The organism is Streptomyces sp. cg36 (genome assembly GCF_041080675.1).
In the GTDB taxonomy this organism is placed as follows: Bacteria; Actinomycetota; Actinomycetes; order Streptomycetales; family Streptomycetaceae; genus Streptomyces.
This window is the reverse complement of sequence record NZ_CP163520.1, coordinates 454165-510256: the sequence shown is the minus strand read 5'-3', so window position 1 is coordinate 510256 and position 56092 is coordinate 454165. Positions and strand designations below refer to the sequence as shown.

Annotated in this window: 52 protein-coding genes and 1 riboswitch (2 of these 53 running past the window's edge); of the genes, 29 read left to right on the top strand and 23 right to left on the bottom strand. The window is 73.1% G+C overall.

Features of this window, described 5'->3' with window-relative positions; translation table 11 throughout:
* Positions 1-865, top strand: partial view of an RNA polymerase sigma-70 factor gene (locus AB5J87_RS02250; RefSeq protein WP_369373308.1) — the 3' portion only. Its footprint begins 50 nt before the window's first position; only the last 865 of its 915 coding nucleotides appear in the window; the start codon falls outside the window, past its left edge; its stop codon occupies positions 863-865.
* 4 nt (positions 866-869) lie between these two features.
* On the opposite strand, the gene AB5J87_RS02245 is transcribed toward AB5J87_RS02250, so the two are convergent.
* Positions 870-1610 (bottom strand): SDR family oxidoreductase, encoded by a 741-nt coding sequence (locus AB5J87_RS02245; RefSeq protein WP_369373306.1) that lies wholly within the window; start codon positions 1608-1610, stop codon positions 870-872.
* Between the two features lie 259 nt (positions 1611-1869).
* Here AB5J87_RS02245 and AB5J87_RS02240 point away from each other — a divergent pair, with 259 nt between their 5' ends.
* The 4 genes from AB5J87_RS02240 to AB5J87_RS02225 all read left to right on the top strand — a co-directional run bounded on the left by AB5J87_RS02240 (position 1870) and on the right by AB5J87_RS02225 (position 4753).
* The gene (locus AB5J87_RS02240) at positions 1870-2565 is read left to right on the top strand and encodes a response regulator (protein ID WP_369373304.1); all 696 of its coding nucleotides are present in this window, start codon (positions 1870-1872) and stop codon (positions 2563-2565) included.
* Positions 2562-3701 carry a sensor histidine kinase gene (locus AB5J87_RS02235; protein WP_369373302.1) on the top strand — a complete coding sequence of 380 codons (1140 nt, stop codon included), beginning with the start codon at positions 2562-2564 and terminating at the stop codon, positions 3699-3701. The genes AB5J87_RS02240 and AB5J87_RS02235 overlap by 4 nt, the downstream gene beginning before the upstream one ends.
* Positions 3702-3787: 86 nt before the next feature.
* Positions 3788-3914: riboswitch (cobalamin riboswitch) on the top strand.
* Between the two features lie 60 nt (positions 3915-3974).
* Positions 3975-4367, top strand: a complete 393-nt coding sequence (locus AB5J87_RS02230) for a (2Fe-2S) ferredoxin domain-containing protein (RefSeq protein WP_369373300.1) — start codon at positions 3975-3977, stop codon at positions 4365-4367.
* Between the two features lie 224 nt (positions 4368-4591).
* Positions 4592-4753, top strand: coding sequence for a hydrophobic protein (locus AB5J87_RS02225; protein WP_369373298.1), 162 nt, complete (start codon positions 4592-4594; stop codon positions 4751-4753).
* A gap of 201 nt (positions 4754-4954) precedes the next feature.
* Here AB5J87_RS02225 and AB5J87_RS02220 read toward each other — a convergent pair whose 3' ends face one another.
* Positions 4955-6049, bottom strand: a complete 1095-nt coding sequence (locus tag AB5J87_RS02220; protein WP_369373296.1) for a glutamate--cysteine ligase — start codon at positions 6047-6049, stop codon at positions 4955-4957.
* Between the two features lie 155 nt (positions 6050-6204).
* Here AB5J87_RS02220 and AB5J87_RS02215 point away from each other — a divergent pair, with 155 nt between their 5' ends.
* A complete protein-coding gene (locus AB5J87_RS02215) occupies positions 6205-6747 on the top strand; it encodes a DUF6328 family protein (protein WP_369373294.1) in 543 nt (180 codons plus the stop codon).
* Here the strand turns inward: AB5J87_RS02215 and AB5J87_RS02210 are convergent.
* Positions 6744-7181: an ATP-binding protein gene (locus AB5J87_RS02210; RefSeq protein ID WP_369373292.1), complete on the bottom strand. Its 438-nt coding sequence runs from the start codon at positions 7179-7181 to the stop codon at positions 6744-6746. The genes AB5J87_RS02215 and AB5J87_RS02210 overlap by 4 nt on opposite strands.
* Before the next feature lie 209 nt (positions 7182-7390).
* Between AB5J87_RS02210 and AB5J87_RS02205 the strand changes: the two genes are divergently transcribed.
* Entirely contained in the window at positions 7391-8227 is an 837-nt protein-coding gene (locus AB5J87_RS02205) for a SigB/SigF/SigG family RNA polymerase sigma factor (protein ID WP_369383330.1), read from the top strand.
* Between the two features lie 72 nt (positions 8228-8299).
* On the opposite strand, the gene AB5J87_RS02200 is transcribed toward AB5J87_RS02205, so the two are convergent.
* The 3 genes from AB5J87_RS02200 to gap all read right to left on the bottom strand — a co-directional run bounded on the left by AB5J87_RS02200 (position 8300) and on the right by gap (position 10381).
* Positions 8300-8755, bottom strand: coding sequence for an ATP-binding protein (locus AB5J87_RS02200; protein WP_369373290.1), 456 nt, complete (start codon positions 8753-8755; stop codon positions 8300-8302).
* A gap of 11 nt (positions 8756-8766) precedes the next feature.
* Positions 8767-9165, bottom strand: a complete 399-nt coding sequence (locus tag AB5J87_RS02195; RefSeq protein WP_369373288.1) for an STAS domain-containing protein — start codon at positions 9163-9165, stop codon at positions 8767-8769.
* 217 nt (positions 9166-9382) lie between these two features.
* Positions 9383-10381: a type I glyceraldehyde-3-phosphate dehydrogenase gene (gene gap, locus AB5J87_RS02190; protein ID WP_369373286.1), complete on the bottom strand. Its 999-nt coding sequence runs from the start codon at positions 10379-10381 to the stop codon at positions 9383-9385.
* A gap of 198 nt (positions 10382-10579) precedes the next feature.
* Here gap and AB5J87_RS02185 point away from each other — a divergent pair, with 198 nt between their 5' ends.
* The 6 genes from AB5J87_RS02185 (at position 10580) to AB5J87_RS02160 (ending at position 15347) form a co-directional block, all read left to right on the top strand.
* On the top strand, positions 10580-11539 hold the full coding sequence (locus AB5J87_RS02185; protein ID WP_369373284.1) for a GlxA family transcriptional regulator: 960 nt from the start codon (positions 10580-10582) through the stop codon (positions 11537-11539).
* A 140-nt stretch (positions 11540-11679) separates the two neighbouring features.
* Positions 11680-12618, top strand: coding sequence for a class A beta-lactamase (gene bla / locus AB5J87_RS02180; RefSeq protein ID WP_369373282.1), 939 nt, complete (start codon positions 11680-11682; stop codon positions 12616-12618).
* Between the two features lie 112 nt (positions 12619-12730).
* Positions 12731-13432 carry a DUF2470 domain-containing protein gene (locus AB5J87_RS02175; protein ID WP_369373280.1) on the top strand — a complete coding sequence of 234 codons (702 nt, stop codon included), beginning with the start codon at positions 12731-12733 and terminating at the stop codon, positions 13430-13432.
* Positions 13433-13550: 118 nt separating this feature from the next.
* The gene (locus tag AB5J87_RS02170) at positions 13551-13901 is read left to right on the top strand and encodes an ArsR/SmtB family transcription factor (protein ID WP_369373278.1); all 351 of its coding nucleotides are present in this window, start codon (positions 13551-13553) and stop codon (positions 13899-13901) included.
* A 58-nt stretch (positions 13902-13959) separates the two neighbouring features.
* Positions 13960-14640, top strand: a complete 681-nt coding sequence (locus tag AB5J87_RS02165; protein ID WP_369373276.1) for an NAD(P)H-dependent oxidoreductase — start codon at positions 13960-13962, stop codon at positions 14638-14640.
* A gap of 158 nt (positions 14641-14798) precedes the next feature.
* Positions 14799-15347, top strand: coding sequence for a hypothetical protein (locus AB5J87_RS02160; protein ID WP_369373274.1), 549 nt, complete (start codon positions 14799-14801; stop codon positions 15345-15347).
* Positions 15348-15371: 24 nt separating this feature from the next.
* Here the strand turns inward: AB5J87_RS02160 and AB5J87_RS02155 are convergent, their stop codons facing one another.
* Positions 15372-16214: a helix-turn-helix transcriptional regulator gene (locus AB5J87_RS02155; RefSeq protein ID WP_369373272.1), complete on the bottom strand. Its 843-nt coding sequence runs from the start codon at positions 16212-16214 to the stop codon at positions 15372-15374.
* A 144-nt stretch (positions 16215-16358) separates the two neighbouring features.
* Between AB5J87_RS02155 and AB5J87_RS02150 the strand changes: the two genes are divergently transcribed.
* Positions 16359-17105: an SDR family oxidoreductase gene (locus AB5J87_RS02150; protein ID WP_369373270.1), complete on the top strand. Its 747-nt coding sequence runs from the start codon at positions 16359-16361 to the stop codon at positions 17103-17105.
* Positions 17106-17194: 89 nt separating this feature from the next.
* Here the strand turns inward: AB5J87_RS02150 and AB5J87_RS02145 are convergent, their stop codons facing one another.
* Together AB5J87_RS02145 and AB5J87_RS02140 are read right to left on the bottom strand one after the other, a co-directional pair.
* Positions 17195-18580 carry a S8 family serine peptidase gene (locus tag AB5J87_RS02145; protein ID WP_369373268.1) on the bottom strand — a complete coding sequence of 462 codons (1386 nt, stop codon included), beginning with the start codon at positions 18578-18580 and terminating at the stop codon, positions 17195-17197.
* A gap of 107 nt (positions 18581-18687) precedes the next feature.
* The gene (locus tag AB5J87_RS02140; protein ID WP_369373266.1) at positions 18688-19140 is read right to left on the bottom strand and encodes a MerR family transcriptional regulator; all 453 of its coding nucleotides are present in this window, start codon (positions 19138-19140) and stop codon (positions 18688-18690) included.
* Positions 19141-19214: 74 nt separating this feature from the next.
* Here AB5J87_RS02140 and AB5J87_RS02135 point away from each other — a divergent pair, with 74 nt between their 5' ends.
* Entirely contained in the window at positions 19215-20339 is a 1125-nt protein-coding gene (locus AB5J87_RS02135) for an alkene reductase (protein WP_369373264.1), read from the top strand.
* A 73-nt stretch (positions 20340-20412) separates the two neighbouring features.
* On the opposite strand, the gene AB5J87_RS02130 is transcribed toward AB5J87_RS02135, so the two are convergent.
* The 3 genes from AB5J87_RS02130 to AB5J87_RS02120 form a co-directional block, all read right to left on the bottom strand.
* Positions 20413-21288, bottom strand: a complete 876-nt coding sequence (locus tag AB5J87_RS02130) for a polysaccharide deacetylase family protein (protein WP_369373262.1) — start codon at positions 21286-21288, stop codon at positions 20413-20415.
* 128 nt (positions 21289-21416) lie between these two features.
* Positions 21417-21977 (bottom strand): GNAT family N-acetyltransferase, encoded by a 561-nt coding sequence (locus AB5J87_RS02125; RefSeq protein ID WP_369373260.1) that lies wholly within the window; start codon positions 21975-21977, stop codon positions 21417-21419.
* A 99-nt stretch (positions 21978-22076) separates the two neighbouring features.
* Positions 22077-22472 carry an SsgA family sporulation/cell division regulator gene (locus AB5J87_RS02120; RefSeq protein WP_369373258.1) on the bottom strand — a complete coding sequence of 132 codons (396 nt, stop codon included), beginning with the start codon at positions 22470-22472 and terminating at the stop codon, positions 22077-22079.
* Positions 22473-22855: 383 nt separating this feature from the next.
* On the opposite strand from AB5J87_RS02120, the gene AB5J87_RS02115 reads away from it, so the two are divergent.
* A complete protein-coding gene (locus AB5J87_RS02115; protein WP_369373256.1) occupies positions 22856-23659 on the top strand; it encodes an alpha/beta hydrolase in 804 nt (267 codons plus the stop codon).
* 50 nt (positions 23660-23709) lie between these two features.
* On the opposite strand, the gene AB5J87_RS02110 is transcribed toward AB5J87_RS02115, so the two are convergent.
* Positions 23710-26478, bottom strand: coding sequence for an AAA family ATPase (locus tag AB5J87_RS02110; RefSeq protein WP_369373253.1), 2769 nt, complete (start codon positions 26476-26478; stop codon positions 23710-23712).
* A 294-nt stretch (positions 26479-26772) separates the two neighbouring features.
* The gene (locus tag AB5J87_RS02105) at positions 26773-27129 is read right to left on the bottom strand and encodes a hypothetical protein (RefSeq protein ID WP_369373250.1); all 357 of its coding nucleotides are present in this window, start codon (positions 27127-27129) and stop codon (positions 26773-26775) included.
* Positions 27130-27434: 305 nt separating this feature from the next.
* Here AB5J87_RS02105 and AB5J87_RS02100 point away from each other — a divergent pair, with 305 nt between their 5' ends.
* Complete coding sequence (locus tag AB5J87_RS02100; RefSeq protein WP_369373248.1) at positions 27435-27884, top strand: peptidase inhibitor family I36 protein; 450 nt, start codon at positions 27435-27437, stop codon at positions 27882-27884.
* 113 nt (positions 27885-27997) lie between these two features.
* Here AB5J87_RS02100 and AB5J87_RS02095 read toward each other — a convergent pair whose 3' ends face one another.
* Positions 27998-28522 carry a hypothetical protein gene (locus AB5J87_RS02095; RefSeq protein ID WP_369373245.1) on the bottom strand — a complete coding sequence of 175 codons (525 nt, stop codon included), beginning with the start codon at positions 28520-28522 and terminating at the stop codon, positions 27998-28000.
* 148 nt (positions 28523-28670) lie between these two features.
* Positions 28671-30305, bottom strand: coding sequence for an ABC-F family ATP-binding cassette domain-containing protein (locus tag AB5J87_RS02090; RefSeq protein ID WP_369373243.1), 1635 nt, complete (start codon positions 30303-30305; stop codon positions 28671-28673).
* Positions 30306-30722: 417 nt separating this feature from the next.
* Here AB5J87_RS02090 and AB5J87_RS02085 point away from each other — a divergent pair, with 417 nt between their 5' ends.
* Positions 30723-34919 (top strand): hypothetical protein, encoded by a 4197-nt coding sequence (locus AB5J87_RS02085; protein WP_369373241.1) that lies wholly within the window; start codon positions 30723-30725, stop codon positions 34917-34919.
* On the opposite strand, the gene AB5J87_RS02080 is transcribed toward AB5J87_RS02085, so the two are convergent.
* From AB5J87_RS02080 to AB5J87_RS02060, 5 genes are all read right to left on the bottom strand, one after another.
* Complete coding sequence (locus AB5J87_RS02080; protein ID WP_369373239.1) at positions 34920-35891, bottom strand: NAD-dependent protein deacetylase; 972 nt, start codon at positions 35889-35891, stop codon at positions 34920-34922. It abuts the gene before it with no gap.
* 199 nt (positions 35892-36090) lie between these two features.
* A complete protein-coding gene (locus AB5J87_RS02075; RefSeq protein WP_369373237.1) occupies positions 36091-36360 on the bottom strand; it encodes a metal-sensitive transcriptional regulator in 270 nt (89 codons plus the stop codon).
* 73 nt (positions 36361-36433) lie between these two features.
* Positions 36434-36613, bottom strand: coding sequence for a hypothetical protein (locus tag AB5J87_RS02070; RefSeq protein WP_369373235.1), 180 nt, complete (start codon positions 36611-36613; stop codon positions 36434-36436).
* 75 nt (positions 36614-36688) lie between these two features.
* Entirely contained in the window at positions 36689-37099 is a 411-nt protein-coding gene (locus tag AB5J87_RS02065) for a DUF302 domain-containing protein (RefSeq protein WP_369373233.1), read from the bottom strand.
* A gap of 165 nt (positions 37100-37264) precedes the next feature.
* On the bottom strand, positions 37265-38566 hold the full coding sequence (locus AB5J87_RS02060) for an MFS transporter (RefSeq protein WP_369373231.1): 1302 nt from the start codon (positions 38564-38566) through the stop codon (positions 37265-37267).
* A 72-nt stretch (positions 38567-38638) separates the two neighbouring features.
* On the opposite strand from AB5J87_RS02060, the gene AB5J87_RS02055 reads away from it, so the two are divergent.
* The 3 genes from AB5J87_RS02055 to lanL all read left to right on the top strand — a co-directional run bounded on the left by AB5J87_RS02055 (position 38639) and on the right by lanL (position 42746).
* On the top strand, positions 38639-39625 hold the full coding sequence (locus AB5J87_RS02055) for a GlxA family transcriptional regulator (RefSeq protein ID WP_369373229.1): 987 nt from the start codon (positions 38639-38641) through the stop codon (positions 39623-39625).
* Positions 39626-39812: 187 nt separating this feature from the next.
* The gene (locus tag AB5J87_RS02050) at positions 39813-39974 is read left to right on the top strand and encodes an SflA family class IV lanthipeptide (RefSeq protein ID WP_180357040.1); all 162 of its coding nucleotides are present in this window, start codon (positions 39813-39815) and stop codon (positions 39972-39974) included.
* Between the two features lie 12 nt (positions 39975-39986).
* On the top strand, positions 39987-42746 hold the full coding sequence (gene lanL / locus AB5J87_RS02045; protein WP_369373226.1) for a class IV lanthionine synthetase LanL: 2760 nt from the start codon (positions 39987-39989) through the stop codon (positions 42744-42746).
* 161 nt (positions 42747-42907) lie between these two features.
* Here the strand turns inward: lanL and AB5J87_RS02040 are convergent, their stop codons facing one another.
* Positions 42908-43294, bottom strand: coding sequence for a tRNA-binding protein (locus AB5J87_RS02040; protein WP_369373224.1), 387 nt, complete (start codon positions 43292-43294; stop codon positions 42908-42910).
* A 311-nt stretch (positions 43295-43605) separates the two neighbouring features.
* Here AB5J87_RS02040 and AB5J87_RS02035 point away from each other — a divergent pair, with 311 nt between their 5' ends.
* The 8 genes from AB5J87_RS02035 (at position 43606) to AB5J87_RS02000 (ending at position 55911) form a co-directional block, all read left to right on the top strand.
* On the top strand, positions 43606-44277 hold the full coding sequence (locus AB5J87_RS02035; RefSeq protein WP_369373222.1) for a HEAT repeat domain-containing protein: 672 nt from the start codon (positions 43606-43608) through the stop codon (positions 44275-44277).
* Between the two features lie 3 nt (positions 44278-44280).
* The gene (locus AB5J87_RS02030) at positions 44281-45405 is read left to right on the top strand and encodes a MerR family transcriptional regulator (protein ID WP_369373220.1); all 1125 of its coding nucleotides are present in this window, start codon (positions 44281-44283) and stop codon (positions 45403-45405) included.
* A gap of 182 nt (positions 45406-45587) precedes the next feature.
* A complete protein-coding gene (abc-f, locus tag AB5J87_RS02025; RefSeq protein WP_369373218.1) occupies positions 45588-47213 on the top strand; it encodes a ribosomal protection-like ABC-F family protein in 1626 nt (541 codons plus the stop codon).
* 236 nt (positions 47214-47449) lie between these two features.
* Complete coding sequence (locus AB5J87_RS02020) at positions 47450-51145, top strand: nitrate reductase subunit alpha (RefSeq protein WP_369373216.1); 3696 nt, start codon at positions 47450-47452, stop codon at positions 51143-51145.
* A complete protein-coding gene (gene narH, locus AB5J87_RS02015; protein ID WP_369373214.1) occupies positions 51146-52810 on the top strand; it encodes a nitrate reductase subunit beta in 1665 nt (554 codons plus the stop codon).
* Positions 52807-53433, top strand: a complete 627-nt coding sequence (gene narJ / locus AB5J87_RS02010) for a nitrate reductase molybdenum cofactor assembly chaperone (RefSeq protein WP_369373212.1) — start codon at positions 52807-52809, stop codon at positions 53431-53433. The genes narH and narJ overlap by 4 nt, the downstream gene beginning before the upstream one ends.
* Positions 53430-54119 (top strand): respiratory nitrate reductase subunit gamma, encoded by a 690-nt coding sequence (gene narI / locus AB5J87_RS02005; protein WP_369373210.1) that lies wholly within the window; start codon positions 53430-53432, stop codon positions 54117-54119. The genes narJ and narI overlap by 4 nt, the downstream gene beginning before the upstream one ends.
* A 133-nt stretch (positions 54120-54252) precedes the next feature.
* Complete coding sequence (locus tag AB5J87_RS02000) at positions 54253-55911, top strand: FAD-dependent oxidoreductase (RefSeq protein ID WP_369373208.1); 1659 nt, start codon at positions 54253-54255, stop codon at positions 55909-55911.
* Positions 55912-56055: 144 nt separating this feature from the next.
* On the opposite strand, the gene AB5J87_RS01995 is transcribed toward AB5J87_RS02000, so the two are convergent.
* Positions 56056-56092 carry the end of a glycosyl hydrolase gene (locus AB5J87_RS01995; RefSeq protein WP_369373206.1) on the bottom strand. The gene runs 2615 nt beyond the window's last position, so only the last 37 of its 2652 coding nucleotides appear in the window; its start codon lies beyond the right edge, outside the window; its stop codon occupies positions 56056-56058.

Genomic DNA, 56092 nt, shown 5'->3' with positions numbered 1-56092 from the left:
GGCGTTCCAGCGGCTGCGGCCCCGGCTGTTCGGCATCGCCTACCGCGTCCTGGGCAGCGTCGCCGAGGCCGAGGACGTGGTGCAGGACGTGTGGCTGCGCTGGCAGGACGCCGACCGGGGCGCGGTGCTCGACCCCGGCGCGTTCCTGGCCACGGTCACCACCCGGCTGGCGATCAACGTGGCCCGGTCGGCGCGGGTCCGGCGCGAGGCGTACGTGGGGCCGTGGCTGCCCGAACCCGTCGACACCAGCCTGGACCCCCACCTCGGCGCCGAGCGCGGCGAGGCGCTGGAGCTGGCCGTCCTCCTCGTCCTGGAGAAGCTCAACCCCGTGGAGCGGGCGGCCTATGTGCTGCGGGAGGCGTTCGACTACGCGTACGCCGAGATCGCCGACATGCTGGAGCTCAGCCAGGCCAATGTGCGGCAGATCGTCAGCCGCGCCCGCAAGCGCCTCGCCGCCGAGCGGCGCGGCCCCGTCGACACCGCCCAGCACCGGCGGCTGCTCGAAGCGTTCGTCGCGGCGGCGCGGGACGGTGACCTCGCGGCGCTCGAAAGCGTGCTCTCGGCCGACGCCGTCGCCTACGCGGACGGCAACGGCATGCGCGGGGTGGCCCGGCTGGTGGTCGTCGGGCCCGAACGGGTGGCCAGGGTCAGCGCCTTCGCCAAGAAGTTCTTCCCCGGCGCCGAGTACCGGGTGGCGCAGGCCAACGGCCGCCCCAGCCTGACGCTCATTCAGAACGGCGTCACCGTCGCCCTGGTGGGCGTCACGCTGGGAGCGGACGGCATCGACCGGCTCTACTGGGTGCTGGCCCCCGACAAGCTCCGGGCGTACGAGCGGTCGGCCCATCGGCCCACCGCCCGTCCTTAGCCGGTCAGTTCCGCTTCAGCCACTCCTCGTAGCCGGTCGCCGAGGTGTGCGCGGAGTCGCCGCCCACCAGCACGCCCTCCGGCATGCCGGCGAACGGTCCGACCGTCTCGTCCACGACGACCGTCCGGCCGTCCGGCTTCGCCGCCAGGGTGATCTCACCGAGCCGGGGGAGCCCGAGGACGTCCGGACCCGCGATCTCGCGCACCGCGCCGGACGGCGCGCCCTGCGCGGCCTCGGCGACCGCCGCGGCGACGTCCGCGGAGGCGATCGGACGCAGCCGCGCGGACGGCAGCCGCACCCGGCCGTCCTGGGTGGACATGTCCATCACGGGAGCGATGAACTCGAAGAACTGGGTGGCGCGCACGATGCTGTAGGGGATGCCGCTCGCGCGCAGGGCCTCCTCCTGGGCGACCTTGGCGCGGTAGTAGCCGTAGTCGGGCACCCGGTCGACGCCGACGATCGACAGGACCACGTGGTGGCGCACGCCCGCCGCGCCCTCGGCCTCGAACAGGTTCCGCGCCGAGCGGGTGAAGAAGTCGAGCGCGGGCCCGTCCTCGAAGGAGGGGGAGTTCGACACGTCCACGACCACGTCCGCGCCGGTGAGGGCGTCGGCCAGGCCCGCACCGGTGAAGGCGTCGACACCCGTGGAGGGGGACGCGGCCACGACCTCGTGCCCGCGCTCGCGCAGCAGCGCCACCACCTGCGAGCCGATGAGCCCCGTACCGCCGACAACCACGATCTTCATCACGGTCTCCGTTCCGTTCGTCGATCCGGCTTCCGCCCGGCCCGGCGACAGCCGCCGGGCCGGTGCGTGAAGCACGTACACCAACGAGACAAGGCAGCCCGCACGTCTGTGACAGCGCGGGCGGGAGGGCCGGTCAGGGATGGCGTCGAGCCGAGGAGGGGTGCGGCCCGGCACCGGCCCGCGGGGTCGCGCGCACCGGCCGGAGTAACGCGCCCCGGCCCGGCGGGCGGTTCCGGCCCGTCCGCCCTAGGGTCGGCGTGTGGAGCCCGACCAGCGAGACGACGCGATCCGTGTCGTCATCGTCGACGACGAGTACCTCGTCCGGTCGGGGCTGCGTCTGCTGCTCGGCTCGGCACCCGACATCGAGGTGGTGGCGGAGTGCGGCGGCGGGGAGGCCGTCGACACGGTGGTCGCGCACCTCCCCGACGTGGTCATGCTGGACATCCGGATGCCGGACGTGGACGGTCTGACCGTGCTGCGCGGGCTCACGGAGGCGCTCGGTCCGCGGATGCCCGCCGTCAGCATGCTGACCACCTTCGACACCGACGAGTACCTGGCCACCGCACTGCGGGAGGGCGCGGTCGGATTCCTCCTCAAGGACACCGAGCCGGAACAGCTCACCCAGGCCGTCCGCGATCTCGCCGCCGGGGGCAGCACCCTGGACCCGTCCGTCGCGCGGGCCGTGGTGAGCGGCTACGTGGTGGGCAGCGACGGCGCGCGGGAAGCCGCCGACGCCGTCGCCCGGCTCACCCCCCGGGAGCAGGAAGTACTGGCCCTGCTCGGCCTCGGGCTGTCCAACCCCGCCATCGCCGAGCGCATGCACCTGGCGCACGGCACGGTGAAGGACCACGTCAGCGTCATCCTCGGCAAGCTCGGCGGAGTCAACCGCGTCCAGGCGGCCGTGGTCGCCGAACGCGCGGGCCTGACCAGGACCCCGCCGAGCGGTCCGGCATGAGGCCGCACCTGGCGCGGTGGACGTCCTCGCCCCGGGCCCGGCGGGCGTGGGTGCTGCTGGGCCCCGTCGCGCTGGCGGTCGCGGACACCTTCATCGGCGACGAGGGGTACACCGCCACGGACCGCGTCGCCCCGCTGGCCGCGGCGTTCGTACTCCTCGCCCGGCTGCGCCACCCGGTCGCCGTGCTCGTGCTGACGCTGCCCGGAACGTACTTGGACAATGCCTGGCTGGCCGGACTGATCGCCCTCTACACCCTCTCCTACCTGCGTCCGAAGCCCGGCCTGCTGGTGGTGTGCACCCTGCTCAACGCCCTCGCCTACTTCCTGCCCCACCCGCTGACCGCCGACGAGGTCAGCCGCCGCCTCGCCCAGGAAGGGTGGCTGGAGGTCCTGGTGGGCGCGCCCGTGGCGGCGCTGGCGCTCGGTCGGCTGCACGCGGTGCGCCACGAGCTGGCGGCCCGGCTCGGCGAACTCACCGCCAGCCGGGCCGAGAGCGACCGGCTGCTGGCCGAGCACGTCCTGGACACCGAACGGGCCCGGCTGGCCCGGGAGATGCACGACGTCGTCGCCCACCAGGTGAGCCTGATCAGCCTCCAGGCGGGAGCCCTGCGGACGAGCACGGCCGATCCCTCGGCACGGGACATCGCGGCCACGATCCGCACCCTGTCGGTGCGCACCCTGGAGGAGCTGCGCCACATGGTGGGCGTCCTGCGCGCGGCGGGCGGCGGCCGGGGCGAGCTGACCCCGCAGCCACGCCTGGCCGACCTGGACCGGCTCGTCGCCGACAGCGCGCTCGACATCACGGCCGAGATCGACCAACGGGCCTGCGCCCAGTGCCCGGAGGCGGTCGAACGGGCCGCCTACCGCATCGTCCAGGAGGCCCTGACCAACGTCCGCAAGCACGCGCCGGGCGCGCGGGTGGACGTCCGCGTGCGGTGCCGGGACGCCGAACTGGCCCTGGAGGTCCGCAACGGCCCGGCCGACCGCGGCGCCGATCCGCTGGACCTGCCGAGCGGCGGCCACGGTCTGGTCGGGCTGAGCGAACGCGTCCACCTCCTCGGCGGGTTCTTCACGGCCGGTGCGACGCGCGAGGGCGGATTCCTGGTCACGGCCACGCTCCCGCTGCGCCCGGCGTGACTCCGCACCTCCCTGCGGCACCACCCGCACGACTTGACCCGCCACGCCCCGGACGTGCGACGATGCGCCACGACAAGGCGACGCGGAACGAGGAAGCCGGTGGAAATCCGGCGCGGTCCCGCCACTGTGACCGGCGAGCGAACCCCGAACGGACCACTGCCCCAGCCGGGCGGGAAGGACGGGGGGAGCGAAGACCCGGGAGCCAGGAGACTCACCCGTCGCCTCCTTGACCCAGACCGGGGCGGATCTCCCCGGAGGAGGAGCGTGAGCGGCATGCCCGAGGGGCGACAGCGCCAACCCGGACGCGGCGGCGGGACCGCCGCCGATGCGGCCCCGTGCCGGATCGTGGTGTGCCGGGACTGCTGCTGCGGGACCGCCAAGGTGCCCGGGGTCGACCACGCGCGGCAGAAGGCGCGGCTGGCCGAGGGCGCGCCCGTACGCGTCTCGGCCTGTCTGGACGTCTGCGAGCAGGCCAATGTGATCGTCGTCCAGCCGTCGAGCGCCGCCCGCGTCGCCGGGGCCCGGCCGGTCTGGCTCGGCCTGGTCAACGACCCGGACGCGGCCGAGGACATCATCGACTGGGTACGGGCGGGCGGACCCGGTGTCGCCCCCTGCCCCGACATCCTCGACCTCTACACCTTCACCCCGCCCCGCAGGGCCCGCTGAGCCCGCCCGGCGGTCGCCCATGACCGTGAGCTGAAACCCAACAGCTCCGGCGCGAAACTCATGAACCCCGGCGGGGCGAACGAGTCGGCGACCGGCCGCCGCGCGGCTGCCGGTGATCACCACGGCCCGCGGAACCGCGCGCTGGGCGGGCGCCCCGGCAATTCCGGGGACGAATGCATGGGGGCCGGAAAAGGGGGAACCTGGAAAGCTGGAGGTTGATTTCCATGGTTCCATTGCTTCTCGTGCTTCTGCTGGCGCTGATCCTTTTCGGTGTCGGCTTCGCCGTCAAGATCCTGTGGTGGGTCGCGATCGTCGTTCTGGTGCTGTGGCTCATCGGCTTCGTGGCCCGGCCCAAGGGCGGAAGTGGTCGCTGGTACCGCTGGTAGGGCGATCCGGTGGTTCGCACCACGGATACGCGGGGCCGCCCGGGCGAGAGCCCGGGCGGCCCTTTCCGCGCCATTGCGCGACCCAGTCGCGAATTTCCTCGTCCCGCTTTGGACATTTCCCGGAGGGAATCTCGGGAAAGGTCCGGGCCGAATGCCGATCGACCGCTCTGCCGGACGCTCCCAACATGGCCGGTTCCGGCTTCAGTTCGGCAGGCTCTGGGTCGTGATGAGGTCGATCACCGCGGGAATTCCCCCCGCGGCCAGGGCCTCGCGCTGACGGCCCGCGCCCGTGCCCTGGCGCAGCAGCCGGTGGAGCAGGGCATCGACCTCCCGGGCGTCGCCCAGGGCGTCCAGGGCGGGGCCGAGGTGCTGGGTCAGCAGGTACAGCACGTCACCGCAGCTGCTCAGCTGCCCGGCCGGGGCGACCAGCATCCCGTTCAGACCGTCCCGGGCGGCCAGCCACGTGGCGGCCTGGAGCAGCTCCCCCGGACAGCTGGGCAGGGGTTCGGCGTCCTTCTGCTCACGGATGGCGGTGGCCACCAGCGCCCGGACGAGCCCGGCCAGCAGCACCGCGTCGTCCACCCGCAGCTGTACGTCCAGACAGCGCACCTCGACGGTGGGGTACCGGTCCGACAGCCGGGCGTGCCAGTACAGCTGGCCGTGGTCGAGGGCGGCGCCCGCGGTGACCAGCGCCTCCGAGCGGGTCTCGTAGTCGCGCAGACCGTCGAACCGGGGCGGGGGGCCGCTGACCGGCCAGCGGCCGAAGACGAGGGTGCGCCAGCTGGCGAACCCCGTGTCGTGGCCGTTGGCCAGCGGGGAGTTGGCCGACATGGCCAGCAGCGTGGGCAGCCAGACCCGGATCCGGTTGAGCACGGCCACGCCCACCTCGCGGTCCGGCACCCCGACGTGCACGTGCATGCCGTTGATCAGCTGTTCGTCGACCAGCCGCCCCGCGGCCGTACGCATGGCCAGATAGCGGGGGTACGGGGTGATGGGGACGGGCTTGCCGTCCACCACCGGCGCGGCGGCGACGGCCGCCAGCCGGCATCCCATGCGCTGGGCGGCGGCCCCCACGACGTGCCGCAGACGCACCAGATGGCCGCCCAGTTCCTCCAGGGTCAGGCAGACCGGAGTGGCGACCTCCACCTGAGCCATGAGCAGTTCGGGCTGCACTTCCCGGTCTGTGGCCGCCAGCCCCAGACCCGCAGCTTCGCGCACGTCCTCCGAGCGAGGGACCGGGTGACCCGTGACGGGGTCCACCAGCAAATATTCTTCTTCGACCCCAAACGTGAGCATGACCAGCGTGTACCCCGCCACCACCGCGCGAACCGGCGGGGCGCGGGCGGCTCCCCCCGATTGCGCCGCGCGCGGGCGGGTACCGGTGCGGGGCGGCCCGCACACCCCGGAGCGGTCCGCCACGCGGGCGCGCCGCGGAGTGTCAGGAGAGCACGATGAACGAGGACGACGACGGGGCGGGCCGGGCCGACGAAGGACGCGACGAGACCGCCGAAGGACGGGCCGACCGCAAGTGGGGCGATCTCATCCAGGAGGTGAGGGTCGCCCAGACGGGCGTACAGATCCTGTTCGGCTTCCTCCTCACCGTCGCCTTCACCCCCGTCTTCCGCGAACTGGGCCGCGTCGACCACGCCATCTACGTCTGCACGGTCGTCCTCGGCTCGGTGACGACGGGCGCGCTGGTGGCCCCGGTCTCCTTCCACCGGATCCTCTCCGGACGCCACATCAAACCGACCGCCGTCGTCTGGGCCTCCCGGCTCACCGTGGTCGGGCTCGTCCTGCTGCTGGCGACGATGACCTCCGCCCTGCTGCTGGTGCTCCGGGTGGCCTCGCAGGGCGGACACTGGCCCTGGCTGGTCGCCGCCGTGGTGGCCTGGTACGTGCTGTGCTGGTTCGCGCTGCCCCTGTGGGTGCGCCACCGCCATACGACGCCGGGGGCGCGCCGCCCTCTCGACGGGCCGGACAAGAACACGTCCTAGGCCGACGGGGACGCCGCCACCTCGATCTCGAACCACACGGTCTTGCCCCGCCCGCGCGGCACCCAGCCCCAGCTCGCCGAGAGCCGTTGCAGCAGGTACAGCCCGTGCCCCGACGACCTGGCGGCCCGGTGGCGGCCGTGCGGGCGTGGGCGCCGCGGACTGTGGTCGCTCACCTGGACCCACACCGTGGCGCCCCGGTGGTCGAGGCGGAGCTCGTAGGGGGCGTCACCGTGCGTGTACGCGTTGGTGACGACCTCGGAGACCAGCAGCAGCGCGTCCTCGGCGGCGGCCCGCCCGCCCGGTCCGTACGGGGAGTACCACTCGTCGAGGGCCTGCCGGGTGAGGTCCCGGCAGCGGGCCACCACACCGGGCTGCCCGTCGAGGCTGAACCGGCGGCTCCGCGACGCTTGTCCCGTTGCTTCGACACTCGCCATGGCAGACGACTTCCCGGCGTCTCCGCCACCGAACCGCGAATCCGGATAAAAGCTGGCAATACGGGCATAAGGTCATGAGGACGCTCGGACGACGGACCCCCCTGCCATCCGGCAGGGCAGGCCCCCGCCCCGTCGAAGGAGCTCTCTTGACCAGCACTCGCGCAGCACCCCTCCGCACGGCACCGCCGCCCACCCCCTCGGCGCCGCTGATGCGCCGCCGCGCCTTCGACGGGATACCGGAGGTGGCCCGGCCGCAGAGCCTGGCCACCGAGGAGGCCCGGTCCCTCTCCCAGGCCATGTTCCGGCGGCTGGCCGAGCTGGAGGAGGGCACCCAGGAACACGCGTACGTGCGCAACACCCTGGTCGAGCTGAACCTCAGCCTGGTGAAGTTCGCGGCCCGCCGGTTCCGCGGCCGTGCCGAGCCGATGGAGGACATCGTCCAGGTCGGCACCGTCGGGCTCATCAAGGCCATCAACCGCTTCGACGTGGAGCGCGGAGTGGAGTTCACCTCCTTCGCGCTGCCGACGATCACCGGCGAGATGAAGCGGTTCTGCCGCGACACCAGCTGGGCCGTCCAGGTGCCCCGCAGGCTCCAGGAGGCGCGGCTGCGGCTGGCCGGGGCCAGGGAGCGGCTGGGCCAGGAGCTGGGCCGCCCGCCGACGGTGCCGGAGCTGGCCGCCGAGCTGGAGCTGTCCGAGGCCGAAGTCGTCGAGGGTGACCGGGCCGCCAACGCGTACGCGGCGCGCTCGCTCGACGTACCCGACGACGAGCGCACCGAGGACACCGCCGTCATGCGGAGCCTGGGGGAGGAGGACCCCGCCTTCGAGGTGGTCGAGTCCCTGGAGTCGCTCAAGCCGCTCATCGCGGCCCTGACCGACCGCGAGCGGACGCTGCTCTCGCTGCGCTTCGGCGAGGAGCTGACCCAGTCGGAGATCGGGGCCCGCGTGGGGCTCTCGCAGATGCACGTCTCGCGGCTGCTGACCCAGCTCCTCGACCGGTTGCGGGCCGGGCTCCTGGAGGACGGCCCGCCGCCCGGCGGAGCCTGACGGTCCTCGGAGGGCCTCCCTGAATCCGCGCCCGCGCGCTCCGGGCGAACGACGGGGGCTCAAGGACGGGCTCTATCGCCGTGCGCCGCCGGGCGGGCCGGACGGCAGGGAGACCTCCAGCCACACCACCTTGCCCGTCCCCTCGGGCACCGATCCCCAGCGCTCCGCCAGCCGGTCGAGCACCATCAGACCGTGTCCGCCGGGCAGCGAGGGCGCCCGGGGCCGGCGCGCGGGGACGACGGGGCTGGGGTCCCTGACCTCGGCGCGCAGCACTCCGGCGCGGTGGCGCAGCACCAGCTCCTCGGGGCCGCCCGTGTGCAGACAGGCGTTGGTGACGACCTCGGACACCAGGAGGAGGACGTCCTCGACCCGCTCCAGATCGGGCTCGTACGCGGTGGCGGTCCAGCCCCACGCGTCGAGCGCCCGCGCGGTGAAGTCGCGGCAGCGGGTGACGACCCCCTGCACGCCGCCGAGTTCCAGACGGCGGATCTGGCTCCGCCCGGCGGGCCGGGCGTCCGCGCCGTCCATCGCCCCCTCCGCTACCGCGGGGGCCGGTCGCCGAGCGCCGTGTCCAGATCCGGGTGGATCCGGAACACCGCGTGCGCGCCGGTGATCTCGAACATTCGGGCGACGGAGGGCTGGAGAGCCGCGAGCTCCACGCCGCTGCCGGCCGCCCGGGCGGCGCTCCGCGCGCGGAGCAGGGCGTTGAGCCCGGTCGAATCGCAGAACCACAGGCCGGCGCAGTCCACGACGATCCGTTCCCGGCCCGCCTCGATCTGCTGCGAGAGCGCGGCACGCAGCGGTTCGGCGGTGTCGTGGTCCAGCTCGCCGGTCAGCGAGAGCACCGCGACCCCGGAGACGGTCCGCGGCGTCACGGAGAACCGCCCGCCACCGGGCGGGCACCCCTGCGAAGGGGCGTCGGTCATGTCCGCGGGCATGCGCGCATCCCTCTCCCTCGGTCACCGCCCGTTGCTCCGGGGCGACCTCGTCGGACGGCGGCCCGACGGCGTCCGGGCCGTGGTCCCGGCCCGTCCATCGTGCCCGTCCGCGCGCACCCGCGCGATATCTGCGGGCGCGGGGAGTGGCAGGGTGCGGCGGTACGCGGAGGGCGGCGGGGCCGGACCACCGGCCCCGCCGCCCTCCGGGGTGCGGACGTCAGCGGCCCGCGAGCAGCTCCAGCGTGTCGATCACGCGGTTGGAGAAGCCCCACTCGTTGTCGTACCAGGCGACCACCTTGATGTGGCGGCCGTCCACCCGGGTGAGGGCCGAGTCGAAGATGGACGAGGCCGGGTTCCCGGTGATGTCGGAGGAGACCAGGGCGTCCTCCGAGTACTCCAGGACGCCCGCGAGCGGACCCTCGGCCGCGGCGCGGTAGGCGGCCAGCACCTCCTCGCGCGTCACGTCGCGCGCGACGGTCGTGTTGAGCTCGACGATCGAACCCACCGGCACGGGCACCCGGATCGAGTCGCCGGACAGCTTGCCGTCGAGGCCGGGCAGGACGAGCCCGATCGCCTTGGCCGCGCCCGTGGTGGTCGGCACGATGTTGACCCCGGCGGCGCGGGCGCGACGGGCGTCGCGGTGCGGGCCGTCCTGGAGGTTCTGCTCCTGGGTGTAGGCGTGCACGGTCGTCATGAACCCGTGCTCGATCCCGGCGAGTTCGTCCAGCACGGCGGCCAGCGGCGCGAGGGCGTTGGTGGTGCAGGACGCGTTGGAGACGATCGTGTGCGCCTCGGCGTCGTACGCGTCGTTGTTCACGCCGAACGCCAGCGTGACGTCGGCGCCGTCCGACGGGGCGCTGACCAGCACCTTCCGCGCGCCCGCGTCCAGGTGGGCCCGGGCGGCCTTGGCGGCGGTGAAGCGGCCGGTGGCCTCCAGGACGAGGTCGACCTCCAGCGCGGCCCACGGCAGGTCCGCCGGCTCGCGCTCGGCGAGCACCTTGATGCGGCGGCCGTCGACGACGAGGGTGTCGCCGTCCACGGTCACCGGCCGCCCCAGGCGCCCGGCCGTCGAGTCGAAGGCGAGCAGCCGCGCGAGGGTGGCGGGCTCGGTGAGGTCATTGACGGCGACGACCTCCAGGGCACTGTCGCGCTCCAGCAGCGCGCGCAGCACATTGCGTCCGATGCGGCCGAATCCGTTGATGGCGATGCGAGTCATGGGTGATGTCCGTCCCTTCGGTTCCGCTCCAGCCTCGCGCGCGGCGCCCGGCGGCGGCAGAGGCGTGAGCGCCATGGTTCGCAAGGATCTCGCCAATGCGCGGGCGAGGCCGCGCGGGCCGGGGCCCGGCGCCCGGGTCCACCCCTGCGACCTGCGGCGCTGTCCGGAAGCGGGCGGCCGTCCTCGTACGCTTTCCCCGTGCCGAACCCCTCCCGCCCGCGCCGCGTCGCCGTCCTCGTGCTCGAAGGCGCCAAGCCCCTGGACGTCGGAATCCCCGCGCAGGTGTTCACGACCCGCGCGAGCATGCCGTACGAGGTGCGGGTGTGCGGGGCCGAACCCGGGCCGGTGACCGGGGGTGACGGTCTGTCGTACGCCGTCGCCCACGGCCTGGACGCGCTGGAGTGGGCCGATCTCGTCTTCGTGCCCGGCTACCGCTTCCCGGGCCGTGAGGACCCGCCACGGGCCGTCCTGGAGGCGCTGGTCGCCGCCCACGCCCGGGGCGCCCGGCTCGCCGCGATCTCCACGGGCGCCTTCGCGCTCGCCGCCACGGGCCTGCTCGACGGCAGGCGCGCGACCACTCACTGGCACTACACGCGGGCCCTCGCCGAGAAGCATCCGCGCGTACGGGTGGACGCGAACGTCCTGTTCGTGGACGAGGGCACGGTGCTGACCTCGGCGGGCGCCGCCTCCGGCATCGACCTGTGCCTGCACATCCTGCGCGGCGACCTCGGGGTGGCCGCGTCCAACCACGCGGCCCGGCGGCTGGTCGCGGCGCCCTACCGCAGCGGTGGCCAGGCGCAGTACGTGCCGCGCAGTCTGCCCGAACCGCTGGGCGAGCGGTTCGCCGCCACCCGCGAGTGGGCGCTGCACCGGCTCGGTGAACCCCTCACCCTGGAGGCGATGGCCCGGCACGCGGCGGTGTCCGCGCGCACGTTCTCGCGGCGGTTCGTCGAGGACACCGGCTACACGCCGATGCAGTGGGTCATGCGCGCCCGTATCGACATGGCCCGTGAGCTGCTGGAGCGTTCGGAGCGGGGGGTGGAGCGGATCGCCACCGACGTGGGGCTGGGGACGGGCGCGAACCTGCGCCTCCACTTCCAGCGCGTACTGGGGACCACACCCACCGAGTACCGGCGGACGTTCGCCCGGGGGGAGTGAACGGGCCGGGCCCGCCCCGCCGTCGGCGGACGACGGCGTCCGGGTTCCCCCGACAGGATCGGGGCATGCGCCACTCGTTCCTGATCCGCGCCGACTTCCCCGGCGCACCCGGAAGCCGGACCGCACCCGGAGGTTGCCCCATGCCCCACTCCCGTACCCGACGTGCCGCGCTGGGCGGGCTCGCCCTGCTCACCGCCCTTCCCCTGCTGGCCTGCGCGCGGGCCGACGGCCAGGAGGCTTCCTCCCCGGCGTCGCGCGCGGCGGCCGGAACACCCGGCGCGTCTTCGGGCGAAAGGCCGCCCGTGGCCGATTTCAAGGAGCTGGAGCGCAAGTACGGGGCGCGGCTCGGGGTGTACGCGGTGAACACCGGCACCGGGCGCGAGGTGGCCCACCGCGACGGCGAACGGTTCGCCTACGCCTCCACGTTCAAGGCGCTCGCCGCCGGTGCCGTCCTGCGGAAGTACTCGCTGCACGGGATGAGCAGGCTGGTGAAGTACTCCAAGGACGACCTGGTGGCCAACTCGCCCGTCACCGAGAAGCACGTCGACACCGGGATGACGCTGGGCGAGCTGTGCGACGCCGCCGTGCGCTACAGCGACAACACGGCCGGGAACCTGCTGTTCGACGCGCTCGGGGGACCGAGAGGCCTGCAGAGCGCGCTGCGGGAGGCGGGCGACACGGCGACCCGCGTCGAGCGTCGCGAGCCGGACCTGAACCAGTGGACGCCGGGCGCCGTGCGGGACACCACCACGCCCCGCGCGCTGGCGGACGACCTGCGCGCGTTCGTCCTCGGCGACCGCCTCGGCGCCGGTGAACGGGCCCAGCTGGCGCGGTGGCTGCGCACCAACACCACCGGGGACGAGCTCATCCGGGCCGGGGTCCCCAAGGGCTGGACGGTCGGTGACAAGACCGGCGCGGGCGGTGTCTACGGCATCCGCAACGACATCGCCGTGGTGTGGCGGCCGGGCGGCGCGCCCATCGTGATGGCGGTCCTGACGAACCGGGGGAACGAGGACGCCGACTACGACAACAGGCTGATCGCGGACGCGGCGGCGGTGGTCGTCCGGTCGGTGTCGTAGGCACGGGCGCGGGGCGGCTGGGGAGGCGGTGGACGGCCGTGCGGCGGCTGGCCGTCCACTCGGGATTAGGTTAGGTTAGGCAAACCTAAGTTACTGGTCCTGGAGGGTCCGCATGAACCATTCCCCCAGCCGTGCCGGGGCGCCGTCGGCCGCCGAGCGCGTCCGCTCGATCCTGGCCTCCGCCCACTCGATGACGGTGTTCAGCGACGGCCGCCGCCATGAAGTCCGCTGGCTGGACGGCCTGGGCTCGACGGGGCAGTTCCATCTCCACGCGCCGTTCGAGAGTGCCGGGGCCGCCTCGGGGTCCCGCGTCCCGGTCCGGCTGGAGCTCACCGACATCGCCCCCACGCGGGTGCGGGACCGGGTGCGTGCCCGGGTCGCCCTGACCGGAGTGCTGAGCGCGCCCTACGACCCGGATTCGGCCGAAAGCACCTGCGTGGAATTCGGCCAGGGGGTGCTGGAGGACGCCGGTGGCCGTACGTACGTGGGCCTCGCCGAACTGGAGGCGGCCGAACTCGATCCCGTGGCCACGGGTGAGGCGGCCCTGCTCACCCATCTCGTCGACGGTCACGCCGACCTCCTGCCCGAACTCCTGCGCCTGGTCCGGCCGAGGGCGCGGGGCGGGGCGAGCCGGGTGGTGCCGGTGGCCCTGGACCGCTACGGGCTGACCCTGCGGCTGGAGTACCGGCGCTCCCACCGCGACGCCCGGGTCGACTTCCCGTCCCCCGTCCGGCACGTCGACGACATCGGGTACCAGATCCAGGCCCTGGTGGCGGCCCGCCGCCTCTCCCACGTGGGTCATCCGCTGCCCTGATGGACAAGTCGGGCCGTGGCGCCGCCCGTTCTCCGCTCCGGAGCCGCCCGCCCGGAGCCGGAGGACGTATCGAGATATCGTGGTGTGTCGCGACGATGTCTGGTGTGAGGGGTGGCGCATGGCCGCAGCGGCGGTGCCGGGTACGGAGCCGGGGCCCGGTCCGGGGGATCTGGTCGAGGTGTTCAAGGCCCTCGGCAACCCCGCCCGGCTCCAGATCATGCGGTGGCTGAAGGATCCGGACGCGCACTTCGCCGCGTACGAGCCGATCGCGGACCGGCGGACGGTCGGTGTGTGCGTGACCCACATTCAGGCGAAGTCGGGACTGGCCCAGTCGACCGTCTCCAGCTATATGAGCACGCTCGAACGGGCGGGGCTCGTGCGGTCCACCCGGGTGGGCAAGTGGACCCACTACCGGCGCGACGACGAGCAACTGGCTCGGGTTTCGCGGGAGTTCGGCGCCACCGTCTGAGCGCGCGCACCCCCTCACAACATATTGACGAATCGCGATGTGTCGATATGATCTCCTCATGTCGAACTCCGCCGCCGTGCGCCGCGCCCTGATCGTCCACGCCCACCCCGAGTCCCGGTCGTTCAGTACCGCCCAAATGGCCACCGCGGCCCAGGCGTTACGCGACGCCGGGTACGCGGTCGACGTGCTCGACCTCTACGCCGAGGGCTGGGCCCCCGTCCTCGGCCGCGAAGACTTCGCCGGGACCGAGGAGTACTTCAAACCGCAGGCCGAGCAGCGCCGCGCGGTCCAGGACGGCACGCTCGCCCCGCGCATCCGGCACCACCTGGAACTGCTGCTCGCCGCCGACCTGCTCGTGCTGTCGGCCCCGCTGTGGTGGTTCTCGCTGCCCGCCGTCCTCAAGGGATGGGTGGACCGGGTCTTCGTGATGGGCGGGGTGTTCGGCGGGGACCACGGGGTCTTCGACGAGGGCGCGCTCGTCGGGAAGCGGGCGATGCTGCTGCTGACGACCGGCGGCTCCCGCGAGTCGTTCCGGCCCGGCGGCGGGTTCGGGGCGCTGGACGACTTCCTCTTCCACATCCACCGCGGCATGTTCGAGTTCGTCGGCTACGAGGCCGTCCAGCCCGTGGTCACCTACGGACCGGCCCGCCTGACCGCGCAGGAGAGGGCGGCGGCCCTGGACTCGGTGCGCGAATCCGTCGCCCTCGTCGCGGCCGGTTCACCCGTCACGGCCGGCTGAGGCGACCGCCGAAGGCCCAACCCGCCCCGTTCCGCGCCCTATCGACGATATTCGCCGTCGGCCGAAAGGCTTGGCGCCCGGGGCCCGATGCGCGGTGCACTGGCTCACAGCAGCGGGCCGCCGTCCAGCGGCGGCCCCATCGACGTCACCGTCAGGAGATGAGCCGCATGGCCCTGTCCCACCGGACCGGACGCACTCTGCAGGGGATCGCCGCCGTGTTCGCCGGGGGCGCGATCGCCCTGTCGGGCGTCGGCACCGCCCAGGCCGCCGCACCGGCCGAGGCCCGCGCACAGCCCATGGACGGCGGTACCTGCACCGGCAACTGGCACTACATCGGCAGCCCGGGCAACTTCTCCATGTACGGCACGTACGCCGGGCAGGTGCAGCAGCTCTGGGACTCCTCCTGCAACCAGATCCAGGCCCACTGGCAGTGGGCGGAGTCGTTCCGCAACGCGCACAAGTCCGCCACGGCCTGTGTCGCCCTGGTCTCCCCGACCAGCGGCGTGGTCGGCCCGTACCACTGCCTGCCGATCAGCGAGAAGAACGTCTCCGCCTACGAATGGGTGCACGACGCCAACCCCGACGACTGGCGCGCGCAGGCCAACGTGTGGACCGCGGACCGCAATTGCTACAACGACGCCTGGGGCACGGACCACTGGTACGGCGGCGCCGACTGGGCCGCGCCCCACGACGGCGGCGGGTGCTGAGCGGGCCGGCCGCGGGACCCGCCCTCAGACGGGTCCGGGCGACGACTGCCGTGCCGTGGCGGCCAGGGTGCCGAGCAGGGTGAGCGCCTCGGCGCTGCGGCTGCCCGGCTCCGCGTGGTAGATCACCAACTGCTGCCCGGCCGCGCCGCGCACGTCGAAGCTCTGGTACGTCAGCGACAGCGGACCCACGTCGTCATGGACGAGCTCCTTGACGTCGTGGGTCTTGCCGCGCACCCGGTGCGAGCCCCAGAGCGCGCCGAACTCCGGGCCGGCCGCGCACAGCGACCGCACCAGGGCGTCCAGCCTCGGGTAGCGCGGGGTGAGGCCGCCCGACTGGCGCAGCGCGGCCACCGTCGCCTCCGCCACCCGGCCCCAGTCGGCGAAGAAGGCGGGCGCGGCCGGGTCCAGAAAGGTCATCCGGGCCAGGTTGTCGGCCTTCTCGAAGGGGGAGAACAGGGCTTCGGCCAGCGCGTTGGCGGCCAGCAGGTCCAGGGCCGGGCCCAGGACGAACGCGGGAGTGTGCGCGTATCCGTCGAGGAGCTGGCGCAGCGCGGGCGCGACCGTCTCGCACGGGTGCGCCGCCAGGTCGGCGGGCGCCGTGCCCGCGAGCCGGTGCGCGTGGTCGCGCGCCTCGGCGTCCAGCCGCAGCGCCCGGCAGACGGCGTCCAGGAGCTGCGCGGAGGGATGGCGCTCGCGTCCCTGCTCCAGACGCGCGTAGTAGTCGCTGTTCATCCCGGCCAGGACGGCGACCTCCTCGCGGCGCAGCCCGGCCACCCGGCGCTGCCCGTAAGTGGCGAGGCCCACGTCGGCGGGCCGCAGGCGCGCGCGGTGGGCGCGCAGGAATTCCCCGAGTTCGCTGCTGGTCATGGAGCCAGGTTACGAGCGGGTGCCGGCCCGCTGCCTGGGTGTGCCGTACCCAGGCAGCGGCTGCCCTGGCCCGGCCTCGCGCCACCGTCGAGAGTTCCGGTGAACTCCCGTACGGGACGACCGAAGTGGAAGAGGCGGGAAACGATGGCACCGGACACCAAGACCGTACTGATCACCGGAGCGAGCAGCGGGATCGGCGCGGCGACCGCCCGTCGGCTGGCGGCGGACGGCCACCGGGTGTTCCTCGGCGCCCGCCGCACCGACCGGCTGGCCGACCTCGTCGAGGAGATCACCCGGGAGGGCGGCACCGCGGCCTTCCGCCCGCTCGACGTGACCGACGCGGCGGACACGGCCGACTTCGTGGCGCGGGCCCGGGCCGTCTTCGGCGGCGTCGACGTCCTCGTCAACAACGCGGGCGTGATGCCGCTGTCGCGGCTGGACGCCCTGCGCACCGACGACTGGGACCGCATGATCGACGTGAACGTGCGCGGTGTGCTGCACGGGATCGCCGCGGCCCTGCCCGTGATGCGGGAGCAGGGGAGCGGGCACGTGGTGAACATCGCCTCCGTCGGCGCGTACGAGGTGTCGCCCACCGCCGCCGTCTACTGCGCCACCAAGTTCGCGGTACGGGCGGTCTCCGAGGGGCTGCGGCAGGAGTCGGGCGGCGCCGTCCGGGTCACCGTCGTGTCCCCGGGCGTCACCGAATCCGAGCTCGCCGACCATCTGACGGACCCGGTCGCCCGGGAGACCATGCGGGTCTACCGCGCCGTCGCCCTGCCCGCGGAGGCGGTGGCTGCGGCCGTCGCCCACGCGATCGGGCAGCCGCCGCAGGTCGATGTGAACGAGATCGTCGTCCGGCCGGTCGTGCCCGCGGCCGTCGCCGCGATGTGAGCCTGCCCGCAAGGCCCGGCAACGCGCCTTCGGGGCAGTGCTGTTGGCGGGCGGGGCGTGGGGCCCGGTGCGGGCCCCACGCCGGGCACTCAGTGGTGCCGGCTCGTCCGGGCCAGGGCCCGGACGAAGCGGGTGGCGTCGACGGTGCCGACGCCGGTCGCCATGTCGTAGCCGTTGACCGCGGTGTAACCGGTCACGCCCTTGTAGCTGTTGTTCGTGCCGTCGTTCACGTCGACCAGACCGCTGGACGGCTTGTAGCCCTCGTGCTTGTACAGCGCGTACAGCGCCTCGTTGAGGTCGCCGAGGCGGCGGCCGGACGCCTGGTCGGCGAGCGCGACGATGCCGGAGAAGAGCGGGCACGCCTCGCTGGTGCCGCCGGACACGTCCCAGCCGACGGCGGTCGGGTCGTAGCTGGAGTAGATCCAGGCGCCGCCGTTGACCGCGGCCGACATCGAGACGTCGGGGGTGGCGCGGCGGTTGCCGACCACGCCGCGGACCCCGTTCTGGAACTGGGGGCGGCCGAAGACGTGCGACTGGCCGCCGCCACCGGCTCCGTTGTCGTTGTACACGCTGTCCCGGCGCACGCGGTTGCCGTGGTCGTCCAGGTGGAGCTGGGTGCCGCCGATGGAGGTGACCAGCGGGTCGGAGGAGGGCCAGGAGTTGACCGGCTTGGTGTAGTAGCCCTTGCCGTCCGCGGTGTTGTCCGTGGCGCCGCCGTCGCCGGAGGACGCGAGCACCGTGACCTTGTGGGCGGCGGCGTCCTTGAACGCGTACCGCAGCTTCTGGATGCTGGAGAAGTCACCCTTGTCGAAGCCGGGGAAGGTGTTCTCGGTGGCGCCGAAGCTCTGGCTGATGACGTCGCCCACACCGCGGTCGATCATCGCCTTCTCGGCGTCCATCATCTCGGGCAGGCCGGTGACGCCCTCGGTCTCGGCGACCGCCGTCTCGACCAGCACGATCTTCGCGTCGGGCGCCACCGCGTGCGCCATCTCGACGTCGAGGGTGGACTCGCCCGCCCAGCCGGTCATCTCCTCGTTCTTCGGGTCCCACTGGGGGACCTTGCCCCACTTGACGACCTCGACCTTGGCGCTCTTGATGCCGAACGTCTTGCTGTACACGTCCAGGTCGTGCTGGATCGTCGGCGAGCCGAAGGAGTCCACGATGACGATCGTGCGGCCCTTGCCGGTGATGCCCGCCTTGTAGAGCGGGTTGAGGTTGTACGCCTGGCGGTACTGGAGCGGCCCGTAGCAGGCGATCTTCCACTTGGCCTGGCACTGCTCCGAGGTGAGCGGGCTGCCCACGGCGTGGACCAGGGCGTGCCCGGCGACCGCCGGAACGGCGCGGGTGTGCGGGGCCGCGGCGGGCGCGGCGGTGGCGGACCCGGTCAGCGGGACGGTGAGCGCCGCGGCGGTGGCCAGGGCGGTGGCCCCGAACGCCGCGGTGGCGGCACTCGTCCGGGAACGGGGTATGCGCATGATGCTCCTTCTTGGGGGGTGGCGCCGCACGAGGCGGCTGCCGCGATCCCATCCGGTGAGTCATGCGCAGGACAAGAGTAGTTGTCCTTCGATATCGAACGCTTTACCTAGGAGCGAGTCTTTTGCCGCTTCCTGGCCATCTCATGGGCCACCTCCCCGGCCACCCGCCCGTGCGCGGCCGGTGGCGGCGGAGCGTCTTCGCGCGGCTGCGCCGCCAGCTCCATCACCTCGTCCAGGACCTCGCGGGAGCGCAGCAGATCGGCGATGAGCCGGTCGATGCGCCGCCGCTCCTCGGCCAGTTCGGCGACCAGGCGCTCGGTGGCCCGCGCCGAGGGTCCGCCGTCCGCGTCCCGCATACAGGGCAGCAGGGCGGCGATCCTGGTGCTGTTGAGGCCCGCGGCGTACAGGGCCTGGATGCGGATGACCCGGTCGACCGCCCACTCGCCGAACTGGCGATGGCCGCCGGGCGTGCGCTCGGCCGTGAGCAGGCCCTGCTTCTCGTAGTAGCGCAGCGAACGCTCGCTCACCCCCGTGCGCTCGGCCAGCTCTCCGACCCGCATGTCTCCCCCTGCCCGCGGACGGGAGCGCCCGTCCTCTTGAACTTGACACCTGTGTCAGCTTCTACGGTACGGGCATGAAGCACACAGCGGTCAACCCCAGCCTCTTCACCCCCACCCTCCTCGGACCGACGCACCTGCCCAACCGGCTGGTGATGGCGCCCCTGACCAGGAACCGGGCCGACGCCGACGGTGTGCCCGGGGAGCTGATGGCCACCTACTACGCCCAGCGCGCCTCGGCCGGACTCATCATCGCGGAGGGCACCACCCCCAATGCCACCGGCCAGACCTACCCCCACATCCCCGGCATCCACAACGCGGCCCAGATCGCCGGATGGCGGCAGGTCACCGACGCGGTGCGGGCCGCCGGGGGAACGATGTTCCTCCAGCTCCAGCACGGCGGCCGGGTGGGGCACCCGGACAACAGCGGACTCGTCCAGCACGCACCCTCGGCGATCGCGCTCCCCGAGACGGTCCACACGCCCGCCGGACGCCGACCGGCCGTCGTGCCGCACGCCATGACCGTCGACGACATCCACGCCACCGTCGCCGACTTCGCCCAGGCCGCCCGCAACGCGGTCGCGGCGGGCTTCGCCGGAGTGGAGGTGCACGGCGCCAACGGGATGCTGCTGCACCAGTTCCTGTCCGAGAACACCAACCGGCGCGACGATGCCTACGGCGGTCCGGTCGCGCACCGCGTCCGCTTCGCCGTGGAGGTCACCCGGGCGGTGGCCGACGCGATCGGCCCCGAGCGGACGGGCCTGCGGATATCCCCGGCGAACACCGTCAACGGCATCGAGGAGGGCGACACCGAGCGCATCTACGCGGAGCTCGTCGGGGCGCTGTCGGACCTGGGCCTCGCCTATCTGCACCTGGAGCTCGCCGACCCCCGGCAGCCGTTCTTCACCCGTCTGCGCGAGACCTGGCCGGGCACGCTGATGGCCAACCCCGACCTCGGCCCGACCGTGCCCGCCGACGGCGGACGCGCGGCCGGAGAGCGCCTGCTGGCGGCCGGCGCCGACGTCATCGCCCTGGGCCGCGCGTTCCTCGCCAACCCGGACCTCGTGGAGCGCCTGCGGACCGGTGCGCCCCTGAACGAGGTGCGCGAGAAGTACACGATGTACGTGGGCGGCCCGACCGGGTACACCGACTACCCCACCCTGCGCGAGGCGAACGGACTCGTCGCCGTCCGTGCCGGCTGAACCCGCGCCCTCGCCCAAGGGCCACGAGCCCGGTCGGGCCGGCCGTCCTGCCCGGTGCGGGCGGCTGCCCGGCTCAGGCCCGTACCGCGTCCGAGAGGCGTACGAAGGTGTAACCCTGGTCCAGCAACCGGGGTACGGCCGCGCTCATCCCGCGTGCCGTGCCGCCCCGGGGCTGGTTCATGTGGCCTATGACGACCGATCCCGGCCGCACCGACCGCATGGCCTGCTGGACCTGCTCGGGGGTGAAGGTCGCGCCGCCGTCACCGTTGACGTCGAAGGAGGCGAACCGCTCCCCGAGCGCGGTGACGACCCGGGCGGCGACGTCGTCGCAGTAGGCCGTACCCGAACGGAAGAAGCGCGGCGGGTGGCCCAGCAGCCCGGTGAGTTCGGCCCGGTTGCCCGCGACCTCGTCGTACACCTCACCCACGTCGCGGGTGCCCGGTATCCGGTAGGCGGAGCGGCCGGACACCGAGAGCGGGAGGTGGCGCGTGCCGTGGTTGGCCACCTCGAAGAGCGGGTCGGCCGCCAACTCCTTGAACAGGGAAGGGTTCTCGTCGATCCACCGGGAGTTGAGGAACAAGGTGGCGGGCACGGAACGTCGGCGCAGGAAGTCGACGAGCGCCTTGTCGTACCCGCTGCCGCCCTTGCCGCCGCAGGCGTCGAAGGTCAGGGCGGCCACCTTCCCGGTGACCGGCAGCCGCGACAGCGCGCCGCTCACCCGCAGACCCCAGTGGGTGGGTTTCGTCCTGCCGTACCGGGCGACGATCTCGGCCCGGGTGGGAACGGGTGGCGTCGGCGCGGTGGGCCGGGGGGAAGGTGCCGGTGCGGCGGTGGTCGGTGCGGGCGGTTGCGGGGGAGTGCCGCTGGGCGCGGAGGCGGTCGCCCCCGAGCACCCGGAGAGCACCCCGCTCGCCGCGATGGCCAGCACTGTTCGCCGACGCACAGCCATCGGACGTTCCTCCACATCAACCGGCGAGAATCACCGCGCCGGGACCCGTTCGCTCAGGGCCCAGCGTAGAAGGCCGCGGCCCGCCGACCGCGCCCGGGGCCCAGTGGGCGGCCGGGAGGGGGCCGGTGCTACCGCTGCCGCTCCCACGTGGCCCGGGTGAGTTCGTACTCGACCTCGCCGTGCTCCGAACCCGGGATCGCCTCGGGCCAGTCACCGGTGAAACTCCGCAGGAACAACAGACCGGACTTCTCCATCACCCGCCGGGAGCGTGTGTTGACGGTCATGGTGTTCGCCGTGACCCGCTCCACCCCGAGGTCGGTGAACCCCTTGTCGACGAGGGCCACCGACCCCTCCGTGGCGTACCCCTTGCCCCAGGAGGCCCTGTTCAGCCGGTAACCGAGCTCGACGACGGCACTGCTGTCCTCGTCGAGAGGACGGAACTCGAACCAGCCGAGGAAGGTCCCGCTGCTCTTCTCCTCGGCGGCCCAGAAGCCCCGCGTGCCGGAACAGGGATGGTCGTGCAGCAGCCGCGGCAGCACCCGCTCCTGGACCGCCTCGCGACTGGTGGGCCGACCACCATTGATGAACCGCGTCACCTCGGGGTCGTTGTCCAGCGCGAAGAGGTGCCCGGCATCGGCCGGGGTGAAGGACCGCAGCCGAAGCCGCTCGGTCTCGAGGAAGACAGTCATGCGGTGATCATCGCTGGTGGCGGGGTGGCGGGCCAGCGAATTTCGGTGGAGCCGTGACGTGCGCGCAGGGTCGGTGGCGGGGAGTGGTCCGGGCCACCGCTAGGGAGCCAGTGGCCCCGTGAGCAGATCCGCCGCCGCGTCCCAGTCGAGCGTCGCGCCCTCCTCGCCCGCCGGGACGAGTTCGTAGGTGTGCTCCAGCCACTGCGCCAGCGGTGGTATCGGCAGTTCGAACAGTGCCGCCATGCCGTCGGAGACCAGCTGGAGCCGTGCGGTGGTGTGGTTGCCCGGGTGGGACGGGCGGATCTGGACGTCGCCGATGCCGCTCCTCGTGCGCAGCCCCTGCCACAGCAGGTCGCGCCCGATGCGCCAGTGGACGCACGCGCCGCCGTCGATGGCCAGCTCCGTGGACACGACCAGGGGAGAGGTGACGTCGAACCCGAACTCGGCCCGGATCGGCTGGCGGGCGCGGACGCCCAGCACGCGCTCGATGTCCATGCTCAACCGAGGGCGGGTGTGCGGTGCCGGTCGGCCGGTCTGGACACCTGCTGGGTGGCCGGTCATGACGGGGGGTTCCTTCCCTGCGGTGGAAGCTGTCCCGGCTCACTCTCACCGCTCGCGTGGTGTCGCGCGTACGTAAGTTGACCGTCGGATTCCGGCGGGGGCTTCCTGCCGTCAGAGGCGTTGTACCACCGTCAGCCGTCCGTTTTGGGAGTTGTGTGTGGGTTGGGGCATCAGGAGTGGCTGTGGTTTCCGGCGATTCGTCGGCAACGTTGAGTCATTCGACTGTCGCCCCCGCCCCGTGCCTCGACGATGCTGGAACGGTCGCCCCGGTGCCGACACCGGGGCCGAACGTTCGTCATGCTCGGAGGAACCCCACCGTGAAACGTACTCCCGTCGTGTTCATCCACGGCGCGTGGCTGCACGCGCTGTCCTGGGAGTCGTGGACGGAACACTTCACGAGCCGGGGGTTCCGGGCGCTCGCGCCCGGGTGGCCGGGGGAGGGGGCGTCCCCGGGCGCGGCTGAGTCGTCCGACGTACTCGGCGGCCTCGGCCTGGACGCGCTCAGCGCGCACTACGCCGCTGTCGTACGCTCCCTCGACACCGCGCCGGTGATCGTCGGACACTCCGTCGGAGGGCTCGTCGCCCAGCACCTCATCGCCGCCGACCTCGGCCGGGCGGCCGTGGCCATCGCCCCCGTCCCCATCAACGACATTCCGATGCCGACGTCCTTCGACCGGCCGCCGTCGGCCGAACACGACGTCCCCGCCGAGCCGTTGGTGTCCCTGTCCCCCCGGCAGTTCCACGAGCTCATCGCGAACACGGTGACGGCGGGGGAGTCCCGACGGCTCTACGAGCGCTACGCGATGCCGGTCCCCGCCCGGCTGCTCCGCGACCTCGGCTGCGGCACCGGCCGCCGGGCCCCGAACGCCCGGGCGGACGTCACCAACGCGGCCCGAGGCCCGCTCCTGCTGGTGTCGGGGCAGGAGGACCTGCTCGTACCGGACGCCGCGACCCGCGCCGCGTACAAGCAGTACGGGGACACGGCGGCGGTCACCGATCTCAAGCAGTTCGCGGACCGCGCCCACTCGCTCGTCATCGACAGCGGGTGGCGCCTGGTCGCCGACCACGTGCTCGCCTGGCTCTACGAACGGGGCGTCCGCGCCGAGGGACCGCAAGGCTGAGCGGGCCGGAAGGCCGAGCGGACCAGGCGGGCATCACATCGGGTACCGCCTCACGTGCCCTGCTCCTCGGGGAGCCTGCTCAGCGCGTCGCGCAGGGCGACGCGCGAGGTGATGCCGAGTTTGGGGAAGATCCGGTAGAGGTGCGAGCTGACGGTCCGCGGTGACAGGTGCATGCGCTCGCCGATCTCCTTGTTGGTCAGGCCGCCCGCCGCCAGGTCCGCGATCCGGCGTTCCTGCCAGGTGAGGGCCGTGAGGGGGGCCGTGGAGGTCGCGGCGGGGGCTCCGGCGGCGCGGAGCTCGGCCCGGGCCCGCTCGGCCCAGGACGGTGTGCCGAGGGCTTCGAAGGTCTCGGCGGCGAGCGCGAGGACCGGCCGTGCGGCGGTGCGGCCCTGGGTGTGGCGGAGCCGGATGCCGTGGGCCAGCCGGATGCGGGCGAGTTCGAAGGGGAGCGCGCCCGCGGCGGGGTGTGTTTCGGCGCGGCGGTACATCGCGTCGGCCTCGGCCGGGTCGGTGGCGGTCATCGCGAGGGCGCCGTGGGTGAGCAGGGCGAGGCGGGGCGAGACGGCGGGCAGGCCGGCGTCCCGGGCGGCGAGGGCGTGCCGTCGGGCCTGTTCGGTGCGCCCGGTGTGCAGGGCCGCCTCGACGAGGTCGAGGAGGGTGCGGGACGCCTGGTGGGCGTAGGGGGTGAAGGAGCCCGGGGGCGTGATGCCGATGGCGTGGAGGTAGGCGGCCTCGTAGTCGCCGTCGGTGAGGGCCGCGGTGGTGCCGATGGAGTCCGCGATCTGGGTGAGGAAACCGACGCCGCGGGGACGGGCCCAGGTGTCGACGGCGGCCTGGAGCCGCCGCGCCTCCTCGGTACGGCCGCGCAGCGCCGCGAGGAGTCCGAGGTACGCCTGGGTGTGGTGGACGAACAGGGCGTTGCGGTGCGCGGTCGTGAGCGCCATGACGCGCTCTCCGGTCCGCTCGGCCTCGTCCCACGCACCGACCGCCAGCTGGTCGAGCATGATCAGGTGCAGCATCGTCATGGCCGACGCCGCGGCGCCGGTCTCCACCTCGCGGTCGACGGTGCGCCGCAGGTGCGGTCCGTACTGGCCGAGGGCGTCCACGTGGTAGGCGGCGACGCCCAGGCGGGTGGTCTCCCAGGGTTCGAGGCGGTGGAAGTCGGCAAGGGCGCGCTCCACCCGCTCGTGCACCCCGGCGCCGCGGCGCACCACGTCGCTCCACGCGTCCTCGTAGGTGCGGGAGTTGGGGGACACCCGGTCGCCGAGGGAGTCGAGCAGCTCGTGGGTGCGCTGCCACGACGGCTCGTCGGCCGCGTACTGGTTGATGGCCAGCAGCAGGTTGACCAGCCGGGTGAGCACCTCGCTCGGCTCGCCCGGGTCCGTGTCGCGCAGGGTCTCGATCGCGGCCCGGACCTGGCGCTGCGAGGACTTGACGTCCCCGTCCTCGTACAGCGCGGCGTAGGCCGAGGCGAGCACCGACGCCGGGGACTCGCCGGTCCCCGGCACGAGGTCGGAGCGGAGCAGTTGCCGGGCGCGGTCCAGGAGGCTGGCCTGCCCGGCGACGAACGAGGCCGTGCCGAGCCGGCGCGAGCGCTCGCGGTGGCTCTCGCTCAGCTCAGCCGCGCGGGTCAGCCAGGCGACGGCGGCCAGTGAACCGCCGCGCAGCGTCGCGGAGTCGGCCGCCGCCTCCAGTACGGCGGCGACCTGCTCGTCGGGGTCGACCGTGGAGGCCGCCAGGTGCATGGCGCGGCGTTCCACGTCCTCGCGGTGCACGTGCGCGAGGGCCGCGTGCGCCGCGCGCCGCTGGTTGGGGGTCGCCATCTGGACGACCGTCGAGCGCACCAGGGGGTGGCGGAAGACGAAGTCGCCGCTGAGCGGGTCCACGTCCAGCAGGCCGCACGCGGCTGCCTCCTCGGTGTCCCTCATGTGGTAGCGGACGCCGTAGGCGTGGCCGGTCACCGCGTCCGCTCCCACGCCGTCCAGGGCGCCGCGCAGCAGCTCCGCGCGGACGCCCGCACCGAGCGCCTCGATGCGGGCCCCGTACACCTGCTGGAGCCGCAGGGGCAGCGGAACGGCGCTGTATCCGGTCCTCTCCCGCCGGTCGTCCGCCGCCCGGCCGCTGCGCAGCACATGGGGCGGCAGCTCCAGCAGGGCGAGCGGGTTGCCCTGGGCCTCGTCCAGGATCAGTCGGCGGGTACGGGGGTCGAGACCCGGGCTGCGCAGGTCCAGGAGCTGCTGGGAGGCGTGCTCCGACAGGGTCGGTACGGGCAGTTCGGGCAGCGCGGCCGTGTCGAAGCCGGAGGGTACGCCGGAGCGCAGGCCCACGACGAGCCCGACCGAGCTGCCGGTGAGCCGCCGCCCCACGAATCCGCACACCTCGGTGCTGGCGGTGTCGAACCAGTGGCCGTCGTCGAGCACCAGCAGGAGCGGCTGGCGCGACGCGACGAGGGAGAGCAGGTCCAGGACGGCGATGCCGAGGGACATCACCGAGGGCGGCGGGCCGCCGCTTCGGCCGAAGACGACGTCGAGGGCTTCCCGGTGCCGTTCGTCCAGCCGGTGGGTGTGCGGGAGCAGCGGGTACAGCAGCTGGTGCAGACCGGCGAACGGCAGCTCGGACTCGGCCTCCACACCGGCCGCCCTGACCACCGTGTGCCGCTCGGCCGCGGCGAGGCGGGCGACGTGGTCGAGCAGGGCGCTCTTGCCCACGCCGGGGTCGCCGCGCAGGACGAGCGCCCGGCCCCCGGCGGCCGTCACGAACGCGGACAGCGCCTCCCGCTCCGGCTCACGGCCGATCATCGTGCTGTCGATCGACTCCATCGTCCCCCACTTCCCTTTCTGTGCCGCCCGCCGCTGCCCGGACGTCGTCGCGGGCCGCTCGGAGGGGTTGCGCGGGGCGCAGGGGCGAGAGGGTACGGCGTGGTCCGAGCAGTGCATGTGTCCATGTCATACCCATCCTGACGCAGAAGACCAAATGCCCCCAAGCGGGCCCCCTCCTCCGCCTTGGCCGAAACTCGTCGGCGACACCCCGTCAGGAGCCCCGCCGCGGCCGGGCCCGGACGAGCGCCCGGCGCCCGCCCGGACCCCAACCGGGCCCGTGTGCCCGTGCTTTCGTTACGCGGAGACCACGCGGTAGCTCAGGGCCGCCCGCGGGAGGTCGGACTGGGCGAGGGACCCACTGGCCCAGGGGTTGGCACCGGTGCAGCCGGCCCCGGGGTAGAGCACCACGGACGCGGATCCGGAGACGACCTGGATCGAGCGGGCCGCGGTCGCCAGGGTGTGGCACGTGCCGAAGTCGCCCAGGTCGACGGCCGAGGCCGGGCCCGTGCCGTGGGTGCCCGAGTAGAGGTACGCGCCCTCCTTGAGCGGGGGCCAGTCGGCGGCGTTCGCCGCCGTCCCCGCTCCGATGAGGGCCACGGTCATGGCGGAGACGACGACGGCACCGCGGAGTTTCGCCCGGGAGGTGAGCATGCGACCAACCTTTCGTGTGGGTGACGAGAGTGGTGCGGACCACCGGCCGCCATCCGTCGGGCGGTGCGGCCGTTACAAGATTCTTGCACTCTCAACAATGTGCCGACGAGTGAAGAACCAGTCATCTGTGAAACCGGTTCGACCGGTGACGGAGCCAAGTTGTAAAACGCACACGTGTGCTCTGCTAACGTGTGCGTCGAAGTCACACGTGTTGACTCCTGTGCGCTGGCGCTGCTGCACGACGCGGCGGCCCACGACGCAGAGGTCCGGGCCCGGCCCCGGTACGACCCAGAAAGCAGAGATCCATGGCACTGAAATCGTTCAAGCTCAAGACCGCCGCCGTCGCGGGCGCGGTCGCCGCCTCGGCGCTGCTCCTCTCGGCGGGACCGGCCGCGGCGGACAACGCCCCGTACAGCGACTGCCCCAACTGGGCGCTCTGCCTCTACCAGGACGGTGGCGGCAAGGGCTCCAAGGTGGTCGTCACCCCGCCCCCGGCGGGCGGCAACACGAAGATCGTGCGGCTCATCAACACCCACTTCCTCAACCACGAGCTGGCCGACAACCAGGTCTCGTCGTGGCTGAACAACTCGCAGTGCCAGATCGAGTTCTGGGACGACCCGAGCGGCGAGCTGCACCCGTCCGACCTGGACTTCACCTCGACGTGGAACTGGGGCGCGAAGGGCGACTACTCGGCCGGGACCTCCAAGTACTACAACAACGACCGGCTCTCCTCGATGCGGTTCTACTGCCCGTAAGGCGCCGCCCGAAGAGGCACCTGCCCCCGGCCTTCCGCAGGCCGGGGGCAGGTGCCTTCCGTCGTTCCGCCCCCGGCACGGCCGCGAGCGCCGCCCGGGGAACGGGCGGGCCCTCAGCCGGCGTCGGCCGGGTCCAGGGCGGTGTAGACGACCGAGCGCTCGCGCTTGGCGCGCTCCACCCGCCCCTTGGCGACCAGCGACTCCAGGGTGTTGCGGACCACCTGCGGCGTGGGGGTGCGGTCGGGGTGCCGCTCCAGCAGCTCCTCGCGCAGCTCCTTCGCCGCACACGGCTCGTCGTGACCGGCGAGCAGCTCCAGCAGCACGTCCCCGAGCAGCGGCCCGCGCGCCCGGCTCCCGGCACCGCCCCGCGCACGTGCCGCGGCCCGCGCCGGAACATCCCGCACCGGGGTGTGCGCGGCGGCGGACCCGTCCTGGGCCTGCTCGGGCAGGCGCGAGGCGTCGGCGAAACCCTCGTACCGCTCGGCGAGCTCCAGGATGTCGGTGAGCAGGGTCTCCTCCTGCCTGAGCAGCTCGATCCTGCTCGCCAGCTCCTCCTGGCGCCTGCGGTTCTCCGCCAGTTCCGACGCGACCTGTTCCACGTACCGCGACCGGAGCTTGGCGGCCGACTGGCTGCTCACAACCGTTCACTCCCTCGATATGGCTGATGCCGCGCATCGTACCCATGCCGAGGGGCCCGTGTGCGGTGGGTGTGGACGCCCGACATCTGTGTCGGGCGTGCTCACACTCCACCATACGGTCACATGTGTCTCGCCGTGTGCCGACGACTCACACCCCGGGCTCCCCGGTCTCCGTGAGCACCCCGTCGGCGAGCCGCAGCCAGCGGTTCACCCCGATGCGCGCCAGGAACCGCTCGTCGTGGCTGATCACCACGAAGGCCCCCCGGTAGGAGGTGAGGGCGCTCTCCAGCTGGCCCGTGCTGACCAGGTCGAGGTTGTTGGTCGGCTCGTCGAGCAGCAGCAGCTGGGGGGCCGGTTCGGCGCACAGCACGCAGGCCAGGGTGGCGCGGAGCCGCTCGCCGCCGGAGAGCACCCCGACGGGCAGGTGGGCTCCCGCGCCGCGGAAGAGGAAGCGGGCGAGCAGGTTCATCCGCTCCGCCTCGGGCCGCTCGGGGGCGAAGGCGGCGAAGTTCTCCGCCACGGTGCGGTCCAGGTCCAGCAGGTCCAGCCGCTGCGAGAGGTAGGCGATCCGGCCGTCGCCGCGCCTGATGTCACCGCCGTCCGGGGCGAGGTCGCCGGTGAGCAGCCGCAGCAGGGTGGTCTTGCCCGCCCCGTTGGGGCCGGTCAGCGCGATGCGCTCGGGGCCGCGGATCGCCAGGTCGACGCCCTCGCCGGCGAAGACGGGGCGGCCGTCGTGGCGGACCTGGAGCCGCTCGCCCAGGAAGAGGTTGCGCCCGGCGGGCACCTGGGTGTCGGGTAGTTCCAGGGTGATGCGCTGCTCCTCGCGCAGGGCGCGCCCGGCCTCGTCGAGCCGGGCCCTGGCCTCGCCGACCCGGGAGGCGTGCATCTGCCCGGCCCGGCCCGCGGTCTCCTGCGCGCCGCGCTTCATGTTGCCGGCGAAGATCCGGGGCAGGCCCGCGTCCTTGAGGTTGCGGGCGGCGTTGCTCTGGCGGCGCTCGGCCCGCTCCCGGGCCTGCTGCAGCTCGCGCTTTTCGCGCTTGAGCTCCTGCTCGGCGTTGCGGATGTTCTTCTCGGCGACCTCCCGCTCGGCCCGCACGGCCTCCTCGTACGCGGTGAAGTCGCCCCCGTACAGGCGTAGTTCGTCGCTGCCGAGCTCGGCGATGCGGTCCATGCGGTCGAGGAGCGCGCGGTCGTGGCTGACCAGCAGCAGACAGCCGGTGAAGTCGGACAGCACGTCGTAGAGCCGGTGCCGGGCGGTGAGGTCGAGGTTGTTGGTCGGCTCGTCCAGGAGCAGTACGTCGGGCCGCTTGAGGAGCTGGGCGGCGAGGCCGAGGAAGACGATCTGGCCGCCGCTGAGCGTGCTCAGCCGGCGGTCCAGGGCGAGGTCGGCCAGGCCGAGGCGGCCGAGCTGGGCGCGGGTGCGCTCCTCGATGTCCCAGTCGTCACCGATGACGGCGAAGTGCTCCTCGCCCACGTCACCGGATTCCACGGCGTCGAGCGCGCGGATGACCGCGGCCACGCCGAGCACCTCGGCCACCGTGAGGTCGCCGGTGAGGGGGAGGGTCTGGGGGAGGTGGGCGAGCGTGCCCTGGACGGCCACCGAACCGGCGCCGGGGGTCAGTTCACCGGCGATGAGCCCCAGCAGGGTGCTCTTGCCCGAGCCGTTGGGGGCGACCAGGCCGGTGCGGCCGGTGGCCAGGGAGAAGGACAGGTCGTGGAAGACCGGGGTGTCGTCGGGCCAGGCGAAGGAGAGGTTCGAGCAGACGACGGAGGCGTCGGACATGGAGGTGACCTCGTGAGGAAGGGGGGGCGGACAGAGCTCAGCCCCGGGCAGCGTGGGGAAAGGGGGTACGACGAACCCGGCCACGACAGCGGCGCTCTGGCAGCGCCGGCCGACGGCCGGTCAGATCCGGGTCTCACCCGGAGATGTCGTCCTCACCCGCCACGACTGCGACTCCTTGATCAAACGGTCCACGTCCTCCGCACCCTAGCAGGTGTGACGAGCCGGGGCGGTGCCTGCGGCCGGATGTCCGACTGCCACCGCGTATGCGGGCGTATGCGAACTCGGTGAGAGCGACGTTCGACACGTGTCCACATGTTTCCGTTTTGGTGTTCGCACGTGTGCTGTTTAATGACTGCTCGCAGACATGTGTGTCGGCACCATCACCTGTTGAACTGGTTACGAAACCGGAGACATTCCTTGTCCATACCCAAGCCGGGGCACCGCTCCCGGCGCAGACCCGACCTCGGGCGTTCGCGCACCGTGGCGCAGACGCTCTGCGTGGCGCTGCTGGCCCCGCTCGTCGCGCTGCTGACACCCGCGACGGCGGCGCAGGCCATCGAGCCGCTCGGCACCACCGCCACCACCTTCAACATGCAGGGCGGCACCTCCTGGTACGACGTGCGGGCCAACCTGCTGCCCGGCGCCGACGTCGTGGCGCTCCAGGAGGCGCAGAAGGCCCCGGACGACGACTTCACCAAGGCCGAGAACCTGCTCCTCGACAACGAGGACGACACGGCGAAGACCCCCAAGGGCTACCCGGGGCTGAAGTACCGGCTCTACGCCAAGAAGTGGGGCGGTCAGGGCAAGCGGCAGCCGGACGGCGTCCTGCTCTATCTGAAGATCCTGGACCGGACCGCCTGGGGCGCCGACCCGGCCACCCCCTCGACCGACCCGCCCGCCACCCCCGGCAGCGACCCGGACGAGGACCAGGAGGACCAGGAGGACGCCGCCAAGCCGCCGAAGGAGCGCAACACTCAGAAGTCCATGGCGATCTGGCTGCGCAACGTCCCCCAGGACCTCGGCGACCTCAAGTCGCGCATCAAGATCTTCCCGGCCGACGACCCGAAGAACAAGTGGATCAGAACCCGTCCCGCCTTCGGTGTGGAGGTCGACGGCACCTGGTACTTCGACATCCACGCGGCCTCCATCCGCTCGGGCGAGAAGCCCAATCCGCACACCGTCGCGCTGATCGACACGATCACGCAGAAGATGGCGGGCAAGCGGTGGCGGGCCCTCGGCGACTTCAACAGCCTCGCGGACACCACCCGGGCGAAGTTCCCCAACTCCTTCTACGCGACCACGAACGGCCGGACCGACGGCCCGCCGGTCGAGACGCAGCAGTCCCACTACGCGCTCGACTACATGATCGCCAGTGACCAGCTCTCCGACCTGGTCGTGACGCGCAGCCTGCGCAAGGGCCTCTCGGACCACTGGCCCGTGAACTTCACCCAGGTCGGCCGCACCACCTGCAAGACCTCGTGGAAGTTCGACTACCGCACGGTCTACAACCCCACGGCGCCGCAGCGCGCCGTACGGGCCGCCGCCGTCGGGGACGCCTGCGGTGCTCCGACCGCGGTCGTCTCCATGGGCGACAGCTACATCTCCGGCGAGGGCGGCCGGTGGGCGGGCAACGCCGGCGCCTCCGCGAACGGCTCCGCCTGGGGCACCGACCGCGCCGCGGTGAACTGCAACGGCGAGGAGAGCGTCTGCGACCACGACACCTCCAAGGTCTACGGCGACACCTCGTACGACAAGGGCAACGCCTGTGACCGGTCCGACTCGGCCGAGATCAAGGGCCTGGACCGCGACGACATACCGGTGGAGAGACGGTTCAACATCGCCTGCTCCGGCGCGACGACGGACAACGTCACCACCACCGGCTTCAAGGGCCAGCGCCCCCAGATCGAGGACCTGCGCGACATCGCGCAGAACAACGACGTGCGGATGGTGGTGCTGTCGGTCGGCGGCAACGACCTGAAGTTCGCCGACATCCTCCAGGACTGCGTCAAGGCGTACTTCTACCCGTCCCTGTTCAACAAGGGCTGCCGGGGCGCCAAGGAGAAGGACTTCGCCGACGGGCTCGCGCCCGCGCGCGACAAGGTGGTGCGGTCCATCGAGGCGATCCGCAGCACGCTGCGCGACGCCGGGCAGGCGGACGGCTCGTACCAGATCGTGCTGCAGTCCTACCCCAACCCGCTGCCGATCGGCCGCAACTACCGGGACGCGGAGAACGCTCCGGTGCCCCCGGCCAACTACAGCCGGTACATCAACGGCGGCTGCCCCTTCCTGGACGCCGACAGCGACTGGGCGCACACCTCGGTGGTGCCCCGGATCAGCGACATGCTGCGCGGCGCCGCGAACGAGGCGGGCGTCTCCTTCCTGGACCTCCAGGACGCGTTCTCCGGACACGAGCTGTGCAACCGGACGACCCAGCAGGCCACTTCGGCCGACAAGCTGTCCGCCCCGCTGCGGGCCGAGCGCGCCGAGTGGGTGCGCTGGGTGCCGTACGTGGTCGACGGCCTGAAGAACCTGCCGTGGCAGGCCCAGGGCAACCAGCAGGAGGCCATCCACCCCAACTACTACGGCCAGCAGGCCCTGACCGCCTGCCTGGCGAAGATCGCGGACAAGCTGGGTGACGTCCCGGTGTTCTCGTCCTGTGCGGGCAAGCCGGCCACCGCGCCCTCGGACGTCGACGGGACCGTCGACAACAGCACCGTCCTGAGCAGGAGCAACCGGCGCGCCCCCGTCGCCGGGCTGCCCGACTGGAGCCGGGCCGGATACCGCGCCGGTGAGCTGCTGCCGAGCTCCTCGGCCCGCAACACCGATCCCACCTGCAACATCACGCCGTCCGTCCTGGAGCAGCAGTTCAAGGTGAAGGCCGACGACGGCCAGGACGACACGGCGGGACTGCAGGGCGCGATCGACCAGATCCGCAACTCCTGCACACCGTCCGCGAGTCCGGGCCGCCTGTCGGTGATCGAGCTGCCCAAGGGTGTGCTCAACGTCAGCAAGCAGCTCTCCGTGGACGCCTCCTACCTCCTCGTACGGGGGCAGGGCCAGGACCCGGCGAACGGCTCGCGTATCGTCTTCCGCCCCGACGAGAACACCCGCTACGACGCGCTGACCGAGAAGGGCGAGCGCTGGAACCAGAACGCGATGACCCACAAGTGCGAGTTCACCACGGGCAACAACGTGGGCACGGGCGGCTGGATCTGGCCCGGACGCGGACTCTTCCGGGTCCAGACCAGGGAGGTCGCCGAGAAGTACAAGACGATCTGCGGCTACCCCTCCAAGATCCCGGAGAACCGGCGGGACCTCTTCGAGGGCTCGATCAACCAGCACTGGGAGTCCGGTGTCGCGGTGGCCGGGACGCTGGCCGACGCCAACTACGCGGCACGCGAGGGCGGCCGGGTCATCCAGCTCAACGCCAAGGCGAAGATGGACGTCTTCAAGCCCGGCGGTGACCTGTGGGTGGGCGCGGCCAACAGCCTGAAGTTCTACCAGACCCAGCAGGTCGCCGGAGCCTCGGCGGACGACGGCCGGCTGGAGAACCTGCACATGCGCCAGCAGGTGTTCACCATCACCGGTGTGGACGCCGCCAAGCACACCGTCACGATCGACAAGCCGCTGGAGTTCGACGTCCCGGTGGACTCCACCTCCGACGGCTCCCCGGTGCTGGGCATCGGCTCCAAGCCGTACGCCAGCAAGGTCACCCCGTTGAAGATGATCACGGACGTGGGCTTCGAGGACTTCTCCTTCACGGAGGACCTCAACGGCCTGCCCAAGCTGCGCGGGGGCACCTACCAGGTGACTCCCCAGCAGGCCGTCCACAACTACGGCAACATGGCGCCCGAGTACGCCATGCACGGCATCGTCTTCAAGTGGGCGTCCAACTCCTGGGTGCGCGGAGTGCGCGCCGACATGGTCGGTTCGCACCCGGTGGTCACCGAGGTGGCCAGGAACATCCAGGTCGAGCGGAACGTCTTCGACGGTTCCTGGAACAAGGGCAAGGGCGGCAACGGCTATCTGCGCGGCTCCCGTGTCTGGGACTCCCTGTACGCCTTCAACACCAGCCGCAACCTGCGGCACTTCACCTTCCAGTGGGCGGCCAGCGGCAACGTCGCCATCGGCAACGACCTCGACTCCGACCTGAACCTGCACGGCGGCTGGGAGCACCGCAACCTCTTCGAGAACAACACCGTGCACGTGCCCTACAACCACTCGTCGGGCGAGTGCGAGACCAACTGCGGAGGTGAGGGTCCGGGCGGCGACGACGGCACCTGGTGGCCCATCTACTGGGCCGCGGGAAGCAAGGGCATCGGCTGGTCCGGCTCGACGGGCCCGCAGAACGTCTTCTTCCACAACGACCTGACCAAGCAGCTCACCGCCGGTGGCCGCTACGAGGTCTACGGTCCCTACGCCGACACCTCAAGGGTGTACCAGTTCGGCTCCTCCGCCTCCGACGCGAGCGTCTTCCAGCACCTGAAGACCGGGAGCGGCCCCATCCAGGACTGGGCGAACAACGAGCGCAACATCTACACCGGGGGCGACGGCGTCAACGCCTCCCGTACCGATCCCGGCAGTTCGCTCTTCCTGCGCGACTACCACTCCTGATCAACGGCCCGCCCCCGCGCGCCCGTCTTCCGAGGACTCCGGTCCGCGGAAGGCGGGCGCGCCCTGCTGTGGCGGCGCCGTCGCCGGGTCTTCCACGGGGATGCCCAGCCGCTCGGCGACCGTGGTGAGGGCCGTGCCCAGCGCGAGCGCGACGCGGGTGCGGGCGTGCTGGTCGCCCCGGGTCGGATCCCGGTTGACGATCACCACCGGCGTTCCGGCCAGGGCCGCCTGGCGCACGAACCGCAGCCCGGACATCACCGTGAGCGAAGACCCCAGGACCAGAAGGGAGTTGGCCTCGCCCACCAGGGTGCGGCAGTGGGCGACGCGCTCGGGCGGTACGGATTCGCCGAAGAACACCACGTCCGGTTTGAGGATCCCGCCGCAGACCGTGCAGGGCACCACGTGGAAGTCCCCGACCTGGGCGTCGGTGAGGTCGGCGTCGCCGTCGGGGTTGATCCCGGCGGCCACCGGGGCGAAGCCCGCGTTGGCCTCCTCAAGGCGCCGGGCCAGCTCGCGGCGCGGGCTGGAGTCGCCGCAGGAGAGACAGACGACCCGGGCCAGGCTGCCGTGGAGTTCCACCACGCCGTCGCTGCCCGCGGCCTGGTGCAGACCGTCCACGTTCTGGGTGATCACACCGCCGAGCAGGCCGTGCCGGGCGAACGCGGCCACGGCCCGGTGGCCCGCGTTGGGCCGGGCGCGGCCGAAGGTGCGCCAGCCGAGGTGGCTGCGCGCCCAGTAGCGGCGCCGGGCCTCGGCGCGGGCGGTGAAGTCCTGGTAGGTCATCGGCGTGTGGCGGCTCAGACTGCCGCCCTCGCCCCGGTAGTCGGGGATGCCCGACTCGGTGGAGAGGCCGGCGCCACTGAGCACCAGTACGCCACCGGCGCCGAACAGGTCGGCCACCGGTCCCAGGTCCGTGGTCGCGGGCGGCAGGTCCGCGTCGGGGGTCCAGCTCAGGGTGGGGCGCATGCGCATACGGCAAGCGTACGAAACCGGCGGTGCGCGGGCACGGGTCCGTGCCGTACGGGCCGGGCCGCGCGGGGCTGTGCCCTTGCTGGGGACCGCCGGGCAGGGCCGCGCCCGGGGCCGCGAGATGTGCCCAGGCCGTGCCCGCCGGGCAGGGCACACGTCTCCGCCCTGGCCGCCGGGGAGTGATCCGGCCGGGAGTTCCCCGTCAGGCGAGCGTGAGGAAGAGCCTCTCCAGCTGTTCCTCGGTGAGCGCGGGCGCGTCCGCCGACCCGTCTGCGGCCACGCACTCCCGCAGTCCACTGGCGATGATCTTGAACCCGGCGCGGTCCAGGGCGCGGGAGACGGCGGCGAGCTGGGTGACGACGTCCTTGCAGTCGCGGCCCTCGTCGATCATGGCGATGACTCCGGCGAGCTGCCCCTGGGCACGGCGCAGCCGGTTGCGCACCTGGGTGACGGTTTCCTGGTCGCCGATCATGCTGGTGCTCCCTGTTCGATTCCGGCCGTCATGATACCCGGGCGGGTATGGCGGCGGCCGGGGCGCCGCCGGTTCAGGGGCGGGTGGCACGGCCCTGCCACGGCCAGCGCCAGGTCCGGGACGCCGCCTCCTCGCGCGGGTGCCCGTCGCACCACTGGCCCGCCGGCACGGTCGCCTTGACCTGGGAGATGTGCATGCCGCACCCGGCCCAGGTGGTCCTGCCGCAGGTGCGGCACGTCTTCGCTCGGCACATGTGTCGTTCCTTGCTCACTTCTCGTACGTACGGGTGGTGTGGAGCGCGCGGGGCCGTGGCGGCGGCCCCGCCGGGTCACGCCAGCTGCGCGTCCAGCAGCTTGAGGGCCGCCTCCAGGCGCTCCCGCGCCTCGCGTGCGACATCCGCCACCGCGGGGGCGTCGGTGACCTCGGCCATGACGGCCGGGTTGATCGCCTCGACCACCGTGACCGACGCGTCGCCCGGGTCCTGCCGCACGACGACGTTGCAGGGCAGCAGCAGACCGATCTCACGGGTCGCCTCCAGGGCCCGGTGGGCCAGCGGGGGATTGCAGGCCCCCAGGATGACGTAGGGCTCCAGCGCGACGCCGATCTTCTCCGCGAGGGTCGCCCGCACGTCGATCTCGGTGAGCACGCCGAAGCCGTGCTCGCCGAGAGCGGCGCGCGTCCCGGCCACGACGTCGTCGAACGTCGCACCGGTGTAGGAACGGCGCAGACCCAGGTCCATGGATGTCACTTCCTCTGCCAGTCGATACCCCCCTGGGTATTGAAGCATGCCCCGGGGGGTATCGCGAACCGGGCCGTCCCCGCCTGTGGTGACGGCGGGGAGCACGGTTCCGGCGTAGTTGTGCGGCGCCACGGCCGGGCCCGCGCCCCGCCCGGAGCGGTCGCTTCACTTCCCGACCGCGGCCTCGCCGCCGGTGGGAGCGGTGCGGCGCAGGGTGCGGATCGCCGGGATCGAGAACAGGGCCGCGCAACCGGCCAGGCACGCGCCCGCCGACACCAGCAGCAGATGGTCCGGGGCGACCAGCGCGGCGGCCGGGCCCGCCAGTATCTGGCCGACGGCCATTCCGGAGACCGAGCCCGCCTGCTCGTACGCGGTGACGCGGTTGAGCACCGGGGGCGGGGTGTGGGTCTGCACGCTGGTCGCCCACATCACCGACCAGAACGCCCAGGCGGCCCCGGCCACGGCGTGGCCCGCCAGCAGCACGGGCAGGTCGGCGCCGAGCGCCACGCACAGGGGCAGCACGGTGTACAGCGTCATCGCCGCCGCGCCCGCCGCCAGCGGCCGGGCGGGGCGCAGCCGCAGCGCCAGCAGGCCGCCGATCACCGTTCCGACGCCGAGGAAGGAGACCGCCAGGCCGTAGGCGTTCGAGCCGTGGCGGGCGCTGATCACCGTGGAGGCGAGCGGTACGAGGGGGCCGAAGAGCAGTACGCCGTACACCATCCAGATCAGGATCACCGCCCACATCCAGGTGCGGGCACGGAACTCCAGCCACCCCTGGCGCAGTTCGCGGCGGAGCGAACTGCCGCTGTGCGCGCGGGAGCCGGTGGGCTCGGCGGCCCGGGGGAGGAGCGGGATGAGCGCCAGGCACAGGGCGCTGAGCACGAAGGTGCCCGCGTCGATGGCGTAGACGGTTCCGGCCCCGGTCAGGGTGATGAGCCCGCCCGCCAGCGCGGGGCCGGTCAGCTGGGCGAGGGCGTCGGCCACCTTGAGCGTGGCGTTGGCCCGCTGCGGCTCACGGGTGACCAGCGGGACCATCCCGTTCACCCCGGGCAGGAACATGGCGACGGCCGCACCCGCCAGTGCCGCCATCGACACCAGCAGCCAGAACGGTGGCGTCCCGGCGAAGAACGCGGCGGCCAGCACGCCTTGGGTGAGCACCCGGACCAGGTCGGCGCCGACCATCATGCGGCGCGCGCCGAACCGGTCGGAGAACACCCCGCCGAAGAGGACGAGCAGGACGAACGTCCCGGTCCAGACGCCGAGGACGAGGCCGACGCCGGACACCCCGTACACCGCGCCGACCGCGAGCGCGGCGGCCACCGGCATCATCGCGTCGCCGACCAGCGAGACGGCGCGGGCGGTGAAGTAGAGGGCGAAGCGCCGGTCCCACAGGGCGGGCCGGGTGGCGGAAGGGTTGGTCGGCGGCGGGAGCTGGGTGTTCTCGGGGTGGGTCTGCGCGGTGGTCACCGTACGAATATTGGACTGGACCAATCGGTAAACCCCAGTGTCCCGAACGACACGATGGGGTACTTTCGCGCCATGACGCTCAGCCCGTGGCCGAACTCCCCGGCGCCGCACCGGGTCGTGGCCCTGGTGCAGCCCCCGCAGTCGGCCTTCACGCTGGCCTGCGCGAGCGCGGTGTTCGGCGACCACGGCCCGGCGGTCCCGGCCCGGTACGCGTTCGAGGTCTGCACCGAGCACCCCGGCCCCGTGCGCACCCGGGACGGCTACGACATGCTGGTCACGGCGGGTCTGGACGCGTTGGAGCGGGCGGACACCGTGCTGGTCCCGGGCTGGCGGCAGCCGCCCGGCACCGACGTGCCGTCGGCGGTCGTCGCGGCGGTCCGGCGGGCGCACGGGCGCGGCGCCCGGATCGTCTCCCTCTGCTCGGGCGCCACCGTGCCCGCCGCCGCCGGACTGCTGGACGGCCGGCGCGCGGCCACCCACTGGGCCTGGGCCGCCGAACTGGCCACCCGTTTCCCGCGGGTCGAGGTGGACCCCGCCGTTCTGTACGTGAACCACGGCGACGTCGCCACCAGCGCCGGGGCCGCGGCCGGGGTGGACCTGTGCCTGCACCTGGTCAACGCCGACCAGGGCGCCGCGTACGCGATGCGGATCGCACGGCAGCTGGTGATGGCGCCGCACCGCGAGGGCTGCCAACTGCAGTACGCCGAACTGCCCGCCGGACCGGACACCGCCTCGCTGGCCCCGCTCCTGGAGTGGCTGTCCGAGCACCTCGACCAGCCGGTCAGCGTCGCCGACATGGCGCTCCGCTCCCGGGTGTCACCCCGTACGCTCACCCGGCGCTTCAGTGAGCAACTGGGCATCAGTCCCGGCCGCTGGCTGCTGGAACGGCGGATCACGGCCACCCGGGCGCTGCTGGAGGAGACCGATCTGCCGGTGGAGACCATCGCGCGCCGGGTCGGCCTGTCCTCGGCCGTCAATCTGCGCCGCCGCTTCCACGAGGCCCTGCGCACCACCCCCGCCGCCTACCGGAGGGCCTTCCGCGCGGAGAGGGCGGGGTAGGGGTGGGCGGAGAAGCGCTTCAGGCGCTCGTTCCGCGCCGCGTGCCAACTGGCTGAAAAGCGCGCTTTGTTGGGCGCGATCCATCAGGTCATCCCTCTTGCCGGTGAGTTCGACATCGGTGAAACTGGCATGCGCTTGACAATCTCTCCACCGAACCTTCCCTTTTTGCGCACAGAAAGGACCCGCAATGAGCCCTGTGGCACTGCAGATCCGCGACGCCGGCCCGCTCGACGTGGCCGTTGAGGAAGAAGAGATCCCGTTCGAGGAGCAGGCCGACCCGAGCCGCGGCCTCCAGGCGTGTCTGGCCGACCCCTGGGTGACGGCCACGACCCGCTTCGCCTGCGACTAGGCGAGGACGCGAGTGGCGGCCGGACCGGCCTGGGCCGGTGAGGACGGGTCAGGGACGGCCGCCGCTGGCGAGCACCGCACGGACCCGGAAGACCCCCTCGACGGGCGGACCGGGAAGCGGCAGCCCGGGAAAGGGCTCGCCGAGCGACTGGAGCGGCTGCTGGACGGCCGCGAACGGCGGATGGCCGCCGACGAGCAGTGGCTCTATCTGTTCGCCCCCCGGCCCGGGGCGGACGAACTGCCGTCCCACGGCTGGAAGTTGCACATCTCCGCCCGCCCGGAAGACCTCGCGCAGGTCGCCGAGTTGATCCTCCCCGTACTGCTGCGCCATGTCTGCGACGCCAAGTTCGCCCGCGACGCGGCGGTGCTGGGCGAGATGAACAGCGGAGCACTCGACGCCGCGCTCGTCGGCAAAGCCGTCACCGTCTACCCGCGCCCGCAGGACGTGACGGCGCTCGGCCGTGAACTCGCCGCACTGCTGGCGGGCCGGACGGGGCCCCGGGTGCTCAGCGACCGTCAGGTCCGCCCCGACGCACCCGTCCACTACCGCTACGGCCCGTTCCGGGCCACCGGCACCGACGACGCCGCGCTCGTCATGACCGGCCCGGACGGGGTGCGCTTCGGCGGCCGTGCGAGCACGCGCTACCGCCAACCGCCGTGGACCGCCGACCCGTTCCGGGCCGCCGCACCGCCCGCCCGCCGCCCCGCCACCGTGATCGGCGGCCGGTACCGGCTCACCGCGGGCGTCTCCCGCTCCCCCCACGGCGACGTCTACCGCGCCGTGGACACCGTCTCCGGCGAGCGCGCGATCGTCAAACAGGCCAGGGCGCACGTCGGGGAGGGCTCCGACGGCGTCGACGCCCGGGGGCGGCTGCGCCACGAACACCGCGTCCTCGCGGCACTGGCGGACGTCGATGGCGTACCCGGGGTGCGCGACTACGTCCGGCACGGCGAGGACGAGTACCTGATCACCACCGACCACGGGCCGGGCGACCTGCGCCGCGACGTCCTCGCCCACGGGCCGTACGCGCCCGTACGCACCGGCTCCGGAGCGGCAGGGGCGGACGCCGACCCCCGGGATTTCGCGGCGCTGACCCGCCGTCTGCTGACCGTGCTCGACGCCGTGCACGCCCGGGGCGTCGTGGTCGGCGACCTCAAACCGTCCAACGTGGTGCTCGGCGAGGACGGCACCGCACACCTCGTGGACTTCGGCGTCAGCGCCCTGCGCGGCGAACGCCCCGCCGGTGCGACGCCGGGCTACTCGATGCCGGTCTACCGCGCGGGCCGGCCGGGCGGACGCGCCGACGACCTGTACGCGCTCGGCGCCACCCTGTACTTCGCGCTGACCGGCATGGACCCGGTGGTCGTCGACGGCGACCACGCGGTCAACACCGACCGCACCCTGGCCTGTCTGGCCGCCGTGCTGCCGCACGAGCCGCACCGCCCGGCCCGCGAACTCGTCGCCGGACTCCTGGACCCCGACCCGCTGCGCCGGGTCGCGTGCGCGCGGCGGTGGCGCGGACCCACCGCACCGGTGCCCACCGGACACCGGCTCCCGGCGCCGCGCCCGGTCACCCGCGGTCTGCTGGACGACGTGATCGCCCACACCGTCGCGACCTGTGTCCGTGCGGCCGATGACCTGCCCGCCGGGTCGCTGCCCCGGCGCGGGCAACTGCACTTCGGCCTGACGCTCTACGACGGCGCGGCCGGGGTGGGTCTGGAACTGCTGCACCACACCGAGCAGCCGGGCGTCACCCGGGCCGTCCTCGGCCTCGCCCGGCGCACCGCCGACCACAGCGCGCTCACGACCCTGACCGCCGCACTGCACACCGGCCGCACCGGCGTCGACCTCTTCCTCGACGGCGCCGCCGAACTGCTCGGCCGGGCAGGGGAGTTCACCGCACCGCCGAGCACGCGCGCGTACGACGACACCGGAGACCAGATCGGCGGCGCGGCGGGCGTCGGGACCGGGCTGCTGGTACTCGCCCGCCGCGCCCACGCGGCGGGGCGGTACGAGGAGGGCGGCGCGCGGCTCGCCGCGGCGCGGGAGTGCGCGCGCACCCTGCTGGCGGCGGAGGACGGACGGGAGAGGCCGGCGCCGCAGCGCTCCGCGGCGGCGTCGGAGGCGGCCTTCCCGTTCGGCTTCGCCCACGGCCGGGCGGGAATCGTCCACTTCCTGCACGCCTACCACCGCCACACCGGCGACCCGGCCGCCGGCGCCGCCGCCCGCTCGGGTCTGGCCGAACTCGCCCAGCACACACCGCGCCTGCTGGCGCTGGCGGCCCGCCCCGAGGCCCACCGGCGCTACGGCTCCTGGTGCCGGGGGCTCGCCGGGATCGGCACCCTGCTGATCGAGGCGGGCGGCCATGAGGGCGACCCCGGGCTGACGGAGCTGGGAGTGCGGTGCGCACGGGCGTGCCGCGACCTCGCACCGAGAATGAGCCCGGTCTCCCAGTGCTGCGGGCTGGCGGGGGTGGGCGAACTGCTCGTCGACGCCGAGGCCGTCACCGGCGACGGTACGTTCCACCGCGCCGCCGAGGAGGTGGCGGGCCTGATCCTGGCCCGCAGCGGCGGCACCCCGCGCAGGCCGGTGTTCCCCGACAACACCCTGGCCGCCACCGGCCCGGGGTGGGCCACCGGCAGCGCGGGCGTCCTGTCGTTCCTGCGCCGCCTGCGCGACCACGGCGGCCCGCGCCTGTGGAGCGAGGCCACACGGACGTCCGCGACGAGCCCGGCCGCCCCGGCGCCCGCGCGTCCCGGCAGCGGGCACTGAGCGAAGACCTCTCCCATGGCGGCGAACCCGGTGGGGCACGCCCCGCCCGGCGCGACGGCACGGGCCGACGACGTCGGCGGGCCGGGCAGCCGGAGCTGCCCGAACGGGCGGCGGCACCGGGCGACGGCGCCTCCGTACCGCGCCTCGGCGGTGCCCGTCCCTCACATCAGCCGCGAGCCGGGCTCCACATGGTGGTCCGGGGTGATCAGCGCGGCATTGCGGCCGTTCTCGTCGGGCACGCCGAGGACGAGGGCCTCGGAGAGGAAGCCGGCCACCTGCTGGGGCGGGAGGTTGACGACGGCGAGGACGGTGCGGCCGGGCAGGTCGTCGAGGTCGTACAGGTCGGTGATCTGAGCGCTGGACTGGAGGGTGCCGAGCTCACCGAAGTCGATCCACAGCTTGTACGCGGGCTTGGGCGCGCGGGAGAAGTCCTCGGCCCGCAGCACCCGGCCGACGCGGATGTCCGCGGCGAGAAAGCCGTCGATGCCGAAGCCGATGCCCGCGCCGATGTCGGTGCTGTCCACGGCGCGGCTGGGAGCGTCTGTCATGGGGGGTCCTCGCGGGGCGGTTGTGGATGGTCATGGGCAGAGCGGCGTGGGGGGCGCGTGGAGCGTCCGCGTGCGAGACCTTCCGGAGCGGGAGCGAACGTCCGGGCGTTCCCCTTCCTCTCTCACCTCAGTCCTATCGGGCGGACCCGCGCCCCGGCAGGTCATCGGGGGCAGCCCCGGGTGAAGCCGGGGCAGCCTGAAAGGGCCAACCCGCGCGGCCCGGCGTCGAGGGCGGCGGCGCGTACCGGCACCCGTCCGGTTGACCTTGACACGGTGACAAGGCTTTCACTGCTTGCCGAGGAGGTGGTCCCATGACGATCACGACACAGGACGCCGACGCGTACCGGGTGCTGCGAGGACTGGAGGACGCGGAGGCGTCCGTACGGCTGCGGGCGGCCCTGGCGGCCGGTAGCGCGCCGCAGCCCCGCTTCGTCGCCGCCCTCGTCCGGCGGTGCGCGGTCGAGCCCGAGTTCTTCGTCCGCGACATGCTGACCTGGGCGCTCACCCGCCACCCCGCGGCGCTCACCCTGCCCGAGCTGGTCCGCGCGGCCGGGCCGGGGCGCGCACAGGCGCGGAGCCAGGCGCTGCACACGCTCTCCAAGATCGGTGACCGGCGGGCCTGGCCCGTGATCACCCGGGAGCTGCTGTGCGACGCCGACGACGAAGTGGCGCGGAGCGCCTGGCGGGCCGCGGTCCTGCTGGTGCCGGAGGGCGAGGAGCCGGAGCTGGCCGACGTGCTGGTGACACAGCTCGGGCGCGGCGGGCTGGAGACCCGGCTGAGCCTGAGCAGGGCGCTGGTCGCGCTGGGCGAAACCGTCGGGCCGGCCCTGCGGGCTGCGACGATGGGGCCCGACCCGCGCGTACGGACGCACGCGCTCGCCACCCAGCGGCTGCTGCGGGACCCGGACACCGGATTCGAGTTCGCCATCGAGGAGGCGAAGCGCGTCGTGGCCCTCGGCGGACCGGGTCAGGAGGGACGATAGGACGTGTTGATCGGTGAGGTGGCGCGGCGCTCCGGCGTCAGCGCCCGCATGCTCAGGCACTACGAGTCGCTCGGTCTGCTGCGCCCCTCGGGCCGTACGGGATCCGGATACCGGGAGTACGCCGGTGCGGACATCCGGCGGATCTTCCAGATCGAGAGCCTGCGCTCGCTCGGCCTCTCGCTGCGGGAGATCGGGCGCGCGCTCGACGAGCCCGGCTTCGCGCCCGCCGCGCTCGTCGGCGACCTCATCCGCCAGACGCGTGAACGGGTCGCGGCGGAGACCGAGTTGCTCACCCGGCTGCAGCGGATCGACGCGGCGGAACCCGATGGCTGGGAGGACGTGCTCCAGGTCGTCGCACTGCTCCAGGCGCTGACGTCCAAGAGCGCCGAGGCCCGCCAGCGCGCGGCGCTCTCCTCGGGCGAGGAGAGCGCGGTGCCGGTGGAGGCGCTGGTGGAGGCGGTGCTGACCGAGGAGGACCCGCTGGTCGCCGGGGCCCTCCGCTGGGCGCTGGCGCGCTCGGCCGACGGCGCCCCCGCGCTGCTCGCGCAGGGCCTCGCGGCAACGTCGGCCGCCGTACGGGAACGAGCCGTGCGCGCGCTGGCCGAACTGCCCGGCGACGGGGCGACGGGGGCGCTGCGCGACGCGCTCGCGCACCCCGACGCCGTCGTCCGTGGCCACGCGGCCCTGGCGCTCGGGACCCGCGGCGTGGCCGAGGCGGCCCCGACGCTCATCGGCATGATCGTGGCGGGACGGAACGACACCGACGCGGCCGACGCCCTGAGCGTGCTCGCGCACGACGCCGCGGCGGCGGACCGGATCGCGGGCGGGCTGGTGGACCGCCTCGCCGACGGCGGCACGGGGGCGCCCGCGCGGGGGCGGCTCACCCAGGCCCTGGCGGGCATCCCTGGTGAGCGGGCGTCGAAGGCCCTGGAGGAGCTGTCCCGGGACGGGGACCGGGCCGTCGTGCTGACCGCGTCCTATCTGCTGCGGCTGCGCGACACGGAGTCGGCCGCCACCACCGCTGTCGGCCGGGCGGACCCGGGGGAGCGGCGTGCGACCGGCCGGGACGAGGGGTGCGGTCGGCGTCCGGACGGTGGCGGCTGCGGAGGTGCGCCCCGCCGGGGGTGAGGCGAGGGCGCGGAGGAGGAAGCCGGAGGCACGCGGCGCGGCGGCGGATCCGGCGCCTGAATGACAGTGGCGAGACGATCCGTCTTGTTCAAGCGTTCGCCTTGCGCTATCCTCCTTCGAGACGGAACGTCTCGTCTCTTGCGAGTGCTCCGCTGCCCTGCCCCCCAACGAGGAGATTCCACTTGACCCGTGGTGATACCCAGCTCGTCCTGTCCGACGTCACCAAGCGCTATGACGACCGCGTCGTGCTCGACCGCGTCTCCCTCACCGTCCGGCCCGGCGAGAAGGTGGGCGTCGTCGGTGACAACGGCTCCGGGAAGTCCACCCTGCTGCGGCTGATCGCCGGGCGGGAGGCGCCGGACAACGGAGTCGTCACCCTCCGCGCCCCCGGCGGCGTCGGCTACCTCGCGCAGACCCTCGATCTGCCCGGCACCGCCCGCGTCGGTGACGCCGTCGACCTGGCCCTCGCCGAACTGCGGGACCTGGAGCGGCGTCTGCGCGCCGCCGCCGGGACCGACCTCGACCAGTACGCGCGCCTGCTGGAGGAGTACGAGGTGCGCGGCGGCCACGACGCCGACCGCCGCGTCGACACCCTTCTGCACCGGCTCGGCGAACGGGCCGTGCTCGACCGCGACCGCCGCCTGGGCACCCTCTCCGGCGGTCAGCGCTCCCGGCTCGCCCTCGCCGCGACCCTCGCCGCCGAACCGGAGCTGCTGCTGCTCGACGAGCCGACCAACGACCTCGACGACGCGGCGGTGGCCTGGCTGGAGGAGCGGCTGAAGGCCCACCGGGGCACGCTCGTGGCCGTCACCCACGACCGGGTCTTCCTCGACCGGGTCACCACCGCGGTCCTGGAGATGGACCGGGACCGGCGCACGGTGCGCCGCTACGGCGACGGCTACGCCGGATACCTGACCGGCAAGGCCGCCGAACGCGCCCGCTGGGAGCGGGAGCACGAGCAGTGGCGCGCGGAGGTCGCGCGGCACTCGGCGCTCGCCGACTCCCACATCGACCGGCTCTCCGCCATTCCCCGCAAGGGGCCGTGGGCCTTCAGCGGTGCGGGCGCGTTCCGTGCGCGGTCGCGCTCGCACGGTGCGATGAGCAGGATCCGGTCGGCGCGGGAACAACTGCACCGGCTGACTGAGCGACCGGTTCCGCCGCCCCCGCAACCCCTGCGCTTCTCGGCGCACCTCGAAGGGAGCGGGGGAGCGGTGGAGTTGGACGGTGTGACCGTCGAGGGCCGGCTGTCCGTCGACCGGCTGACGATCGCTCCGGGCGAGCGGATCCTGGTCACCGGGGCGAACGGCGCGGGCAAGTCGACGCTGCTCCAGGTGCTCGCCGGTGAACTCGCCGCCGACTCCGGCAGGGTGCGCCGCCCGGCCCGCGTCGGATCGCTGCGCCAGGACGTCGCTCCCGCGACGGACCCGCGCACCCTGCGCGAGGTGTACGGGGTGGAGCGCGCGGCCGAACTCCTGGAGTTCGGGCTGTTCACCGCGGCCGATCTGGTGACACCGGTGGCCGCCCTGTCGGCGGGCCAGCGCCGCAGGCTCGAACTGGCGCGGCTGGTGCGGGAGCCGGTCGACCTCCTGCTGCTCGACGAGCCCACCAACCATCTGGCTCCGGCGCTGGTGGAGGAGGTGGAGCGGGCCCTGGTCCCGTACGCGGGAGCGATCGTCGTCGTCACCCACGACCGCAGGCTGCGCGACCGGTTTCCCGGCAGGCGGCTGGAACTGGGCGCGGGCGGGTTGCGGGAGGCCGGTACGAGGCGGCCACAGGGGCGTCCGGAAGCCATGAAATGCCATGGCTGAAAACCTTCGCTTGCAAAGTATCTGCGCATGACAAGTAGTGCAAAGTGCAAGGAAAACTCTCGCTACCACTCCTCAAAGGTCGCGGAAGTCGGATTTGTTGGGCGGGAGGCGGCGGGATGCTGAGCGAGTAAGCGGTTGCGCGCCCACCCGGCTCGGTGGGCGTTGCTCCGTCGCGTTCGCAAGCAGGGTGGTGGTGGGTGGTGCGAGGCCGGGTGCGTGCGGAGAAGGCGGCTCGGATGGCCGCCGATGCGGCTGATCAGCTGTTCAAGGCGGGCCAGATGTTGCGCAGGGCGCCCACGACGCCCGATCTGCGGGCCGAGTTCCGCACCGATCAGACGGTCAACGACCGCCCCTACCGCGAACGTTGGGCCCACGACCGGGTGGTCCGCTCCACCCACGGCGTCAACTGCACGGGCTCGTGCTCGTGGAAGGTGTACGTCAAGGACGGGCTGATCACCTGGGAGACCCAGCAGACCGACTACCCGAGCGTGGGCCCGGACCGCCCCGAGTACGAGCCGCGCGGCTGCCCGCGCGGCGCCTCGTTCTCCTGGTACACCTACTCGCCCACCCGGGTGCGCCACCCCATGGCGCGCGGTGTGCTCGTCGAGATGTACCGCGAGGCCAAACGGCGCCACGGCGGCGACCCGGTGGCCGCGTGGGCGGAGGTCAGCGCGGACGCGGTCAAACGGCGGCGCTACCAGTCGGCGCGCGGACACGGCGGTTTCGTGCGCGTCGACTGGGAGGAGGCGCTGGAACTCGCGGCGGCGGCCCAGGTCCACACGCTCAAGGAGTACGGGCCGGACCGGATCGCCGGTTTCTCACCGATCCCGGCCATGTCGATGGCCTCGCACGCGGTGGGCGCGCGCTACCACTCCCTGATCGGCGCGCCCATGATCTCCTTCTACGACTGGTACGCCGACCTGCCGATCGCCTCGCCGCAGGTCTTCGGCGACCAGACCGACGTGCCGGAGTCGGGGGACTGGTGGGACGCGGCCCACCTCATGCTCTGGGGCTCGAACGTGCCGGTGACGCGCACACCGGACGCGCACTGGATGGCGGAGGCGCGCTACCGGGGGCAGAAGGTCGTGGTGGTCTCGCCCGACTACGCCGACGCCACGAAGTTCGCCGACGAGTGGCTGCACCCGCACCCCGGGACCGACGGCGCGCTGGCCATGGCGATGGGGCACGTGGTGCTCACCGAGTACTTCGTCCGGCGCCAGGTCCCGTACTTCACCGACTACGTGAAGCGCTTCACCGACCTGCCGTTCCTGGTGGCGCTGGAGGAGCACGGCGAAGGACGGTACGTACCGGGGAAGTTCGTCACCGCCGCCGACCTGGGACTCGCCCAGCACGCGGCCCCCGAGACGCGCTACTGGATGCCGGTGCTCGTCGACGCCGACACCGACGACGTGGTCGTTCCCCGCGGGACGCTCGGCGACCGCTGGGCCAAGGGCGCCGAGGGGCGGTGGAACCTGGACCTGGGCGGTGTGGACCCGCTGCTGACCTTCCACCACCACGGCGACGGCGCCACCGCCGGACAGGGCGTCGAGGTGGTCCTGCCCCGGTTCGACGAACCCGGTGCGACCGTGACCCGGGGCGTGCCCGTGCGCGAGCTCGGCGGGCGCCCGGTGACCACGGTGTACGACCTGCTCCTCGCCCAGTACGCGGTGGCCCGGCCCGGCCTGCGCGGCAGCTGGCCCACCGGCTACGACGACGCCACCGAGCCCTGCACCCCCGCGTGGCAGGAGGCGGTCACCTCCGTACCGGCCGGGGCTGCGGTGCGCACCGCGCGGGAGTTCGCGCGCACCGCCGAGCAGACCCGGGGCCGCTGCATGATCGTGATGGGGGCGGGCACCAACCACTGGTTCCACTCGGACACCATCTACCGCTCCTTCCTGTCGCTGCTCCTGCTCACCGGCTGCCAGGGGGTGAACGGCGGCGGCTGGGCGCACTACGTCGGCCAGGAGAAGGTGCGCCCCTACACCGGCTGGCAGCAGCTCGCCTCGGCGGCGGACTGGGTGCGGCCCTCGCGGCAGATGGCGGGCACACCGTACTGGTACCTCCACACCGACCAGTGGCGCTACGAGTCGTACGCCGCCGACGCGCTCGCCTCGCCCACCGCGCGCGGCACCTTCGGCGGGCGGCACACCGCCGACCTGGTGACCCAGTCCATGCGGCTCGGCTGGATGCCCTCCTACCCCACCTTCAGCGCCAACCCGCTCGACCTGGGACGGCAAGTGCGCGAGAGCGGGCGGGAACCGGCCGACTGGGTGGCCGCGCGGCTGGCCTCGGGAGAGCTCGACTTCGCGGCCGAGGCGCCGGACGCCCCGCGCAACTGGCCACGGGTGCTCACCGTGTGGCGGGCCAATCTCATCGGCTCCTCCGCCAAGGGCAACGAGTACTTCCTGCGCCATCTGCTCGGCGCCCAGGACAACGCGCGCGCCCGGGAGGCGCCGCGCGACAAGCGGCCACGGGCGCTGGAGTGGGAGGAGGAAGCCCCCCGGGGCAAGCTCGACCTGCTGCTCACCCTGGACTTCCGGATGACCTCCACGACGCTCTTCTCCGACCTCGTGCTGCCGGCCGCCACCTGGTACGAGAAGCACGACCTGTCCAGCACGGACATGCACCCCTTCGTGCACGCCTTCACCCCGGCGATCAACCCGCCCTGGCAGGCCCGGACCGACTTCGAGATCTTCCACGGCCTGGCCCGCAAGGTGAGCGAACTGGCCGAGGGCCGCCTCGGCGTGGCGCACGACCTGGTGGCGACGGCGCTGCAGCACGACACGGAGGGCGAGACGGCCCAGCCGGGCGGGCGCGTCACCGACTGGCGCGACGGGCGCACCGCCCCCGAACCCGGCCGCACCGCCCCCGCGGTGACGCTCGTCGAGCGCGACTACACCGCCGTCGCGGACCGGCTCGCCGCGTTCGGCCCGCTGGCCGAGGAGCACGGCATGACGGTCAAGGGCCTGACCGTCAACCCGGGCCCCGAGGGGCACTGGCTGGCCGCCCGCTGCGGCACCGCCACCCGGGGCGCCGCCCTCGGCCGCCCGCTCCTGGACACCGACGTCAAGATGTGCGAGGCGATCCTCGCGCTCTCCGGCACCACCAACGGGCGTCTGGCGGCCGAGGGCTTCGACCGGCTGGCCGACCGGGTGGGCGAAGGCGCGGGGCTCGCGGAGCTGGCCGCGTCGGTGGCCGAACGCCGGGTGGTGTTCTCCGACACCCAGGAGCGCCCCGTGCAGGTCGGAGCCAGCTTCGAGTGGTCGGGCAAGGAGGCGCCCGACCGCCGGTACTACCCCTTCACCATCAACACCGAGCACAACAAGCCCTGGCACACCCTCACCGGACGCCAGCACTTCTACCTCGACCACGACTGGATGGCCGAACTGGGCGAGCAACTCCCGCTCTACCGGCCACCGTTGAACCTGGACGAACTCGGTGAACCCCTCGGGCCGCAGGAGCCCGGCGAGGGCCGCGCGGTGACGGTCCGCTACCTCACCCCGCACTCGAAGTGGTCCATCCACTCCGAGTACCAGGAGAACCTGCTGATGCAGACGCTGGCCCGGGGCGGCCCGGTGATCTGGATGAGCCCGCAGGACGCCGAGGCCATCGGCGCCGCCGACAACGACTGGGTGGAAGCCGTCAACGCCAACGGCGTGGTGGTGGCCCGGGCGGTCGTCTCCCACCGCATGCCGCGCGGCACCGTGTTCATGTACCACGTGCAGGAACGGCTGGTGAACGTCCCCAAGGCGGAGACCGGCGGGCGGCGCGGCGGCGTCCACAACTCGCTGACCCGCCTCCTGATCAAACCGACCCATCTGATCGGCGGCTACGGCCAGTTGTCGTTCGCCCCCAACTACTACGGCCCGACCGGAAACCAGCGCGACGCCGTGACGACGATCCGGCGCCGCTCGCAGAACGTGGAGTACTGAATGGCTCGCAGCGAGCACGCGGACACGCCCGCGCCCGGGCGCCGCAGGGTCATGGCGCAGGTCGCCATGGTCATGAACCTCGACAAGTGCATCGGCTGCCACACCTGCTCGGTCACCTGCAAGCAGACCTGGACCAACCGCCGGGGCACCGAGTACGTCTGGTTCAACAACGTCGAGACCCGCCCCGGACAGGGATACCCCCGGGGCCACGAGGACCAGGAGAAGTGGAAGGGCGGCTGGCGGCTCAAGAACGGCCGTCTGGTGCCCCGCAGCGGAGGCCGGGCCCGCCGCCTGGCGCACCTCTTCGCCAACCCCGACCTGCCCGCGCTGGACGACTGCTACGAGCCGTGGACGTACGAGTACGAGAACCTGACGACCGCGCCGCTCGGCGACGACGTGCCCACCGCCCCGCCGCGCTCCCTAGTCGACGGCCGCCCCACCCGGATCACCTGGGGCCCCAACTGGGACGACAGCCTCGGCGGCGGGCCCGAGCAGCTCGCCGCCGACCCCGTACTGCGCAAGATGAACGAGCGGGTGCGCCTGGAGTACGAGCAGGCGTTCATGTTCTACCTGCCCCGCATCTGCGAGCACTGCCTCAACCCGTCGTGCGTGGCGGTCTGCCCGTCCGGCGCGCTGTACAAGCGGATCGAGGACGGCATCGTCCTCGTCGACCAGGACCGGTGCCGGGGCTGGCGGATGTGCGTGACCGGCTGCCCGTACAAGAAGGTGTACTTCAACCACCAGACCGGCAAGGCCGAGAAGTGCACCTTCTGCTACCCCCGCATCGAGGCGGGGGAGCCCACCGTCTGCTCGGAGACCTGCGTGGGGCGGCTGCGCTACCTCGGCGTCATGCTCTACGACCCGGACAAGGTGGGCGAGGCCGCCGCCACCGAACGGGAGCAGGACCTGTACGAGGCGCAGCTCGGCTGCTTCCTCGACCCCGACGACCCCCAGGTGGCCCGGGACGCCGAGGCGTCGGGCATCCCGCACGACTGGATCGAGGCGGCCCGCCGCTCCCCGGTCCGCGCCCTGATCACCCGCTTCCGGGTGGCGCTGCCGCTGCATCCGGAGTACCGGACGATGCCGATGGTCTGGTACGTGCCCCCGCTCTCCCCGGTGGTGGAGGCGCTGACCGCGAGCGGGCACGACGGCGAGGACCCGGCCGCCCTGTTCGGCGCGATCGACTCGCTGCGCATCCCGCTCGCCTACCTCGCCGAACTCTTCACCGCGGGCGATCCCGCCCCGGTGGAGGCCGCGCTGTGCCGGCTCGCGGCCATGCGCACCCACATGCGGCGGGTCAACCTCGGCGAGGAGCAGGACCCGCGCATCGCCGGGGCGGTCGGCCTGGAGGCCCAGGACGTCCTCGACCTGTACCGGCTCCTGGCGCTCGCCAAGTACGACGAGCGGTACGTGGTGCCCACCGGCTACACCGGATCCCCGTCGCCCGGCGGCGACCTCGACGGGTGCAGTCTCGACGGGGCGGGCGGGCCCGGCATGATGCCCGGCGCGGGCTTCGACGCCGACGCCTTCCACGCCCCGCCCGCGCCCGGCCGCGAGCCCGAGTCCGCCAGTGGCTCACCGCGCGGCCGGATCAACCTCCTCAACTGGAACGGCAAGGGCCGCCCCGACGGTCTGTTCCCCCGTGACGCGGACGGAGTCCGGTGAGCCGCCCGGTCGTCCACCAGGCCGCCTCCCTGCTGCTCGGCTACCCCGGGCGCACCTGGACCGATCGGCTGCACACCGTCCGCACGGCGCTGGAGCCCGTCCCCGGTCCGGAGGTCGGGCATCTGCTGCGCTTCTGCGCCGAGGTGGCGGACACCGCGCCGCTCGCCCTGGCCGCCCAGTACGTCGCCACCTTCGACCGCAGCGGGCGGCGCTGTCTGTACCTGACCTACTACACCGACGGCGACACCCGCCGCCGCGGTGCGTCACTGGCCCGCATCAAGTCCCTCTACCGCGAGCAGAGCTGGCTCGTGCCCGAGGACGAACTGCCCGACCACCTGCCCCTCATGCTCGAATTCGCCGCCCGCAGCCCCGAGGCCGGTGTCCCGCTGCTGTGCGAGTACCGGCCCGCCCTCGAACTGCTGCGCTACGCGCTGGAAGCCCACCACAGCCCCTACACCGGTGTCGTGGAGGCGGTCTGCCGGACCCTGCCCGGCCCGCGCCCCGCCGGGCGTGACGCGGCCCTGGGGCTCGCCCGCACCGGTCCGCCCGTCGAACTCGTCGGCCTCCAGCCCTACCCACCCCACACCCCCCACCCCCCGCACGGGGAGGAGCCCACCCGGTGAAACACCTGCACATCGCCCTGTGGGGCGTGCTGCCCTACCTCGTACTCACCGTCCTCGTCGCGGGCACCGCCTGGCGCCACCACTACGACCGGTTCGGCTTCACCACCCGCTCCAGCCAGCTCCACGAACACCGCTTGCTGCGCGTCGGCGGGCCGCTCTTCCACTACGGACTCCTCTTCGTGGCGGCGGGCCACGCCATCGGGCTGCTGGTGCCGGAATCCCTCACCGAACGCCTCCACGTCCGGGAGTGGCTCTACCACGCCAACGCCCTCGCCGTCGGCGGGACCGCGGGCCTCGCCACCCTCACCGGCCTGGCCGTCCTGCTCCACCGGCGCCTGCACGTGCCCGCCGTGCGTGCCGCCACCAGCCGCAGCGACCGGGCCGTCTACCCGGTCCTGCTCTGCGTCCTCCTGGCCGGTCTCACGGCCACCGCCACCACCCTGGAACACGACCCCTACGACTACCGGCGCGGAGTCTCCCTCTGGTTCCGGTCCCTGTTCACCCTCGACCCCGACGTCTCCGCCATGGCCCACGCGCCGCTGGTCTACCAGCTCCACGCGCTGCTCGGCATGGCCCTGTTCGCCCTGTGGCCCTTCAGCCGCCTGGTCCACGCCTTCACCGCGCCCCTGGGCTATCTCGTCCGCCCGTACATCGTCTACCGCTCCCGGGGGACCGTCTCCTCCTGACCGGTTCGGCGGTCGGCCCTCACGGGTTGGTGCGGGCGTGGCGCTGAGGCATGATAGGGCGTCAGAAATCAGCCATGGACGGTGAGTTACGGATTCTACGGGGCCTGGCGGCGTGTTGCCCGGGGTGGGTGATATGGACCGGCCCGGACTGGAGGTCGTGGTGAACGGATCCCACCTCAACCCGCTCAGCCGGCGCGGGCTGCTGGGCGCGGCCGGTGCGGCGGTGGCCGCGGGTGGCGCCGGCGCCCTGGGCGCACCCACGGCGTCGGCCGCCGACGGTACGGCCCCGCAGGAGCCGCCGTTCGGGCCGGTGACGGTGCGGCCCGGTGACACCCGGTACGAGAGCCTGCTGCGCGGCAACAACTTTCGTTTCGTCGGACGGCCCGACGAGATCCGTGTCGTCGGCTCGACCGAGCAGGTGGTGCGCGCGGTGGACGACGCCGTGCGTTCCGGTCGTACGGTCGCGGTCCGCAGCGGCGGGCACTGCTTCGAGAACTTCACCGCCGACCCGTCGGTGCGGATGCTCCTCGACCTGTCGCCCATGGACGCCGTCGGATACGACCCGGCGCGCGGCGCGTTCTCGGTGCGGCCCGGAGCCACGCTCGGGCACGTCTACCGCACCCTGTTCAAGGGCTGGGGCGTGACCGTCCCCGCCGGGGGCTGCCCCGAGGTGGGGGCGGGCGGACACTTCGCCGGTGGCGGGTACGGGCCGCTGTCACGCCGGTACGGATCGGTGGTGGACCATCTGTACGGCGTGGAGGTCGTGGTGGTCGGCCGGGACGGCACCGCGCGCGCCGTCGTGGCCACGCGGGAGCCGGACGACCCGCACCACGACCTGTTCTGGGCGCACACGGGCGGGGGCGGCGGGAACTTCGGGGTGGTCACCCGGTACTGGCTGCGTTCACCGGGGGCGAGCGGGAGCGATCCGGCCCGGCTGCTGCCGCCCGCACCGCGCGCACAGCTCGCGCTCCTGGTCACCTGGCCGTGGGACGACACGATGACCGAGCAGGCGTTCACCCGGCTGCTGCACAACTTCGGCACCTGGCACGAAGGCAACAGCGCGCCCGGATCGCGCTACGCGGGGCTGTACGCCATCCTCATCCCCTCCCACGCCACCGCGGGCGGCTTCCTGATGACCGTGCAGATCGACGCGGACATCCCCGGCGCGAGACAGCTGGTCGAGGAGTTCCTGCGCGAGCTGTACGCGGGCACCGGCCTCCGGGGGAAGGAGACCTGGCTGACGATGCCTTGGCTGCACCCGACCACCTGGCCGGGCACCGGCGAACCCGGCAACGTCGGCACCCGCCGGTACAAGATCAAGGCGGGCTATCTGCGCCGCTCGTTCACCGCCGCCCAACTCGCCGCGATCCACCGCAACTTGACCAACAGCACGGGCACGGCGGGCGGCGGGATGCTCCTCGTCGGATACGGCGGCCAGGTCGGCGCGGTGGCCCCGACCGCCACGGCCGTGGCCCAGCGCGAGGTCGTCATGAAGGCCGTCTACCAGACGATCTGGTCCGCCGAGCAGGACGACGCCGCCAACCTCGCCTGGGTCCGGAACTTCTACCGGGACGTGTACGCCGACACCGGCGGCGTCCCCGTGCCCGGCGCCGTCAGCGACGGCTCGTACATCAACTACCCGGACACCGACCTGGCCGACCCCGAGTGGAACACCTCCGGCGTTCCCTGGCACACCCTCTACTACAAGGACAACTACCCGCGCCTCCAGCGCGTCAAGGCCCGCTGGGACCCGCGTGACGTCTTCCAGCACGCCCTGTCGGTCCGGCCGTGAGCTCCGCGCGCGGGCGATGAGCGTGGTGGTGGCGAGTTCTCGCAAGGTCACTTCGGGGCGGCGGGCGAAGGGGTGCTCGCGGTGCTGGCGCGGCCGGCGGGATCCCGAGCGGGGGACCCGCCGGCCGCGCCGCGCACGGCCGTCTCAGCCGCTGAGGCGACGCGGGCCGAACGACCAGATG

Bases quoted from the DNA above. Each gene is read 5' to 3' on its own strand.
- AB5J87_RS02105 (WP_369373250.1), bottom strand. From the start codon at position 27,129: ATGCTCACCTCCCGGGCGAAACTCCGCGGTGCCGTCGTCGTCTCCGCC.
- AB5J87_RS02040 (WP_369373224.1), bottom strand. From the start codon at position 43,294: ATGACAGACGCTCCCAGCCGCGCCGTGGACAGCACCGACATCGGCGCG.
- AB5J87_RS02110 (WP_369373253.1), bottom strand. From the start codon at position 26,478: ATGGAGTCGATCGACAGCACGATGATCGGCCGTGAGCCGGAGCGGGAG.
- AB5J87_RS02050 (WP_180357040.1), top strand. From the start codon at position 39,813: ATGAGCCCTGTGGCACTGCAGATCCGCGACGCCGGCCCGCTCGACGTG.
- AB5J87_RS02150 (WP_369373270.1), top strand. From the start codon at position 16,359: ATGGCACCGGACACCAAGACCGTACTGATCACCGGAGCGAGCAGCGGG.
- AB5J87_RS02065 (WP_369373233.1), bottom strand. From the start codon at position 37,099: ATGGACCTGGGTCTGCGCCGTTCCTACACCGGTGCGACGTTCGACGAC.
- AB5J87_RS02175 (WP_369373280.1), top strand. From the start codon at position 12,731: ATGAACCATTCCCCCAGCCGTGCCGGGGCGCCGTCGGCCGCCGAGCGC.
- AB5J87_RS02080 (WP_369373239.1), bottom strand. From the start codon at position 35,891: ATGCGCATGCGCCCCACCCTGAGCTGGACCCCCGACGCGGACCTGCCG.
- AB5J87_RS02155 (WP_369373272.1), bottom strand. From the start codon at position 16,214: ATGACCAGCAGCGAACTCGGGGAATTCCTGCGCGCCCACCGCGCGCGC.
- narH (WP_369373214.1), top strand. From the start codon at position 51,146: ATGGCTCGCAGCGAGCACGCGGACACGCCCGCGCCCGGGCGCCGCAGG.
- AB5J87_RS02215 (WP_369373294.1), top strand. From the start codon at position 6,205: ATGAACGAGGACGACGACGGGGCGGGCCGGGCCGACGAAGGACGCGAC.
- AB5J87_RS02235 (WP_369373302.1), top strand. From the start codon at position 2,562: ATGAGGCCGCACCTGGCGCGGTGGACGTCCTCGCCCCGGGCCCGGCGG.
- bla (WP_369373282.1), top strand. From the start codon at position 11,680: ATGCCCCACTCCCGTACCCGACGTGCCGCGCTGGGCGGGCTCGCCCTG.
- AB5J87_RS02135 (WP_369373264.1), top strand. From the start codon at position 19,215: ATGAAGCACACAGCGGTCAACCCCAGCCTCTTCACCCCCACCCTCCTC.
- AB5J87_RS02075 (WP_369373237.1), bottom strand. From the start codon at position 36,360: ATGATCGGCGACCAGGAAACCGTCACCCAGGTGCGCAACCGGCTGCGC.
- AB5J87_RS02245 (WP_369373306.1), bottom strand. From the start codon at position 1,610: ATGAAGATCGTGGTTGTCGGCGGTACGGGGCTCATCGGCTCGCAGGTG.
- AB5J87_RS02125 (WP_369373260.1), bottom strand. From the start codon at position 21,977: ATGACTGTCTTCCTCGAGACCGAGCGGCTTCGGCTGCGGTCCTTCACC.
- AB5J87_RS02225 (WP_369373298.1), top strand. From the start codon at position 4,592: ATGGTTCCATTGCTTCTCGTGCTTCTGCTGGCGCTGATCCTTTTCGGT.
- AB5J87_RS02195 (WP_369373288.1), bottom strand. From the start codon at position 9,165: ATGCCCGCGGACATGACCGACGCCCCTTCGCAGGGGTGCCCGCCCGGT.
- AB5J87_RS02145 (WP_369373268.1), bottom strand. From the start codon at position 18,580: ATGCGCATACCCCGTTCCCGGACGAGTGCCGCCACCGCGGCGTTCGGG.
- AB5J87_RS02140 (WP_369373266.1), bottom strand. From the start codon at position 19,140: ATGCGGGTCGGAGAGCTGGCCGAGCGCACGGGGGTGAGCGAGCGTTCG.
- AB5J87_RS02230 (WP_369373300.1), top strand. From the start codon at position 3,975: ATGCCCGAGGGGCGACAGCGCCAACCCGGACGCGGCGGCGGGACCGCC.
- gap (WP_369373286.1), bottom strand. From the start codon at position 10,381: ATGACTCGCATCGCCATCAACGGATTCGGCCGCATCGGACGCAATGTG.
- AB5J87_RS02205 (WP_369383330.1), top strand. From the start codon at position 7,391: ATGCGCCGCCGCGCCTTCGACGGGATACCGGAGGTGGCCCGGCCGCAG.
- AB5J87_RS02100 (WP_369373248.1), top strand. From the start codon at position 27,435: ATGGCACTGAAATCGTTCAAGCTCAAGACCGCCGCCGTCGCGGGCGCG.
- AB5J87_RS02070 (WP_369373235.1), bottom strand. From the start codon at position 36,613: ATGTGCCGAGCGAAGACGTGCCGCACCTGCGGCAGGACCACCTGGGCC.
- AB5J87_RS02220 (WP_369373296.1), bottom strand. From the start codon at position 6,049: ATGCTCACGTTTGGGGTCGAAGAAGAATATTTGCTGGTGGACCCCGTC.
- AB5J87_RS02130 (WP_369373262.1), bottom strand. From the start codon at position 21,288: ATGGCTGTGCGTCGGCGAACAGTGCTGGCCATCGCGGCGAGCGGGGTG.
- AB5J87_RS02020 (WP_369373216.1), top strand. From the start codon at position 47,450: ATGGCCGCCGATGCGGCTGATCAGCTGTTCAAGGCGGGCCAGATGTTG.
- AB5J87_RS02210 (WP_369373292.1), bottom strand. From the start codon at position 7,181: ATGGCGAGTGTCGAAGCAACGGGACAAGCGTCGCGGAGCCGCCGGTTC.
- AB5J87_RS02170 (WP_369373278.1), top strand. From the start codon at position 13,551: ATGGCCGCAGCGGCGGTGCCGGGTACGGAGCCGGGGCCCGGTCCGGGG.
- AB5J87_RS02000 (WP_369373208.1), top strand. From the start codon at position 54,253: ATGGACCGGCCCGGACTGGAGGTCGTGGTGAACGGATCCCACCTCAAC.
- AB5J87_RS02160 (WP_369373274.1), top strand. From the start codon at position 14,799: ATGAGCCGCATGGCCCTGTCCCACCGGACCGGACGCACTCTGCAGGGG.
- AB5J87_RS02165 (WP_369373276.1), top strand. From the start codon at position 13,960: ATGTCGAACTCCGCCGCCGTGCGCCGCGCCCTGATCGTCCACGCCCAC.
- AB5J87_RS02055 (WP_369373229.1), top strand. From the start codon at position 38,639: ATGACGCTCAGCCCGTGGCCGAACTCCCCGGCGCCGCACCGGGTCGTG.
- AB5J87_RS02200 (WP_369373290.1), bottom strand. From the start codon at position 8,755: ATGGACGGCGCGGACGCCCGGCCCGCCGGGCGGAGCCAGATCCGCCGT.
- AB5J87_RS02120 (WP_369373258.1), bottom strand. From the start codon at position 22,472: ATGGACATCGAGCGCGTGCTGGGCGTCCGCGCCCGCCAGCCGATCCGG.
- AB5J87_RS02090 (WP_369373243.1), bottom strand. From the start codon at position 30,305: ATGTCCGACGCCTCCGTCGTCTGCTCGAACCTCTCCTTCGCCTGGCCC.
- AB5J87_RS02035 (WP_369373222.1), top strand. From the start codon at position 43,606: ATGACGATCACGACACAGGACGCCGACGCGTACCGGGTGCTGCGAGGA.